Consider the following 56,989-nt stretch of genomic DNA (forward strand, 5'->3'; position numbering starts at 1 on the left):
ACGCGGGGACGGCGACGGGGTCCTTGGCGGTGGCGCGGTCGTGGCCGCAGTCGCGCAGGCCGGCCACGATCCGGTCCTGCTGCGGGGCGGGCACGGACGCGGCGGCCAGGTCGCGGCGCAGCGCGGACGCGCCGTCGTCGGCGGCGGCCGCCACGTGCCCGCCGAGCAGCCCGAAGAAGATCGTGCCGAGGACGGCGGCGCCGAGCGCGCTGCCGAGCTGCTGGACGGCGGTGAGCGTGCCGCCCGCCGACCCGGTCTCCTCCGGTTCGACCCCGGCGAGGACGGTGTCGAAGAACGGCGCCATCAGCATGCCCATGCCGAGGCCGGTCGCGGTCAGCGCGGGGACGAGCTGCCAGGCGGTGACGTCGATCCCGGCGTACTGGAGCGTGGCGTAGGTTCCGGCGATGCCGGCGGCCATGACGGCGATGCCCGCGTGGATCACCTTGCGGCCGAAGCGCCGCACGGCCTGCGCGACGCCGAACCCGATGATGATGCCGACCGACCAGGGGATCTGCGCGAGCCCCGCCTTGAACGGCGAGAAGCCCAGCCCGAGCTGGAAGAACAGGGCCAGCACCAGGCCGAGGCCCGCCATGCCGGAGAAGAACACCAGGCCGACGACGAGGCCGCCGGTGAAGCCGCGCTTGCGGAACAGGCTCGGCACGATCAGCGGGTCGTCGCCGGCGCGCTGCCGGCGGGTCTCGTACCCGGCGAAGACGCCCCAGACGGCGAGGGACGCGGCGATCATCAGGAACGTCCAGAGCGGCCAGTCGTGCTCGCGGCCCTGGACGAGCGGGTAGACGAGCAGGCCGGCGGCGAGCGAGGCGAGGGCGGCGCCGGGGAGGTCGAGGCGGGTCGCGTGCTCGGCCCGTCCGGCGGGCAGGAACTTCAGCCCGGCGAGCACGGCGGCGGCGCCGAGCGGCAGGTTGATCAGGAAGATCATCCGCCAGCCGGTGCCGAACAGGTCGGCGTCGATCAGCCAGCCGGCCAGCACCGGGCCGCCGACCGACGACAGGCCCATGACCGGGCCGAACAGCCCGAACGCGGCGCCCATCTCCGTGGCGGAGAACATCTGCTTGATCATCCCGATGCCCTGCGGCAGCATCAGCGCGCCGAACAGGCCCTGCATCGCGCGGGCGCCGATGAGCATCCCGGGGGAGGCGGCGACGCCGCACAGCAGCGACCCTGCCGTGAAGCCGGCCGCGCCGATGACGAACATCCGCTTGCGGCCGTAGAGATCGCCGAGCCGGCCGCCGGTGATGAGCCCGACGGCCATGGACAGCGTGTACCCGGCGGCGAGCCACTGGATGGTGGCGGCCGATCCGCCCAGCTCGGCCCGGATCGTGGGGGCCGCGATGTTGGTGATCAGCGCGTCCAGCATGTCCATGATCTCGCCGGCGAGGATCACGAACAGGGCGACCCAGCGCCAGCGGTAGCCCGCGTCCGCGGTGTCCCGGCCGCGGGACGTGCGCGAGCTGATGCTCGACCGGGTCGCCGCCGAGATCCGGATCCCCGTCCCGGACCCGGCGCGCTGGCAGGAGCAGCTCAAGGAGCTGGCGCGCGAGATCCGCCGCGTCTACACCTCGCACCGCGACATCGCGACGGTGTCGATGGGGATGGTGCCCACCGGCCCGCACCTGATGGACGTCGCCGAGGCGCACCTCGCGCTCATGCGGGCCGGCGGCGTGCCGAAACGGGTCGCGGGTATCGCCGTCGACACCCTCGGCATGTTCCTCGACGCCGACGCCGTCGAGGACACCATCAACCTCGCGAAGGCGCCGGCGGGCGAGGACCCGTGGGAGCACTTCGGGAAGTACATCAAGCAGGTCCAGGAGTACTTCGCCGCCCTGCCGCCCGACCGCTACCCCAACCTCGTCGACATGGTGGACGAGCTCACCGCCGAGGGCGGCGAGGCACGGTTCGAGTTCGGGCTCGACCTCCTCGTCCGGGGCATCGCCTCCTACGTGCAGGAGGAGGAAGGTCCCGGTTAGGCGAAGACGTCGAGGAGCGCGTCGAGTTCGTCCGGCCGGTAGAGGACGGTGCCCTCGACGGCGCGGGCAAGGCCGTCCGCGATCGAGACGGCGCGGCCGGAAGGCGCCGTGTAGGAGCCGCGCTCAAGGATGGCCACGGTCTCCTGCGCGGTCGTCCGGCGGCGATGTCTGCTCATGTCGCGCCGCATTCTGCCGGAAAAAGGAATGCCGGTCATCCGGTTATGTCCGCCACACTTGGGGCGTGCTTCTGACGATCACGACGACCATGGGCCAGGCGACCGACCTGGGGTTCCTCCTGCACAAGCATCCGGACCGGGTGCAGCGGTTCGAGCAGTCCTTCGGCACGGCGCACGTCTTCTATCCGGACGCCGAGGAGCAGCGCTGCACGGCGGCTCTCCTGCTCGACGTCGATCCAGTCAAGCTCGTGCGCACGCGCGGCAGAGGCACCCCGGACTTCTCCCTCGGCCAATATGTGAACGACCGCCCTTACGCGGCCTCGTCACTGCTCGCCTCCGCGATGGCGAACGTATTCCGTACCGCCATGCGCGGACGGTGCAATCTGCGTCCCGAACTGGCGGAGTCGCCGATTCCGCTGGAAATCGTCCTGCCGGCCCTTCCCTGCAGAGGCGGCCCGGGGCAGGCGGAACGGTTCTTCGCGCCGCTGGGCTGGGACGTGTCGGCGGTGCCGGTTCCGCTCGATCCGGAGTTCTCCGAGTGGGGCGACTCCCGGTACGTGACGCTCACGCTGACCGGGACGCTGCGCCTTGCCGACGCGCTCAACCAGCTGTACGTGCTGCTGCCCGTCCTGGACGACGCGAAGCACTACTGGCTGGCGCCGGACGAGGTCGACAAGCTCATCAGGGCGGGGGAGGGCTGGCTCGGCGCGCACCCGGACCGGGGCGCCATCACCCGCCGCTACCTGGCCAACCGGCGCGGGCTCGTCCGTACCGCGCTGGGGCGGCTCGCCGACGCCGAGGACGCGTCCGAAGAGGAACTCGACCCCGTGCAGGTCGAAGAGGAGCCGACGCCCAACGAGGAGGACGAGAAGACGGTTTCGCTCGCGGAGCGCCGCCTCCAGTCGGTCGTGCAGGCGCTGCGCGACGAGAACGCCCGCCGCGTCATCGACCTTGGCTGCGGCTCGGGGAAACTGCTCGCGCAGCTTCTCAAGGACGACTTCTTCAGCGAGATCTCCGGGGCGGACGTCTCGCACCGCGCGCTCGGCCACGCCTGGCGGCGGCTGCGCTGGGACGACCGGCCGCGCCGTGGGAACGACCGCCTCCGGGACGTCTTCCAGGGCGCGCTGACCTACGCCGACGAACGGTTCGGCGGCTACGAGGCGGCCGTGCTGATGGAGGTCGTCGAGCACATCGACCCGCCCAGGCTGGGCGCGGTCGAGCGGGTCGTGTTCGGGCACGCCGCGCCCCGCGTGGTCGTCGTGACGACCCCGAACGCCGAGCACAACGTCCGCTACGAGGGGCTCGCGCCCGGCGCGATGCGCCACTCCGACCACCGCTTCGAATGGACGCGGGCCGAGTTCCGCGCCTGGTCGGACCGGGTGGCCGCCGCGCACGGCTACCGCGTCCGCCACGTGCCCGTCGGCGACGACGACCCCGAGGTCGGCGCGCCCACCCAGATGGGGGTCTTCACCCGATGACCGAGATCAAGGTTCCGGAGACGGGGCTCGTCGTGCTGGTCGGCGTGACCGGGTCGGGGAAGTCCCACTTCGCGCGCAAGCACTTCAAGCCCACGCAGGTGGTCTCGTCCGACTACTGCCGCGGGGTCGTGTCGGACGACGAGAACGACCAGTCCGCGTCCGGCGACGCGTTCGAGCTGCTCCACTACATCGTGGCCAAGCGGCTGCGGCGCGGGCTGCTGACCGTGGTGGACGCGACCAACGTGCAGGCCAAGGCGTGGCAGGCGCTGCTGCGCATCGCCAAGGACCACGACGTCCTGTCGGTCGCGATCGTCCTGGACGTCCCCGAGGGCCTCGCCGCCGAACGGAACGCGACGCGCCCCGACCGGGACCTGCCGCCGCACGTGATCCCGCGCCAGCGGCGCGAGCTGCGGCGCGGGATGCGGGAGCTGACCCGCGCGTTCCGCCGCTACCACGTGCTGACCGGCGCGGCGGAGATCGACGCCGCGACGATCGCCTACGAGAAGGCGTGGAACGACAAGCGGGAGCTGACCGGCCCGTTCGACATCGTCGGTGACGTGCACGGGTGCCGCGCGGAGCTGGAGGACCTGCTCGGCGGCCTCGGCTACGAGATCGAGCGGGACGCGCAGGGCCGCGCCGTGGGCGCCGACCACCCCGGCGGGCGGACGGCGGTCTTCGTCGGCGACCTCGTCGACCGCGGGCCGGATTCGCCGGGCGTGCTGCGTCTGGTCATGGGCATGGTGGCCGCCGGCGACGCGCTGTGCGTCTCGGGCAACCACGAGGCGAAACTCGTCCGTGCCCTGCGCGGACGCAAGGTGCGGGTGACGCACGGCCTTGAGGTCTCCCTGGAGCAGTTCGCGGCCGAGGACGACGAGTTCCGCGAAAGCGCACTGGAGTTCATGGACGGCCTCATCAGCCACTACATGCTGGACGGTGGCGGACTGGTCGTGGCCCACGCCGGGCTCAAGGAGGAGTACCACGGGCGTTCGTCCGGGCGGGTCCGCTCGTTCGCGCTCTATGGCGACACCACAGGGGAGACCGACGAGTACGGGCTTCCCGTCCGGTATCCGTGGGCTCGCGACTACCGGGGCAAGGCGATGGTCGTGTACGGGCACACGCCCGTCCCGGAGGCGGAATGGGTCAACAACACCATCTGCCTGGACACCGGTGCCGTGTTCGGCGGGAAGATGACCGCGCTGCGCTATCCGGAGCGTGAGCTCGCGTCGGTTCCGGCTCGGCAGGTCTGGTACGAGCCGACGCGTCCGCTGGAGAACTTCTCCGCGGGAGGGCAGCGGGAGAACGACGTCCTCAACATCGGCGACGTCCTCGGCAACGATGGGGTCGAGACCCGCCTCATGGGCCGCGTCGCCGTCCGGGAGGAGAACGCGATGGCGGCGCTGGAGGTGATGAGCCGGTTCGCCGTGGACCCGCGCTGGCTCGTCTACCTGCCGCCCACCATGGCGCCCGCCGACACCTCGGCGCTGCCCGGATACCTGGAGCACCCGGCCGAGGCCCTGGCCGCCTACCGGGACAAGGGCATCACCCGTGTCATCTGCGAGGAGAAGCACATGGGGTCCCGCGCGGTCGCCGTCGTCTGCCGTGACGCCGCGGTCGCGGCGGAACGCTTCGGCGTGGCCGACGGGACGGCCGGCGCCGTCTACACGCGCACCGGGCGGCCGTTCTTCCGCGACCCGTCCCGCACGGCCGAGGTCCTGGACCGGCTCCGCGCCGCGATCGGAGCCGCGGGACTGTGGGACGAACTGGACACCGGATGGCTCGTCGTCGACGGCGAGCTGCTGCCGTGGTCGGCCAAGGCCATGGACCTCATCCGCACGCAGTACGCGGCGACCGGCGCGTCGGCCCGCGCGGCCCTGCCGATGGCGTCCGACGTTCTCGCGCGCGCTGACGCACGCGGCCTCGACCTCGGCGGGCTCCGCGAGCACATCGACAAGCGCGCCGTGAACGCGTCCCGCTTCCGTGACGCCTACGCGCGGTACTGCTGGACGGTCGACGGGCTGGCCGGCCTGCGGTTCGCCCCGTTCCAGATCCTCGCCGGGGAAGGCCGCTCCTGGGCGGACGCACGCGACCACGAGTGGCACATGGCCGTGGCGGAACGTCTCGCGGACGGCGACACGAGCGGGCTGATCCAGCGGACGGAGTCGGTGACCGCCGCCCTCGGGTCGCCGCAGTCGGAGTCCGCCGTCACCGAATGGTGGGAGAAGCTCACCGCGGCGGGCGGCGAGGGGATGGTCGTCAAACCGCTGGGGCCGCTCCCCGGCGACGCGAAGATCCAGCCGGGCGTCAAGTGCCGCGGGCCGGAGTATCTGCGGATCATCTACGGCCCCGACTACACCGAGCCGGAGAACCTCGACCGGCTGCGCCGCAGGTCCCTTGGCCGGAAGCGGTCGCTGGCGATGCGGGAGCACGCGCTCGGCGCCGAGGCGCTCGGCCGGCTCGCCGCCGGGGAACCGCTGTGGCGCGTGCACCAGGCGGTCTTCGCCGTCCTGGCGCTGGAGTCCGAGCCCGTCGACCCCCGCCTGTGACGGGTGCGCCTGTGACGGGCGCGGCCCGCCTCGTCAGGGGCGGGCCGCATCGGGTCGGGTCAGGTCAGGTCAGGTCGAGAACAGCATGTTGAACACGCTGCCGTGGTGGGGGCGGCGGTGCCCGTGGTGATGGTGGTGCACCGACGGCGAGGGCGCTCCCCATCCCGGCGCCGCGGCGGGCGGCGGCGCCGTCCGGTACTGCGCCTCCATCTGGGCCAGGGCCTCCAGCTCGCCGTAGTCGAGGAAGATCCCCCGGCAGCTGTCACATTGCTCGATGTGGACGCCGCTGCGGGTGTAGGTCCGCATCACGCCACGACACTTAGGGCAGTGCATCGCCTTGTCGTCCTTCCGGTATGGATCCCCAGGTAGAGGCTAAATGTAGGGCAGGTTTCGCGCTACGTCATGCCGCGTCCCCCGTCGCGGATATTCTCACGCAGGCGTCGATCATCGCCTGCTCCGGCTCGTCGAGTGCTCGTTCGTCCCTCCCCGCCGATATGACGCACGTGGCGGCTATCTGGATCGCAAGACTTCGTGCCGGTATGTCCAGGCTCGTCCAGGGGTCGTCCTGCGCGGGGACCGCCGGGCCGCGGGCCGCCCTGTACGCGCCCAGGAACCGCTCCCAGTCGTCGGGGGGCAGGACTCCGGCGGAGTAGAGCGCCGCTGGACGGGCGAGGTCCCAGGCCGGGTCGCCTCTGCCCATGTCCTCGATGTCGATGAGCCGCCAGTGCCCGTCACGGGCGCGGACCATCTGGCCGAGGTGCCAGTCTCCGTGGATGAGGTGTTCCCTCCGAGCCGGGGGCTCGTCCTCCTCGCCGCGTATCCACGCGGGAAGAGTGGCGAACCCGCGTCGCACGGCGTCCTCGGCGGGACCTTCGCCCAGCCGCGCGACCAGCCGGGCCACACGTGCCGGACGTCCCCACGACGGCGCCTCAGCCGGAATTCCCTCCGAGTGGAGAGCCGCCAGCAGCTGCGCACCCTCTTCCCAGGGAAGGTCTTGGGCCGGGTCGACCGGCTCACCGAACGGCGAGACCGTGACCGTCCTGCCGTCCACGGTGAGAGGCGGGCCCAGCGGCGCTATGACGAGATCAGGGAGGGCGGTCGCCAGCCGTATCCGCTCCAGGAACGGGGTTCCGTGCTCACGGTCGGCCTGATGCGCCTTCACCACGACGTCGCCGACGCGCACCACCAGCACGCCGTGCCGGTCGTACAAGGTCTCCGGGGATGACGCGGCGGCGCGGGCCGAACCGCGCCCGATCTCAACGAGCCGCGCGAACAGCGCGGACTGGACGGCCTCGGTCTGCACCCGCCCAGTCAACCACTTTGGGCCGACCCCATCCGGTCGTCCGGGGACTCGGCGAACTCGTCCCGCAGCCGCTGCCGGACGACCTTGCCCAGCAGGTTCCTGGGCAGCTCCGTGCGCGGACGGAACTCCGACGGGACCTTGTAGTGCGACAGGTACCGCTTGCAATGCCGCCGCAGCTCCTCGGCCGAGAAGGGGTAGGCGGGGTGCTCCACCACGTGCGCGATGATGCGCTCCCCGCGCCGGGCGTCCGGCACGCCGACCACGGCGCAGTCGTGGACGGCGGGATGGCGGCGCAGCACCTTCTCCACCTCGGTCGGGAACACGGTGAAGCCGCTCACCTTCATCATGTCCCGCATCCGTTCCAGGATGGTGATGAAACCGTCCTCGTCCATCACGGCGATGTCACCCGTGCGCAGCCAGCCCTTCGACAGGGTCTGCGCGGTGGCGAGCGGCGCGTTCCAGTAGCCGGCGAAGACCTGCGGCCCGCGCACGACCAGTTCGCCGGCCTCGCCGGGCGGCAGGACCCGCGTCGGCTCCTCCTGGTCGACGATGACGACGTCGGTCATGGGCAGCGGCAGCCCGACGGTCAGGTTCCGGGCGGTGCCGTCCAGCGGGTTCCCCGTGACGGCGGGGGACGACTCCGTGAGCCCGTAGCAGTTGATCAGCCCCTTCGCGCCGAACCGCTCCAGCCGGTCGATCGTGTCCTGCGTCAGGCTCATCGCGCCCGAGATGAGGACGCGCAGCGACTGCAGGTCGGTGGGCCGGAACCGGGGACTGTCGAGGACCTGGTCGTACAGCGTCGGCACGCCGGGGAAGATGGTCGGCCGGTACTTGCGGATCGCGCGCACCACCCGGTCGCCGTCATAGCGCGGCAGAAGCACCACCGCCCCCGCCGTCATCACCGGCGCGACGAGGCAGCTCATCAGGCCGAACGAGTGGAACAGCGGCAGGACCGCCAGCGTCACGTCCTCGCCCGGCCGCCGCCCGCCGACGTCCCACGCGTGCTGCTGGCAGGCGTTGGCGACGAGGTTCCGGTGCGTCAGCATCGCGCCCTTGGGGCGTCCCTCCGTCCCGCCCGTGTACTGGATCGCCGCCAGGTGCCGCCGCGGGTCGACGGGCAGCTGCCGCACCGGCTGCCGCGGCGGCCGCTGCAGGTCCTTGAACGGGACGACGCCCGGATCGTGCGGCACGTCCGCGGTGATGGCGGCGCGCCGCCGCTGCATCTGCACGAGCGGCAGCCGCAGCGCGACCCGCCGGGGCGCCGGGAGGTAGTCGAGCACGGACGTCACGACGATGTGGTCCAGCCGCAGCCGGGACCGCACGGCCCGCACCGTCGCGAAGGAACGATCCAGGACCACCGCGACGCGCGCGCCGCAGTCCGCGAGCTGGCGGAGCATCTCCTCCTCGGTGCAGAGCGGGTTGTGCTGGACGGCGATGGCCCCTCTGCGGAGCACGCCGTAGAACGCGATGACCTGCTGCGGGCAGTTCGGCAGGATCAGCGCCACCCGGTCGCCGGGCTGGACCCCGAGCCGGTGCAGCCCGTCGGCGAACCGGTCCACGGCCTCGCGCAGGTCGCGGTAGCAGATCTGCCGGCCGAAGAAGATCAGTGCCGGTTTGCGCGGATACTGGTCGGCGGCATCGTCGAGGAACTGTGTGACGGGGATGTCTGGGATGTCGAGATCGACGGGAACACCAGGCTGATACCTCCGTCGCCAGGGCTTGGAACGCAGTGACGAGTGCCACATAGCGCACGATTCAACCATTTCTCGGACGTCCGTGCCGCCGCTTCACGTCCCGGAAGGCTCCCGGCGGGTCCAACCGCCGGAGGCCGTGACCGTCCGGGCGCCGGGTTCCGGGGGTGCGACGGAGCGTCCCTCGTAGGCGGTCGACAGGACGATGTGGGAGTTCATCTCGCCGTGCTCGCCGAGCCGCTCCAGCAGCCCCTCCAGGTGCTGCATCGACGCGACCCGCACCTTGAGCATCGAGCACCAGCTGCCGCTCAGCTTGTGGATCTCGGTGACCTCCGGCAGGTCCTCCGCCGCGGTGGTCTTCAGCAGGCAGCGGCCGAGGGCGCAGCGCATCTGGACGAACGCCGTCAGCGGCTGCCCGACCCGCCCCGGATCGACCTGCGCCCGGTAGCCGGTGATCACGCCCGACTCCTCCAGCCGCCGCACCCGCTCGGCGACGGCGGGGGAGGAGAGATTGACCAGCCCCGCCAGCCTGCTGAACGACAGGCGCCCGTCCCGCTGGAGCTCGGCGAGGATGCGCCAGTCGGTCTGGTCCAGCTCTCTGTCCATGCTGAAAGTCCTTCCGGTGAAAGTCCTTCCAAACTAGAGGCGGCAGGGCCCGATCACCATCGATCGGCCCTTCATCGGAAAGATCGACGTTCATAGCGTTAAGGCATGACGAAGCGCTCACGTCCCATGGCGGCCCTGTGCTCGGGCACCGCCCTCATGAACGCGTCCATGGCGGTCGCGAGCGCGACGGGCACGCTCGTCGCCGCGGACCGGCTCGGCGCCGGCTGGGGCGGCGTTCCCAGCACCGCCGGCATCGTCGGGACGGGCGCCGGCGCGCTCGTGCTGACCCGGCTGGCGGGCCGGCTGAGCCGCCGCGCCGCCTTCGTCCTCGGCTACACCGCCGCGGCGGCGGGCGCCTGCCTGGCCGCCGTGGCGGTCGCGAACGGCGACGTCGCCGGGCTGTGCGCCGGGATGCTGCTGCTCGGCCTCGGCAACGCGGCCGCCCAGCTCTCCCGCTACGCGGCGGCCGACCTCCACCCGGCCGGGCGGCGCGGCTTCGCCATTGGGCTCGTCGTGTGGTCCGCGGCGGCCGGCGCGGTCGGCGGCCCGCTGCTGCTCGACCCGTCCGGCGCCCTGGCCGGGGACGCCGGCCTCCCGGCGCTGACGGGCCCGTTCCTCCTCGCCGTCCTCACCTGCGCGATCGCCGCGATCGCGGCCGGCGGGGCACCGCGCGGGCGGTCGGCGCGGCAGGCGGCACCGCCGCTGCGCGCCCTGATCCGGACGCCCGCGGCCCGCTCCGCGCTGACGGTGATGGCGACGGCGCAGGTCGTGATGGTCGCCGTCATGACCGCCGCGCCGCTGGACATGCACATGCACGGCGACGGCCTGGACCTGGTGGGGATGACCCTGTCCGCGCACACCCTCGGCATGTTCGCCCTGTCTCCCGTGACGGGCCGCCTGTTCGACCGGTTCGGCGCGCGCCCCGTGATCGTCGGCGGGCTGCTCACCCTGGCGCTGTCGACGGCGCTCGCGGCCGTCGCGACCGGCCACCTGGGACGCCCCGTGGCGCTGTTCCTCCTCGGCTACGGGTGGAACCTGTGCTTCGTCGGGGGCAGCGGACGGCTCGCCCGCGATCTCCCCGAAGCGGACCGCCCGCACGTCGAGGGCGCCGTCGACGCCGCCGTCTGGACGCTCGCCGCGGCCGCGAGCCTGCTGTCGGCCGTCGTCCTCTCGGCCGGCGGCTACGCCGTCCTGGCCTGGACGTCCTGCGCGATGGCCCTGGTCGCCCTGTCCGGGCGGGGGCGGGCGCGGTGACCGGTCAGATGCGTCCGGTGCCGCGGCAGACGTTGCATCTCTCGTGGGTGGCGGTGCTGGTCCCGGTCCCGTTGCAGCCGGGGCACGACCGCGTCGCCGGCTTGTTGTGCTTGCCCACGTCCACCACCTCCCCGGCGTTCATCCTAGAGGGTCCGGCCCGCCGGGCGCCGTCCCTGTCCAACAGTTCGAGGGAGGGGCGGCCGGGGGTTCAACCGGGTGTCGCGTTGATCACGTGCACCGGGCTCCGCGCCCGCGGCGGCCCGGCACTTGTACCCTGTCCTTCACGAGCGCCGACCTCCCGACGTGGCGCACCGATTGAGGAGAACGCGCGGGTTGGTGCCCCTGCCGCTGTCCACCGTGATCCGGCCCTACGACTGGGGGTCGCGAACCGCGTTGCCGGAGCTGCTCGGCGCCGAGCCGACCGGCCGTCCGCAGGCGGAGCTGTGGGCGGGCGCGCATCCGGCCGCCCCCTCGTCGGTGGACGGGACGCCGCTCAACGTCCTCATCGAACGCGACCCGGCCGGCATGCTCGGCGCGTCCTCGGTGGCCCGTTTCGGCCCGACGCTCCCGTACCTGCTCAAAGTGCTGGCCGTCGAGAAACCGCTGTCTCTCCAGGTGCACCCCACCACGGCGCAGGCGGAGGCGGGCTTCGCCGCCGAAGAGGCGCGCGGCATCCCGATCGACGACCCCGCCCGCACCTACACGGACCCTTTCCACAAGCCGGAGATGGTCTGCGCGCTCACCGACTTCCACGGCCTCTGCGGCTTTCGCGACCCCGGGGAAACGGCGGTCCTCCTGGAGAGCCTCGCGGTCCCCGAACTGGGCCCCTGGATCACCGCCCTCCGCACGGACCCGCCCGCGGAAGCGCTGCGCACCGTCCTGACCCAGATGCTGGACGAGAGCTCCCGCCCCGTCCTCTCAGCGGTCGAACCCGTCCTCACCGGCGCCTATGCCGACATCGCCCGCGCCCACCCCGGCGACCCTGGAATCCTCGCCGCGCTCCTGCTCAACCACGTCCGGCTCAAGCCCGGCGAAGCGCTCTTCCTCGCCGCCGGAGTCCCCCACTCCTACCTGGGCGGCCTCGCGATCGAGGTCATGGCGAACTCGGACAACGTCCTGCGTTGCGGCCTCACCGGCAAGCACATGGACATCCCCGAACTGATGCGCGTAGTGGAGTTCGCCCCGTCCGCCCCGGCCCGGGTCGAACCGGCCGGAAACCGATACAGCACCTCCGCCGAGGAATTCACCCTCGTCCGCCACGGCCTCACGGACGACCCGGAGGAACTGCCCGCCGGCCTCCCCCAGACACTGCTCTGCCTGGACGGCGAGGCCCGGCTGGCGTCCTTGACCCTCAGCCGGGGCGAAGCCGCATTCATCCCCGCCGGGGCCCCGGCCGCCGCCCTCACCGGAAAGGGCACGCTCTACCGAGTGCTCCCGGGGATCGCGTCGTGACCGTCCTCGCCGTCGACATCGGCGGAACCAAGTTCGCCGTTGCCCGCGTCGACCCGTCCGGGACGCTCCTCGACCGTGCCGAGCACCCCGTCGGGCAGTCGCCCACCGCCACGCTCCGCGGCCTCGTCGCCGATTTCGCCGATTCCGCCGTCACCGGCGTCGGCATCGGCTCGGCGGGCCCGATCGACACGGCCGCCGGCACGGTCAGCCCCATCAACATCCCCCGCTGGCGCGGCTACCAGCTCGTCGCCGCCGTCCAGCGCCTCGTCCCCGGCGTCCCCGTTTCCCTCGCGGGCGACGCCCAGTGCATGGCCCTCGGCGAATGGTGGCGCGGCGGCCACACCGGCCCGTCCCTGCTCGGCATCGTCGTGTCGACCGGCGTCGGCGGCGGCCTCATCCTCGACGGCCGCCCCTGGACGGGCCGCACCGGCAACGCCGGCCACATCGGCCACGTCCTCGTCGACCACGACGGCGAACCTTGCGTGTGCGGCGCCCGCGGCTGCCTGGAGACGATCGCCTGCGGCCCCAGCATGGTCCGCTGGGCGCTCGCCCAGGGCTGGACCCTCGCCACCGGCCGCCCCGACGCCAAGGCCCTCGCCGCGGCCGCCCGCGACGGCGCCCGCATCCCGCTCGCCGCCTTCCAGCGCGCCGCGAGCGCCCTCGCCACCGCGATCCTCGGCACCGCCGCCGTCCTGGACATCGATAACGTCGTCCTCGGCGGCGGCGTCGCCGCCGCCGGCGACCTCCTCCTCGACCCGCTCCGCAAGGCGATCGCCGAACGCGCCGGCATGCCCTACCTCCGCGACCTGCGCGTATCGCCGACCGCCCTCGACCACGACGCCGGCCTCTACGGCGCCGCCGCCCTGGCCCTCCTGGCCTCCGGCACCCCCCTCACCCAATCCCACTGAATCCCACCCTCAACGCTTCCTTAACGCGGGCATAAGGAGGGGGCGGGCGGGGCGCCGGGGTGCGAGGTTTGCGGCGTGGCACTGCGAATGGGCAAAGACACCGGTTCGTTCGTCCCCGGTATGCCGGGGGAGCGGATGCGCCCCGCGGTGGTCGCCCGGGCCTTCCAGGCGCTGCCGTCCGCGCATCGTGAGATCCTCACCGAGACGGTCTTCCGGGACCGGTCGGTCAACGAAGCCGCCGCCTCGCTGGGGGTGCCGGTAGACGTGGTCAAGGTCCGCGTCTACCACGCGCTCCGGGCGTTGAGCGCGGCCCTGGAGGGGCCCGTCCGCGAGCGGCACCCAGGCCGGGCCGGGCGCGTGTGACAGCGCGCCTTGCCGGACGCGGACGAGACGCCGCTCAGGCTTCCCCTGGCCGATAAATAGGTTGCCGGGGCGGGAACCGCCCCGGCACCATGGGCGTCAGACGGAACGAGACCGGAAGGAGAGGGAAGATGCGTCGTCATCGAATGCGCAGCAGCAGCCTTTCTGGTCTCGGGAGTCGTCGAGGGACGTGAGAAATACCGTCCGCGGCCGCCCGGAGATCACGGGCGGTCTTTTTTGTTTCCCGGAGGGTTGGCCGAGCGGAAAGGCAGCGGCCCGCTAAGCCGTGGTCAGGGTCACCCCTGCGCGAGTTCGAATCTCGCACCCTCCGCGCCAGGTGAGGACACGGGTTCAATTCCTGGCACCTCACGTAGAAAACACGTCTCCGTGGCGCAGTGGAGAGCGCGCCGGGTTGCGGACCCGGAGGTCGCAGGTTCGATTCCTGCCGGAGACACGGCCTTCGTGGTGTAGTGGTCTGCACGCCGGGTTGTGGTCCCGGAGGTGTCGGTTCGATCCCGATCGAGGGCCCTTTGCCCGGTGCTGAGCGGCAGATATTGCCCATGCGCTGATATCCGGTTGCGTTGCGTTTGATCAACCCTGGAAAAACCTTCCGCATGTACAGCCTGCGTGCGATGCGGTCCCGGCTTGCGGCGTTCGGCATGCTGGCGGCGCTGGCGCTCGCCGCCTACGGCGGGCCCGTCCGGGCGGACCCCGGCCCCGCCCCCTACCTGGACCCGCACCTGTCCGTCGGGGACCGGGTCGACGACCTGCTCGACCGGATGAGCCTGGACGACAAGCTCGGCCAGATGACGCAGCCGGAGCGCCGGTACGTCGGCCCCGAAGAGATCACCCGGTACCGGATCGGGTCGGTGCTGTCCAGCGGCGGGTCGGCGCCCGACCCGAACACGCCGCAGAGCTGGGCGGACATGTACGACGGGTTCCAGAAGGCCGCGCTCGCCGGACCGCTGCGCATCCCGATCATGTACGGGGTGGACGCGGTGCACGGCGACAGCAACATGGCCGGCGCGACGATCTTCCCGCACAACATCGGGCTCGGCGCCGCCCGCGACCCGGCGCTGGTCCGCGCGATCGGCGCCGCGACCGCGGCGGAGATGGCGGGGACGGGCGTCGACTGGGATTTCGCCCCCTGCGTCTGCGTCGCACGCAACGACCGGTGGGGACGGACGTACGAGTCGTTCGGCGAGGTGCCCGAGCTGCCGTCGATGATGACGACGATCATCGACGGGCTGCAGGGGGACGAGCTGGGCGGCCCCACGTCCGTTCTGGCCACGGCGAAGCACTTCGTGGGGGACGGCGGTACCGAGGGCGGCGACGACCGGGGCGACGCGAGGATCCCGGAGAAGGAGCTGCGCGCGGTCCACCTGCCGCCGTTCCGCGCGGCGGTGAAGCGCGGCGTCGGCGCGGTGATGATCTCCTACAGCTCGTGGAACGGGCTGAAGATGCACCAGAACAAGTACCTGATCACGGACGTGCTTAAGGGCGAGCTGGGTTTCAAGGGGTTCGTCGTGTCCGACTACAACGGCATCGACGAGATCGACGGCAGGCCCGGGTTCACCGAGGACGAGGTCGCCGCAGCGATCAACGCCGGCATCGACATGGTGATGGTGCCGACGGAGTGGCGCCGGTTCATCGACTACCTGCGCGAAGCGGTGAAGGACGGCGACGTCCCCCTTTCCCGCATAGACGACGCGAACCGCCGCATCCTGACGAAGAAATTCGAGCTGGGCCTGTTCGAGCATCCGATGGCCGACCGCAGGTACCTGAAGACGATCGGCAGCGCCGCGCACCGCAGGCTGGCGCGGCGGGCGGTCGCCGAGTCGCAGGTGCTGCTGAAGAACGACGACGACGTCCTCCCGCTGGACGACGACGACAAGGTGTTCGTCGCGGGCCGCAGCGCCGACGACATCGGCATGCAGTCCGGCGGCTGGACGATCACCTGGCAGGGCGCGCCGGGCCCGATCACGCCGGGCACCACGATCCTGGACGGCGTCCGCAAGGCCGCCGACCCGGACGCGACCGTCACCTACAGCAAGGACGGCACCGGCGTCGACTCGTCCTACGACGCCGCGATCGCCGTGGTGGGGGAGGCACCGTACGCCGAGTACCACGGCGACCGGACCGGTGACCTCGCACTGGACGACACCGACCTGAAGACCATCGACCGGCTGCGCGGCGCCGGCGTCCCGGTGATCGTGGTGCTGGTGTCGGGCCGTCCGCTGGACATCGCCAAGGAACTGCCGAAGTGGGACGCGCTCGTCGCGGCGTGGCTGCCCGGCACGGAAGGCGAAGGCGTCGCGGACGTCCTCTACGGCGACGCCGCTCCCTGGGGCAAGCTCCCGGTGACGTGGATGCGGAGCAGCGACCAGGAGCCCATCAACAGGGGCGACGGCAAGAAGCCCCTGTTCCCGTTCGGCCACGGCCTGACCTACGGCGGCTGACTCCGGCGGTCCGGCTCCGGCCATCGCGGGCGCGGAGCCGCTCACGGCCTCGATCACCCCTGTTGACCTGGGTATCCTTGGCGCTGCCGAAACCGCGCACGGCATAACGCAAGCATCCGCCGATCGCCCGCCGTCAAGAGGTGCCGTGTCGCCACATCCGCTGCACGGGGGAGACCCCTCCGTGCTCCGCCGCCTCAACTCGGCCGCGACGCTGCGGGCGCTCCGCGACGGCGGCGAGGCGACGCTGTCGGAGCTGGCCGGACGGGTCGGGCTGTCCCGGCCCACCACCGAGGGTGTGCTGGGCGAGCTGATCCGCCGCGGGCTGGTCGCCGAGAGCGCGCCGCGTCCGGGCGCCGGGATCGGCCGCCCCGCCCGCCGCTACCGGTTCCGCGCCGAGGCCGGGCACGCGCTCGGCATCGACGTCGACGCGCACCGGGTGCGGCTGCTCGTCGCCGACCTCACCGGAGAGGTCGTCGGCGGCCACAGTGCCGCGCTGGACGTCGAGGCTCCGCCCGGCGAGCGGATCGCGGCGGTGCGCGCCGCGGTCAGGGCGTGCCTCGGCGCGGTGCGGATCCCCCGGCGGTCGCTGTGGGCGGTCGGCGCCGGCACCCCCGGCGTCGTCGCGCCGGACGGGACGGTCACGTCCTGCACGGCCGTGCCCGGCTGGGAGGGCGTCCGCCTGGCCCGCGAGCTGGGGCGCTCGTTCCCCTGCCCCGTCCTCGCCGAGAACGACGCCAACCTCGCCGCGATGGCCGAGCGGTGGCGCGGCGCCGCGCGGGACGCCGACGACGTCGTGTGCGTGTACGCCGCGCTGCACACCGGGACGGGCGCGCTGATCGGCGGGCGCCTGCACCGGGGCCGCGGGGGCGCCGCCGGCGAGATCGGCATGCTGCCCGAGCTGGGGCTGCGCGACACCGCCGCGGCGCTGGCCGGGGAGGCCTCGCTGGCCGCGGCAGCGCGCGTCCTGGACGCGGCGGCCGGCGGCGACGCCGAGGCGAAGGCCCTGGTGAACGCGCTCGCCGCCCGGATGGCGCGCGGCGTCGCGGCGATGGCCCTCGCGCTCGACCCCGAGATGATCATCATCGGCGGGCCGCTGGTCCGGTTCGGCGGGCCGCTCGTCGCGGAGCTGCGGCGCCGGGTGCGGCCGCTGTGCCTGGCCCCCGTCCGGATCGAGGGCTCCCAGCTCGGGGACGAGTCGGTGGGGTTCGGCGCCGTCCGGCTCGCCCTCGACCGGATCGACGAGGACCTCTTCCGCCTCGACCCGGACGTGCCGCGCACCTGAACGCCACCGGTGGAGTCGATCCAGCCGGGGGACCGCGGCACCGTCGAGATCACCTCGTAGTCGGCCGCGCCCGGCCGTCGCGACAGAAGGTCCTCCGTCCTGTCGGCGGGGCCTAGTAGGGTCCCCGGTGTACGGGCGAGCGGGGGCCGAACCGGACGGACGGGAGCGACATGAGCGCAGAACCACTGGAACCCTCCGTGCCGTTCTCGGGCCCCGCCTACGGGATCCCGCGGACGATCAAGGGCATCAGCGAGCGGCTGCCCGAGGAGAAGCGCGCGCTGTTCATCGAGCAGGTCACGACCGCCGAAGTCGGGGCCGACCTCGACGAGGTGATGCTCGTCTGGTGGGGGCAGGCGGTCCTGGCGCAGGACCCCAGCCGGGAGAAGCGGCTCGCGGACGCGCGGGCCGGCCGTGACCTCGTGCCGCTGTCGGAGGTCCAGCGCCGGCTCGAACGCCGCGACGGCGCCGGATGACCTTCCACCACCGTGGATGGACTGTCTTCTGCACCGAGAAGGTGGTCAATGTCCTTCTGGCCATGCCGAAGCCGGTGGAGAGCGTCCTCAACCGGCAGTTCTGCGACCTGGCCAAGCGCGGCGGCGAGGCGATCGACGTCGGTCGCCCGCCCCCGGGGGTGCCGCTGGACACCGTCGGCGTTCACTACTCCTTCTCGCTCAGGGAGGGCGTGAAGGGGATCGCCGAGTACCTGGTGATCGCCGACATCAAGGAGTTCTACGTCACCGAACTCCTCTTGGTCGACTGATCGAAAGGCCGGGCTAGGGGGTCAGCGGGTCGCTGAAGGTCCAGCCCTCGGCCAGCAGGGCGTCGGTCGCCGTGACGGCGGCGGCCAGGCGGTGTTCGTGGGGACCTGACACGGTGATGTGCGGCAGGTCCCGTTTCGCCAGTTCTTCCTGGAAGCGGCCCGACATCCACGACCGGATCGACTCGCCGTCGCGCCAGCCGTCCTGCTCGAACGGGACGCCCTCCGGCGAGGTGAGGATCCACAGGTGATGCCCCACACGCTCGTGGACGGCCTCCACCTCGGGCGCCGGAACGCCGAGATAGCGCTCGTGCCAGATGGCGGTCGCGAATGCGTCGGTATCGCAGACCAGCAGCGGTGAACCCGACCGCGCCGCCGCGTCCTCCAGGGCCGCGTGATGTTCGGCGATCTGGAGGAACTCCGCCGGCTCCCACATCAGGGCGTCCAGCCACAGCGACGGGTCGCCGGTGGCGCGGCGGGCGGCGGCCAGCTTCTCCTCGGTGAACGTCCGGCCGTACTCGGGCACCCACCGGGTCGCGGCCCAGACGCCGCCCCGCGACGCGTAGTGGGCGGCGAGCGCGCGGGCCAGCGTCGTCGTCCCGGTCGACTCGGCGCCGACCACCACGACCCGCCGCGCCAGATGCGCCCGGACGGGTGGCGCCAGGAACTCCCAGTTCGCCACGGGATCGGCCCGGATGGCCGTGCTGCTGACCGGGAAGCGGCCGCGCGGCGGGTCGACCGCGACGTGGACGGCGGAGAAACGCTCGGCCAGCTCCGGTCCGTACGCCTCGGAGCTGAACACCGCGTCCACCGGCGGGACGGGCACGCCGAGGCCCGACCGCATCGCGAGTCCCGCCCGGAACGCCGCGACGTGCGCCGACCAGATCTCGTCGGACTCGTAGTCGATGTCCGCGTCGTCCACGACCGGGAAGACCTCCACGTGCGGCTGCCGGTGCGTCTCGCGCAGCCACGCCGTCCGCAGCGCCAGGGGGATGCTCTCGACGGTGGACGCCGCGACGACCACGCTCACCCGCGCGCACGCCGCCGCCGCGGTGTCGATCAGATGGCGATGTCCGGCGTGCGGCGGATAGAACTTGCCGATGACGAGGCCATGCGCGTACTTCACGCGGCCGCCGGTTCCGGGGCCGGGGTGCGGGCGAGCAGGTCACGGCGCCAGGCCAGCAGCCCGAACACGCACAGCGTCAGGAAGATGACGTACAGGACGGCGTAGAGGCCGCCGTCGAGGAAGACCAGCCCCAGCAGGATCACGTTCGCGATGCCGATCGGCCAGTTCAGGATGTTCTGCCGGACGACGAGCCACACGTTCACCGCGCCGGTCGTGAAGCCGAGAAGCTCCGCCCACGTCGTGGGCACCGACCCCAGATGGAAGGCCGGATCGAGCAGCGGACCCAGCGGAACATGCACTGACATGCCCGCAATGATCACATATCGTCAGACAGACGACAAGGGGCGGCCGCTTGACGTCTGAGTGAGCACTCACCCAGACTGTAATGAGCAGATACTCAGTGAACCGAGGGAGGGATCACCGATGACGGTCACGATCCGCAACCCGAGCACGAAGTATCCCCGCGCCGCGCTGCGCGAACCCGCCCCGTACGGCTACGTCTACGTCGGCGCCGCGGTCGACCCGCCCGGCCGGGCCCCGTTCGTGCGGCGCAGCGCGCGCCGCGACAAGGTGCTGGCCGCGCTGAAGGCGCACGCGTCCCGCCTGGAGGCACTCGACACGGTCGTGAAGGCCACCGTCTACCGTGCGGTGCTGATGCCGCCGGTCCCGGGCGCCCCGCGCTTCGACGCCGTCGTCCTCATCGAGACGACCGCGCCCGAGACGATCGACGGCGTCCGGGACACGGCCGAGTACGGGCAGCTCCTGGACGCGGCGGGGGAGACCCGCGTCACCACCCTCCGCAACGTCAAGCGGATGGGGGACGTCGACAAGAACCGCCAGGGCCTGTTCCTGTTCAACCACTTCGCGGCGGACGATCCCGAGGTCGCCGCGAAACTGTGGGAGCACCTCGCCGGCTGGTACGCCGCCGAGACCGGCCTGGACAACTCCACCCTGCTCCAGCCGATCGGCGAGGCCCCCTTCACCCTGGTCAACCACGCGCGCTGGGACCACGGCCTCGCCCGCTTCGCCGTCCACCAGTTCACGAAGCCGAGCTTCCTGACGTTCGTCCGCGCCAACCTGCGGGCCAACGGCACGAAGGCTATGCCCGTCCTCTACAAGCTCGCGTAGAGCGCGCCTACCCCGCGCCCGGCGGGACGGCCGTACCGGCCTCCGCTCGACGTCGCCGGAGGCCGGGTCACGCGCATGTCCTCCCGGCTAAGCCACGATCAGGAGGGGGTTCTGCAGGAGGCCGGCCAGGTGGTCCAGGTACTTGGCGGCCGTGGCGCCGTCGGTGGCGCGGTGGTCGACCGAGAGGGTCAGCGCCATGAGCTTGCCGGGGACGACCTGGCCGTCCCGGACGACCGGCGCGTCGCGGACGGCGCCGACGGCGAGGATCGCCGCCTCCGGCGGGTTGATCACCGCGGAGAACGAGTCGACGCCGAACATGCCGAGGTTGCTGACGCTGAACGTCCCGCCGCTCATGTCGTTGAGGGAGAGCTTGCCCTCGCGCGCCCTGCCCGCGAGCTCGCGGGTCTCCTGGCCGATCTCGGAGACGCTCTTGCGGTCCGCGTCCTTGATGACGGGGACGACGAGGCCGTCCTCGACCGCCACCGCGACACCGACGTGGACGCGCTTGTGGAAGAGCAGGTTCTCCTCGGTGTAGGAGACGTTCACCGCGGGGTGCTCGCGCAGCGCGGTCGCGACCGCCTTCACGATCAGGTCGTTCACGCTGACCTTGGCGGGGGCGAGCGCCTCGTTCAGCGTCTTGCGGAAGGCCAGCAGCGCCTCGGCGTCCACCTCGCGGTTCAGGTAGAAGTGCGGCGCGTCGCGCTTGCTCTCGGTCAGCCGCTTCGCCGCGACCTTGCGGAAGCGGTTGAGCGGGACGGCCTCGACGTCCGGGTCCTCCGCGCGCGCCTGGACGGGCGGCGCCGACGGCGCGGGAGCGGGCGCCGGGGCCTCGGCCGGGGCGGTGCCGCCGCGGACCGCGGCCTCGATGTCGGCGCGGACGATCCGGCCGCCCGGGCCCGACCCGCTCAGCGTCGCCAGGTCGATGCCGTGGTCGCGGGCCAGCCGGCGCGCGAGCGGCGACGACGGCGGGCGGGTGGCCGCGGAACGCTCCGGGACCCGCGCGGGCGCCTCGGCGGCCGGTGCCGGTGCCGCCTCCGGCTTCGGCTCTGCCTTGGCCTCGGCGGCGGGCTCGGGCTTCGGCTCCGGTTCCGGCTCGGCGGCCGGTTCCGCCGGCGCGGCCCGCTCGGCGCCGCCGGCCGGGGCGATCCGGGCGATCGGGGCGCCGATCGCGGCGGACTCGCCCTCGGGAACCAGGATCTCCTCGAGCACGCCGGCCTCGAAGGCCTCGTACTCCATGACCGCCTTGTCGGTCTCGATGTCGACGATGACGTCGCCGACCGCGACCTCGTCCCCCGGCTTCTTCTGCCAGGAGCTGATGACGCCTTCCTCCATGGTGTCGGAGAGGCGGGGCATGAGGATCTCGGTCATGAGACGTTCTCCAGGGCACGGCCGGTCGCGCGGAGCGTGTCGCGGACGGCGGTGAGCAGGGACTCGGCGGACGGCAGCGCGGCCGACTCCAGGGACTTGGCGTAGGGGAGCGGCACCTCGGCCATCGCGACGCGGCGGACGGGGGCGTCCAGCCAGTCGAACGCGCCCTCCTGGATGGTCGCGGCGATCTCGGCGCCGATGCCGTAGGTGAGCCAGTCGTCCTCGGCGACGACGGCGCAGCCCGTCTTGCGGACGGACTCCACGATGGTCTGCCGGTCCAGCGGGCGCAGGCTGCGCAGGTCGACGACCTCGGCGGACACCCCGTCGGCGGCGAGCTTCTCGGCGACCTCGCCGGCGACCCGCGCCATCCGGGAGTAGCCGATGATCGTGATGTCGGTGCCCTCGCGGGTGACGCCGGCGCGGCCGATCTCGGCGGGCTCGATGTCCTCGACCGCGGCGGGCAGCTCGGCCTTGGTGTTGTAGAGGGCGAGGTTCTCCAGGAACAGCACCGGGTCGTCGTCGCGGATCGCGGCCTTCAGCATCGCGGACGCCTCGGCGGGCGTGCTCGGCGCGAGGACCTTCAGCCCCGGGATGAACGCGTAGAAGAGCTCGACGTTCTGCGAGTGCGTGGCCCCGAGCTGCTGCCCGCCGCCGCCCGGTGTGCGGATCACCATCGGCACGCTGGCCTGCCCGCCGAACATCCCGTAGATCTTCGCGGCGTGGTTGACGATCTGGTCCAGCGCCAGCAGGGAGAAGTTGATCGTCATGATCTCCACGACGGGACGCAGGCCGAGCATCGCGGCACCGATCGCGGCGCCGACGAAGCCCTCCTCGGCGATCGGGGTGTCGCGGACGCGCTTCGGCCCGAACTCCTTCAGCAGCCCCTCGGTGATCTTGTAGGAGCCCTCGAAGAGCCCGATCTCCTCGCCCATCAGGAAGACGTTCTCGTCCCGCAGCATCTCCGCGCGGAGCGTGTCCCGGAGGGCCTGGCGGTAGGTCACGGTTGCCATGGGGGTGCCTCTCAGGAACGGAATACGGGGTCGGCCGGGAAGCGGCGGAGATCGCCCGGGACCGGGGTGGCGTAGGTGTAGTCGAACAGCGTGGAGACCTCGGGCGCGGGGCTCTCGTCGGCGAACGTCGCGGCCTCGTCGATCTCGGCCGTGACCTCGGCGTCGAGCCGCTCGCGCTCCTCGTGGGAGAGGATCCCGGCGTCCTCCAGGTCCAGCGCCATCTTGGCCAGGGGGTCGGCCGCCTTGAGGGCGTCCTTCTCCTCCTTGGTCCGGTAGCGGGCCGGGTCGACGACCGAGTGCCCCTTGAGCCGGGGGCTGAGGGTCTCCAGCAGGTAGGGCTTGCTCTCCGCCCGGGCGCGCTCGACGGCGACGCGGGCGGCGTCCCGCACCGCGACCACGTCGGCGCCGTCCACGCGGGCGCTCTCCATCCGGTAGGCGGCGCCCCGCTTGTACAGCTCGGGCTCGGCGGACGACCTCTCCACGGTGGTGCCCATACCCAGGCCGTTGTTGACCACAACGAAGACGATGGGGAGGTCCCACAGGCCCGCGATGTTCAGCGACTCGTGGAACGCGCCGATCGCGGCCGTCCCGTCGCCCATCTGGCACATGACGACCTCGTCGCCGCCCTTGTAGGAGACGGCGAGCGCCGCGCCGGTCGCGAGCGGGAGCTGGCCGCCGACGATGCCGTACCCGCCGAGCAGCCGCGTCTCGGTGTCGAACATGTGCATCGACCCGCCCCAGCCCTTGGACACGCCGGTGGAGCGCCCGTACAGCTCGGCCATCACGCGGTCGGGCTCCATGCCCTTGGTGATCGCGTAGCCGTGCTCGCGGTAGTTCGTGAACAGGTAGTCCGTGGGACGCAGCGCGGCCATCAGCCCGACGACCGTGGCCTCCTCGCCGAGGTTCAGGTGGCAGTAGCCGCCGATCTTGGCCTCGGTATAGGCCCGGGCGGCCCGCTCCTCGAACCGCCGGATCAGCAGCATCTGCCGGTAGTAGCCGACGAGCGTCTCGGCGTCCTCCGCCGGGACCTTCGGCGGCGCCGCGGCGCCCTTGGGCTCCGAGCCCTTGGCGCCGCGCGTTCTCCGGCCTCGCGCCGGAGCGGCCTTGACGGTCTCAGCCATCGGCGACCTTCCTCTGTCCGGGGCAGCGCCATAGGATCGCCACAGCACTCCCGATCATCATTGATCTATGATCGATCATATTCCACGGAATCAGGATTCGCCTACCCCATCACGAGGTACTTACCCATCGTGGCGCTACGATCGAGTTTCGTGAACACGCCCTCCCAACTGCTGCGCACCGGACTCGCCGGCCAGATCCGGGAGTTCATCGTGGAGGGCATCAGCGCGGGCCGGTGGGAGCCCGGCGAGCGCATCGTCGAACGCCGGATCGCCGCCGAGCTGGGGGTCAGCCAGGGGCCGGTCCGCGAGGCGCTCCGCCAGCTGGAGGCGCAGCGGCTGATCGAGTCGCTGCCGAACCGCGGCGCCCGCGTCCGCGACTTCACCGAGCGCGACCTCGCCGAGATCTTCCCCGTCCGCGCCGGGCTGGAGCGGACGGCCGTGGAGCTGGCGCTGCCCCGCCTCGCCGGCTGCGTGGACGCCCTGGAGGAGCACAACGACCGGCTCGCCGAGGCCGTGCGGGACGGCGACCTGCAGGAGCAGATGCGGCTCAGCATCGCCTTCCACCGCGAGATCGTCGAGACGGCCGGGAACCGGCTGCTCGTCTCGGTCTGGGAGGGCCTCGGCATCGAGCTGTGGACGACCCTGTCCCTGCGCCTGCACCAGACGGAGATCTACTCCAAGTCGGCCGAGCACGCGGAGCTGATCGAGGCGTTCCGCCGCGGCGACCCCGAGGCGCCGCAGCTCCTGCACGACCACGTCATGAATTACGCGCCCTGATCACGCCTGCTCCCGGTAGGCCTTGGTGAGCTGCGACTCCGCGTCGTCCAGGTAGGAGCGCAGCTCCCGTTCGGCGGCCGCGGCGTCACCGGCGGCGATCAGGTCGTACAGGCGCCGGTTGCGGGTGAGGTACGGCTCGTGGAACTCGCGCGGCGAGCCCATCTCGTGGAAGACGAGCCGCATCTCGGCCAGCAGGTGCCGGATCATCTCGTCCACTCGCGGGCTGCCCACCAGCGCGGCGAGGGCCTGGTGGAAGCGGATGTCGGCGGTGCCCACGTCGGCCCAGCGCTCCGCCGCGGCGGCGCGCTCGCCGTCCCGTACCGCCGCCTCCAGCCGGGCGAGCGCCTCGCGCGGGGCGTCCGGCGCGCACCGCACGCCCTCGCACTCCAGGATCCGCCGGACGCGGTACAGGTCGGCGAGGCCGTCGGCGGTGACGCGGCGCACGAACACGCCCCGGTTGAACTCGTGCACGAGCAGCCGTTCCTGGACGAGCAGCCGGAACGCCTCCCGCACGGAGTTGCGCGACACCTTCGCGGCGGCGGCCAGCTCCTTCTCGGGCAGCTGCGCGCCGGGGACGAGCCGGCCGTCGGTGATCTGGCCGCGCAGCAGGCCGGCGACCCAGGCCGCGGTGCTCGTCCGGTCCAGGCCGCCCCGCGCCGCAGCGATCTCGTCGAGCCACGACTCCGTCATCGGCCGCCCTCCCCGCGTACCCGCCCGCCGCGTACGTGCGGGGCCAGCGTATCCCACCGCGAGGGAAATCCTTCAACAAGGGGATTGCTGGATTGTTGAACAATCTTTACGCTGTCGGAAAGCCGTAACCCAGAAGGGTCACCCCCATGACGGACCGGACCACCCTGGACACGACCCCGGCCCCACCCGCCTCGTCCCGCCGCAGCGCGCTGATCGGCGCCATGTTCCTGATGGCCACCAGCGCCATCGGCCCCGGCTTCATCACCCAGACCACCGTGTTCACCGCCAAGCTCGGCGCCGCGTTCGCGTTCGCGATCGTCGTGTCCGTGCTGGTGGACATCGCGATCCAGTTGAACGTGTGGCGCATCGTCGGCGTGTCCGGCATGCGCGCCCAGGAACTCGGCAACCGCGTCCTGCCCGGCGCCGGCTACGGCCTCGCCGCCCTCGACGTCTTCGGCGGCCTCGTCTTCAACATCGGCAACATCGCCGGGACGGCCCTCGGGCTGAACGCGCTCCTCGGCCTGGACGTCAAGATCGGCGGCGCGATCTCCGCGCTGGCCGCCATCGGGATCTTCCTGATCCGGCGCGCCGGCGTCGCCATGGACCGGATCGTCGTCGTGCTCGGCGGCGCGATGATCCTGCTGACGCTGTACGTGGCGATCGTGTCGGACCCGCCGCTCGGGGACGCGCTGAAGCAGAGCGTCGCGCCCGAGACCGTCGACTTCCTCGTCATCACCACCCTCATCGGCGGGACGGTCGGCGGCTACATCACCTACGCGGGCGCGCACCGCATGATCGAGTCCGGGCTGACCGGGAGCGCGAACGTCCGGGAGATCAACCGCAGCGCCGTCACCGGCATCCTCATCACCGGCGTCATGCGCGTGCTGCTGTTCCTCGCCGTCCTCGGCGTCGTCGCCGGCGGTGTGACCCTCGCCAAGGAGAACGCCCCGGCGTCGGCGTTCGAGAACGCCGCGGGCGAGGCCGGGCTGCGCCTCTTCGGCCTGATCATGTGGTCGGCGGCGATCACCTCGGTGATCGGCGCGTCCTACACCTCCGTGTCGTTCCTCGTCTCGTTCTCCTCGTTCGTCGAGCGGCACCGCAACCGCCTGGTCGTGGCGTTCATCCTCGTCTCCGCGAGCATCTACCTCGCGATCGGGACCGCGCCGGCCAAGCTGCTGATCCTCGCGGGCGCGCTCAACGGGCTGATCCTGCCGTTCGGCCTGGCCGTCCTGCTGTGGGCCGCCGGACGCCGCCGCGACCTGCTCGGCGGCTACCGGTACCCGGTCTGGCTGCTCGTCCTCGGCGCCGCCGCCTGGCTGCTGTCGCTGTACCTGGGCTGGAACTCGCTGTCCGAACTCGACACTCTCTGGAGCTGACGGGTGCGGATCCTCCCGAGCGGCGACGCGGCACTGCTGGTCGAACCACCGGACCCGGCGGCCCTGTACGCGGCGCCGGCCGCGTCCCCGCCGCCCGGCGTCGCCGCACTCACCGGGCTCACCCCCGCCGGGGTCGTCGCCGCGCACACCGGGACCCCGTGGCGGGTCGCGTTCACCGGGTTCGCGCCCGGGTTCGGCTACCTGGAGGGCGGGGACCCGCGGCTGGACGTCCCGCGCCGCGCCGTCCCGCGCGTCCGCGTCCCGGCGGGCGCGGTCGGCCTCGCCGGGCGCTACAGAGGCGTCTACCCGGTCGAATCCCCAGGCGGCTGGCAGCTCATAGGGCGCACGGAGGCCGTCCTATGGGACCTCGACCGCGACCCGCCCGCCCTGCTCCGCCCCGGAACCACGGTTCGCTTCATCGAGCGGGAACCATGAAACGGGGGCTGGACGTTCTCACCACAGGGCCCCTGGCCACAGTCCAGGATCTGGGCCGACCGGGTCACGCGGCGCTCGGCGTGGGGGTGTCGGGCGCCGCGGACCCGGTTTCTCTCCGCCTCGCCAACCGCGCCGCCGGGAACCCGGACGGCGCGGCGGCGATCGAGGTCACCCTCGGCGGGTTGCGCGTCCGCTGCCGGGGCGGGCTGTTCGCCGCGGTGACCGGCGCACCCGCCCCGCTGCTGGCCGGCGGGCGTCCCGAAGCGCCCTACTCGGTGTTCCACCTCCCGGACGGCGCCGACCTCCGGATGGGCACCCCGCCCGCGGGGCTGCGCAGCTACCTGGCGGTGCGCGGCGGGATCGCCGTCCCGCCCGTCCGCCCGCCGGCCCCCGGCGACGTCGAGCTGCGCGCGATACCCGGCCCGCGCGCCGACTGGTTCGTGCCGGGCGCGCTCGGCACGCTCTTCACCGCCGCCTACACGGTGACCAGCGACATCGACCGCGTGGGCACGCGCCTCGACAGGCCGGCGCTGACCCGCGCGGAACGCGGCGAACTGCCCAGCGAGGGGACGGTCACCGGGGCGCTCCAGGTGCCGCCGTCCGGGCGGCCCGTGCTGTTCCTCGCCGACCACCCGCTGACCGGCGGGTATCCCGTCATCGCGGTGGTCGCGTCCGCCGACATCGGGCGCGCCGCCCAAGCCCGCCCCGGCCGGCGGCTCCGATTCCGGCCGCACCCGGCCCCGCACCTGGGAAAGGATCCATGATGACCGCACCCATCGATCCGGGCGCGCTCAGCCCGGACCAGGCCCGAGCGCTGTTCCGGGCCGGCCTCCGCGTCCCCACCTCCGGCTGGTGCGCGGGCTGGACGCAGGCGAACCTCATCGGCGTCCCGCGCGAGGACGCCTACGACCTGCTGCTCTTCGCCCAGCGCAACGCCAAGCCGTGCCCCGTCCTGGACGTCACCGAACCCGGCGGGACGTCCGCCTCCCTTTTCGCCGGCGACCTGCGCACCGACCTGCCCGGCTACGTCGTCTACGAGGATGGCGAGCCGGTCGCCGAGGTGTCCGACGCGACCCCCTGGTGGCGCGACGACCTCGTCTCGTTCCTCATCGGCTGCAGCTTCACGTTCGAGGACGCCCTCCAGGAGGCCGGCGTCCCCGTCCGGCACGTCGAGCAGAACCGGAACGTCCCCATGTACCGCACGAACCGGATGTGCCGCCGGGCGGGCAGGTTCGGCGGCCCGCTCGTGGTGTCGATGCGTCCGATCCCGGCCGCGCAGGTGGCGGACGCCGTGCGGGTGACGGCGCGCTACCCGTCCGTCCACGGCGCGCCCGTGCACGTCGGCGACCCCGTCGAACTCGGCATCGAGGACCTGGGCGCCCCCGACTTCGGCGACCCGGTCGAGATCCGGGTGGACGAGATACCCGTCTTCTGGGCGTGCGGCGTGACACCGCAGGCGGCGGTGATGGCGTCCCGTCCCAAGCTCGCCATCGGGCACGCGCCCGGCCACATGGCGATCACCGACGCCCGCGACACCCGCTACCTCGTCCCCTGACTCGGGCATAGGGTGCGTCCATGCCCGAGATCGTCGCCCCGGGCGACCGCCTGGGGGACCGCTACCGCCTGGAGCGCCCCCTCGGCGCCGGCGGCATGGCGACCGTCTGGCGCGCGGTCGACCTCGTGCTCGACCGCGCCGTCGCCGTCAAGGTGCCCAAGGAAGGCTGGCCCGAGGAGTTCACGCGGCGGCTCCGCCAGGAGGCGCAGGCCGCCGCCGGACTCACGCACCCCAGCATCACCGGCGTCTACGACTACGGCGAGCAGGGCTCCGTGCCGTATGTGGTCATGGAGCTGCTGGACGGGGAGAGCCTCGCAGCGCGCCTGGCCGGCGGGCCCCTGGCCTGGAGCGAGGCGGCCGGGATCTGCGCCCGCGTCGCCGACGCGCTGGCCGCCGCCCACGCCGCCGGCATCGTCCACCGCGACATCAAACCCGCGAACGTCTTCCTGACGCCGGTCGGCGTGAAGGTCCTGGACTTCGGCATCGCCTTCACCGGACCGTCCACCGCCGGCGGCCCCGTCCTCGGCACGCCCGCCTATGTCGCCCCCGAACTCCTGACCGGCGCGCCGCCGACCTCGGCCGCCGACATCTACTCGCTGGGCGTGGTCCTTCGCGAGTGCCTGGCCGATGGCTCGCGGGTCCCGGCCGAGGTCGCCGCCCTCACCCGGGACTGCCTGCGCGAAGACCCCGAATCCCGCCCCTCGGCCCGCGAGGCGGCCCGAGTCCTGGCGGACGCCTCCGGTGTCCAGCTGGTCCAGCTGCCGCCGCCCCCGGCCGAGCACGGGCTTTGCATACCGGACGCCCCGGGCACACCGGACGTCCCGGAGGCCGAGCATCAGCCGACGCGCGTCCTGGACGAGCCGCAGGTCGCCGCGGCACCGCCTGCGCCGGCGCGGAAGCCGCTGGTCATCGCCGGGGCCGCGGTCGGCGCCGTGGCGCTGGTGGCGGTGCTGCTGGCCGCGCTCGCGCCCGATTCGTCCCGGGAGAGGGCCGCGCCGCCGTCCGCGAGCCCGTCCGCGAGCCCGTCCGGGACGACGACCGCCGCGGCCGCCTGCTCGGTCTCCTACCGCGTGGACGGCACGTGGCCGCAGGGCTTCCAGGCGACGGTGCGCATCACGAACCTGGGCGACGGCGAGATCGACGGGTGGAAGCTCGGCTTCGAGTTTCCGGACGGCCAGGCGATCACGCAGCTGTGGAACGGCAGCCGGCTGCAGGAGGGCTCGTCCGTCACGGTGACGGCGGCGGACTGGAACCGGTCGATCCCGCCGCACGGCACCGCCGAGTTCGGCTTCCTCGGCCGCCAGGACGGCGCGAACGGCGCACCCGCCAAGTTCACCCTCAACGGCGGCGAATGCGGCGGCTGAGCCCCGGCAATGGGAGCGCTCCCAGGTCGTCTGCGCAGATCAGCGGGCACATGGCCGAATTGATGCCGGGCGACCTATTGTGTTCGCCCTGGTCAAGGACTTAACATCCGGGGCAATCGAAGCGCTTCGACAACGTTCGGCAGGCACGGCGGTCCCACCCCCGGAGGAAACCCATGATCAAGGCAGGCAGGAGCGCGGCCGTCCTCGCCGCCCTTGCCGCGGCGGCGCTGTCGCTCACCGCGTGCGGCGGCGACGACGGCGGCTCCGGCGGCAAGGAGTTGAAGCTCTGGCACTACGAGGCCCCGGACAGCGCCATGGGCAAGGCGTGGAACGAGGCGATCAAGGAGTTCGAGGCGACCCATCCCGGCGTGAAGGTGACGTTCGAGGAGAAGGGCTTCGAGCAGATCCAGAAGACCGCGCCGATGGTCCTGAACTCCAAGAACGCCCCCGACGTCATGGAGTACAACAAGGGCAACGCGACCGCCGGCCTGCTGTCCAAGCAGGGCCTGCTGACCGATATGACGTCCGAGGTCGCCAAGCGCGGCTGGGACAAGCTGGTCAGCCCGAACGTCCAGGTCACCGCCAAGTACGACGACAAGGGCACGATGGGCGGCGACCAGTGGTTCGGCGTCCCGAACTACGCCGAATACCTGCAGGTCTACTACAACAAGGACCTGTTCAAGAAGTACGGCGTCGAGATCCCGAAGACTTACGACGAGCTCGTCGCCGCGATGGACGAGTTCACCGCGAAGGACGTCACGCCGCTGACCAACGCGGGCGCCGAGTACATGGCGCACCAGTTCGTCTACCAGCTCGCCCTGGACAAGGCCGACCAGAACTGGGTGGACGCCTACCAGCGCTACACCGGCAAGGTCGACTTCCACGACGCCGCCTGGACGTACGGGGCGACCACCTTCGCCGACTGGGTGAAGAAGGGCTACATCGCCAAGAACTCCGTCAGCCTCAAGGCCGAGGACGCGGGCGTCGCGTTCATGAGCGGCAAGTTCCCGATGATGTTCTCCGGCAGCTGGTGGTTCGGCCGCGTCGCGTCCGAGGCGAAGTTCGACTGGGAGACCGCCGTGTGGCCCGGGGCGAAGATGACGCTCGGCTCGGGCGGCAACCTGTGGGTCGTCCCGAAGGGCTCGGAGAACAAGCAGCTCGCCTATGACTTCATCGACATCACGATGAAGAAGAAGGTGCAGAACATCCTCGGGAACGCGGGCGGCATCCCGGTCGCGGCGGACCCGTCCGCGATCACCGAGCCGAAGGCGAAGAAGCTCGTCGAGGACTTCGACGGGCTGGCGAAGTCCGGCGGCCTCGCCTACTACCCGGACTGGCCCGTCGCCGGCTTCTACGACGCGTGGGTGTCGCAGACGCAGAAGCTCATGAACGGCGAGTCGCCGGACAAGGTCCTCGGCAACGTCCAGAAGGCGTACGAGGACGGTCTGCCGAAGTGACGGTGCAAGGCCGCAGAGGCCGGTCGCGGGAGCAGCTGGGGTACCTGCCCTACCTGCTCCCCGGCCTGCTCCTGTTCACCGCCGTCATCGGCGTGCCGTTCCTGATGAACATCGGGACGAGCTTCACCGAGTGGACGGGCGTCGGCACTCCTGAGTGGATCGGGCTCGACAACTACCGGGAGCTGATGAAGGACGAGCAGTTCTGGGCGTCCTTCGGGCACAACGCGCTGGTCATCCTGGGGATGGCGGTCATCCCGACGCTGATCGGGCTGGTGCTCGCCGCTGCCCTGACCGACCTGATCGGCCGGCATTTCGGGGCGCGGACGGCGAGCGTCCTGCGCGCCTGCGTCTACCTGCCCCAGGTGTTGCCGATCGTCATCGCGGGCGTGGTGTGGAGCTGGCTGCTGGCCCCGGAGACCGGCGCGGTGAATGCTCTGCTCACCAAGATCGGCCTCGGCTCGCTCGCGCACGACTGGCTCGGCGACCCGGCGACCGCGCTGTGGAGCGTCATCGGGGTGATGGTGTGGATCCAGATCGGGTTCCCGCTGGTCATCTTCATGTCGGGCCTGCAGCGGGTCGACCCGTCGCTGTACGAGGCGGCGGAACTCGACGGCGCCGCCTGGGCCCGCCGGTTCTGGCACATCACGATCCCGCAGATCCGGCCGGAGATCTTCGTCGTCCTGCTGTGGACGACGATCGCCGCGCTGAAGGCGTTCGCGCAGATCTTCGTCCTGACCAAGGGCGGGCCGGGCGGCGCGACGAACGTGCCGGCGTACTACTCGTGGGTCCATTTCTTCGAGAAGGCGGACGTGGGCTACGGCTCGGCGATCGCCACCGTGCTGACGCTCGTCATCGTCGCGCTGACCGTCGTCTTCCTGCGCATGCAGGGACGTGATCTTGGGGAGGCCCAGTGACGGCGACCCTGCCGGAGAAGGCGGCCGCACCGCCGCGCGGAGGGCGGGACGCGCCGCACCGCCGCCGCCGTGGGCCGTCCGCCTATGCGGTGCTGGTGGCGCTGACCGCGTTCGCGGGCGTGATGCTGATCCCGTTCGTGGTGGTGGTCTTCAATGCGCTGAAGACGCCGCAGGAGTACTCCTCGAAAGGCCCGCTGGCGCCGCCGGACGGGATCAACCTGGACGCCGTCCGCGCCTTCTGGGAGCGGACCGACTTCGGGAACGTCCTGCTGAACAGCGTGCTGATCAGCGGCTCCGTCGCCGTCCTCGCCGTCCTCATCTCCGTGCTGAACGCCTATGCGCTCGGGATCGGCCGGATCAAGGGACGGATGTGGATCCTCGTCCTCCTGCTCATGGCGAACACGGTGCCGCAGGAGGCGCTCGTCTACCCGCTCTACTACATCTCCAAGCAGGTCGGACTGTACGACACGAAACTCAGCGTGATCATCGTGTTCACGGTCATCCAGGCCGCGTTCGGCACCTACCTGCTGTCGTCGGTGCTGGCGGCGTTCCCGCGTCCGCTGCTGGAGGCCGCCCGGATCGACGGCGCCGGCCGCCGGCAGATCCTGTGGCGGGTCGTCGTTCCCGTCGTCCGGCCGACGCTGTCGGTGCTGCTCGTCTTCTTCTTCGTGTGGACCTGGAACGAATTCCTGATCCCCATGACCTTCCTGATCTCCAACGAGAACCAGACGGTCTCGGTCGCCCTCGGCGTGCTGCAAGGGCAGCGCCTCATGGACGCCACGATGTCCAGCGCCGCGTCGCTGCTCGGCCTCCTCCCGACCGTCGTCTTCTTCCTCATCTTCCAGCGGACTCTGTCGCGCGGACTCACTGCGGGGGCAATCAAAACATGAAGTTCAGTGACGGCTACTGGATGATGCGCGAGGGCGTGCACGCCTCTCATCCGGTGGAGGTCCTCGACGTCGATTCCGGGCCCGGCTCGTTCACGGTGTTCGCGCCGGTTCAGAAGATCCGGCACCGGGGCGACCTGCTCAAGGGGCCGGTGGTGACGGTGGCGTGCGAGTCGCCGATGCCGGACGTCATCGGCGTCACCCTCACGCATTTCGCGGGGGAGAGGCGGCGCGGCCCGGATTTCGAGCTGGTCGCCGACCCCACCGGAGAGGTGTCCATTGACGATGACGCGGCGACCCTCACGTCGGGTGCGCTGTCGGTGCGGGTCGGGCGCGGGGAGGAATGGCGCGTCGACTTCCTCGCGGACGGACGCCGGCTGACCGGTAGTTCGCCCAAGGCGCAGGCCGTCATCGACACCGGCGACGGACGCCATTACGTCCGGGAGCAACTCGATCTGGGCGTCGACCACTTCGTCTACGGGCTCGGTGAGCGTTTCGGGCCGCTGGTGAAGAACGGCCAGTCCGTGGACGTGTGGAACGCCGACGGCGGGACGGCCAGCGAGCAGGCGTACAAGAACGTGCCGTTCTACCTGACGAACGCGGGATACGGCGTGTTCGTCGACCATCCGGGGCGCGTGTCGTTCGAGGTGGCGTCGGAGGCCGTCGCGCGGACGCAGTTCAGCGTCGAGGGCCAGTCGATGCGGTACTTCGTCATCTACGGGCCCTCGCCGAAGGAGATCCTGCGCAAGTACACCGCGCTCACCGGGCGTCCGGCCCGGGTTCCGGAATGGTCGTTCGGGCTGTGGCTGTCGACGTCGTTCACCACGTCGTACGACGAGGAGACGGTCACGTCGTTCATCGACGGGATGGCGGAGCGCGACCTGCCGCTGAGCGTCTTCCATTTCGACTGCTTCTGGATGCGCGAGTTCCAGTGGTGCGACTTCGAATGGGACCCGCGGGTGTTCCCCGACCCGGCGGGGATGCTGCGGCGACTGCGCGAGCGCGGGCTCCGGGTCTGCGTCTGGATCAATCCCTACATCGGCCAGCGCTCGCCCCTGTTCGAGGAGGGCCGTTCGCGCGGCTACCTGCTGAAACGTCAGGACGGCGACGTGTGGCAGTGGGACAAGTGGCAGCCCGGCCTCGCCGTGGTCGACTTCACCAATCCCGAGGCGCGGGAATGGTACGCGGGCAAGCTCGAAGCGCTCCTCGACATGGGCGTGGACTGCTTCAAGACCGACTTCGGCGAGCGCATCCCGACCGATGTCGTCTACCACGACGGTTCCGACCCGGAACGCGCCCACAACTACTACACCTATCTCTACAACCAGACCGTCTTCGATCTGCTCCACAAGAAGCGCGGTGAGGGCGAGGCGGTGGTCTTCGCCCGGTCCGCCACGGTCGGCGGGCAGCGTTTCCCGGTGCACTGGGGCGGCGACTGCGAATCGACGTTCGAGGCGATGGGGGAGAGCCTGCGCGGCGGCCTTTCCCTGGGCGTGTCCGGGTTCGGGTACTGGAGCCACGACATCGGCGGCTTCGAGGGGACGCCCGATCCGGCGCTGTTCAAGCGGTGGATCGCGTTCGGCATGCTGTCCTCGCACAGCCGCCTGCACGGCAGCCATTCCTACCGGGTGCCGTGGCTGTTCGACGACGAGTCCGTGGACGTCCTGCGCGACTTCACCCGGCTGAAGATGCGGCTCATGCCGTACCTGGCCGGCGCCGCCCGGCAGGCGTCCGGGGAGGGGCTGCCGATGATGCGGGCGATGGTCGTCGAGTTCCCCGACGATCCCGCCTGCACGCACCTGGAACGCCAGTACATGCTCGGCGACGACCTCCTCGTCGCGCCCGTGTTCTCGTCCGAGGGTGAGGTCTCCTATTACGTGCCGGGGGGTGTGTGGACGCACTACCTCACCGGTGAACGCGTCGAGGGCGGCCGGTGGATTCGGGAACGGCACGGCTTCGACAGCGTGCCCCTGCTCGTCCGTCCGGGTGCGGTCATCCCCGAGGGTGCGGTGGAGGATCGTCCCGACTACGACCACGCGGACGGCGTCACGTTGCGCGTCTACGAGCCGTCCAATGGGACCACCGTCGTCACCCAGATCGGCGATGTCGCCTTCAGCATGACGAGAAACGGTGAAAACGTGCGCGTGACGGGCGGGGGAGCCTGGAACGTCCTTCTCGTCAACGCACGCGTGGCAGCCGTAGAGGGCGGCGAATCCGCGGACCATCCACAAGGTGTTCTCGTCAAAGCGACCGGTGACGAACTGGTCATCACCCTGGAAGAGGAGAACTGATGGGGTTCCCGCAAGGGTTCCTATGGGGCGCGGCCACTGCCGCCTACCAGATCGAGGGGGCGGCCCAAGAGGACGGCAGGGCGCCGTCCATCTGGGACACGTTCAGCCATACGCCGGGCAAGGTCCTCAACGGCGACACCGGCGACGTCGCCACCGACCACTACCACCGGTGGCAGGAGGACATCGCGACGATGGCCGCCCTCGGCATCGGCGCCTACCGGTTCTCGATCTCCTGGTCGCGCGTCCTGCCGGACGGCACGCCCAACCAGAAGGGTCTCGACTTCTACTCCCGCCTGGTCGACGACCTGCTCGCCCACGGCATCGCCCCGGTCGCCACCCTCTACCACTGGGACCTCCCTCAGGACCTGGAGGACGCGGGCGGCTGGCCCGAGCGCGACACGCCCCGCCGGTTCGCCGACTACGCCGAGCGGATCGGGCGCGTCCTCGGCGACCGCGTCCACACGTGGACGACGCTGAACGAGCCGTGGTGCTCGGCGTTCCTCGGCTACGCGTCCGGCGTGCACGCCCCCGGCCGCACCGATCCGGCCGCCGCGCTCGCCGCCGCCCACCACCTCAACCTCGCGCACGGGCTGGCCGTGCGGGCGCTGCGCGGCGTGACCTCGCCCACCGCGCGGCACTCCGTCACCCTCAACCTGCACCACCTGCGCGGCGACGCGGAGGCCGTCCGGCAGGTGGACGCCGTCTCCAACCGGGTGTTCCTCGACCCGATGCTGGGCAACGGCTACCCCGCCGACCTGCTGGACGACACGGCGTCCATCACCGACTGGAGCTTCGTCCGCGACGGGGACGAGGCGATCATCGCCGCGTCCCTGGACGTGCTGGGCGTCAACTACTACTCGCCGACCCTCGTCCGCGTGTGGGACGGGACGTCCCCGCGCGAGCACGCCGACGGCCACCGGCAGGGCGCGGCGACACCGTTCGTCGGCTGCGACCGCGTCGAGTTCGCCGCGCAGCCCGGCCCCTACACGGAGATGGGCTGGCCGATCGACGCGAACGGCATGGAGGAGCTGCTTCTCCGCCTGCACCGCGAATACCCGGACACCCCGCTGATGGTGACGGAGAACGGCGCCGCGTTCGACGACGCCGTGGAGGACGGGCGCGTCCGCGACGAGCGGCGCATCGGCTATCTGCGCGACCACATCGCGGCCGTGGAACGGGCGTGCGACGCCGGCGCGGACGTGCGCGGATACTTCGCCTGGTCGTTGCTGGACAATTTCGAATGGGCCTACGGCTACTCCAGGCGCTTCGGCCTCGTCCACGTCGACTACGCGACCGGGAAACGCACCTGGAAGGACAGCGCCCACTGGTACCGCGACACCATCGCAGAACGCCGCGGGAGCCCATGAACCGGACCCGGGCGCGGACCGCGGTGCTGGCCCTGTCCCTCGCCGCGTTCTGCTTCGTCACGACCGAGAGCCTGCCGATCGGGCTGCTCCGCCTCATCGCGGACGACCTGGACGTCTCGCCCTCGGCCGTCGGCATGCTCGTCACCGGGTACGGGATCGTGATCGCCGTCGTCTCCGTCCCGCTCGTCCGGATGACCGCCGGGGTGGGGCGGCGGCGCCTGCTCACCGCCGTGATGCTCCTGTTCGTCGTGCTGTCGTTCGCGTCGGCGGCGGCCCCCGGCTACGGCGCGCTGATGGGCGCGCGGCTGGTCACCGCGCTCGCCCAGGCGGTGTTCTGGCCGGTCGCGGCCGTGGCGGCGGCCGGGCTGTTCCCGCCGGAGCTGCGCGGGCGCGCGGCGGCCTACGTGTTCGCGGGCGGGTCGCTCGCCGTCGTCCTCGGCGTCCCGCTCGGCACCTGGCTCGGCCGGCTGGCCGGCTGGCGCCTCTCGTTCGCGGCGCTCGGCGCGCTCTGCCTGCTGTCCCTCGCCGCCGTCGCCGTCCTGCTGCCGGGCGGCGGCGAGGGCGGCGCGCACGCCGTCCCCGCGACCCGCCCGGACGCGCGCCGGTTCCGGTTCCTGCTGGTCACGGTCATGCTGGCGGTCGGCGGCGTGTTCACCTGCTTCACCTACATCACCGAGTTCCTCACCGGCGTCAGCGGCTTCCCCGGCTCGGCGATCAGCCCGCTGCTGCTCGCCAACGGCGCCGCCGACATCACCGGGCTGGTGATCGCCGGCATCGTGGTGGACCGCGGCCCGCGCGCCCTCCTCGCGGCGGCGGCCGGGGTGCTGGCGGCCGGCATGCTCGCCCTGTTCCTGTTCGGGACGGCCGCGGTCCCTGCGGTCGCCGGGCTCGTCCTGCTCGGGCTCGGGCTGCCCGCCTTCGTCACCGCGATGCAGGCGAGGGTGCTGGAGTCGGCGCCCGGCGACACCGACGTGGCCTCGGCGTGGACGGCGTCGGCGTTCAACGTCGGCATCGCCGGCGGCGCCCTGCTCGGTGGCGCGCTGCTGCCGGTGACCGGTGTGCGCGGCACGGCCCTCGCCGGGGGCGTGCTGGCGGCCGCGGCGATCGCCGTGATCGGGCTGGAGCGGCCGCTGCGGACGGTGCTCCGGCCTACGCCGGCCGCGGCTAGCATCGAACCCGCTTTGAAACGCTTCGACGCTGACGGGACGGTCCGTGGTCAAGATCACTGATGTGGCGCGGCACGCGGGAGTGTCGCCGAGCACGGTCTCCTACGTGCTGAGCGGCAAGCGCTCGATCTCCGAGGAGACGCGGCGGCGCGTCCGGGAGAGCATCCGCGAGCTGGGCTACCGCCCGCACGCGGGCGCCCGCGCGCTCGCGAGCAGCCGCTCCAACGTGCTCGCGCTGATGATCCCGCTGCGCTCGGGCATCGCGGTGCCCGTCGTCATGCAGTTCGCCGTGTCCGTGGTGACCGCCGCGCGCCGGCACGACCACGACGTCCTGCTGCTCACCCAGGAGGAGGGCGAGGACGGCCTGCGCCGCGTCGCCGACAGCGCGCTCGTCGACGCGCTGATCGTCATGGACGTCCAGATGAAGGACCCGCGGCTGCCGCTGCTGCGCTCCCTGGACCGGCCGAGCGTGCTCATCGGCTTCCCCGCCGACGCCGACGACCTGACCTGCATCGACCTCGACTTCCACGCCGCCGGCGCCGTCTGCGTGGAGCATCTCGCGGAGTTCGGGCACCGCGAGATCGCGCTGATCGGGTCGCCGCCCGAGGTGTACGCGCGGCAGACCGGCTACGCGCAGCGGGTCGCGGACGGGTTCGCCGAGGCGGTGCGCGTGCACGGCCTGAGGGGCGATCTCCACCCGTGCGAGGCGACGGCCGACGCCGCCCGCGAACTGGTCGGGCGGCTGCTCGCCGAACGTCCCGGGCTGACCGGCGTCCTCGTCCACAACGAGCCGGTCGTCGGCCCGGTGGTGCGGGCGCTGCGCGCGGCCGGGCGGCGCGTCCCCGAGGACGTGTCCGTCGTCGCGATGTGCCCGGACGAGATGGCCGAGCACGCCGAGCCGCCGCTGTCGTCCGTCGCGATCCCCGCGCAGGAGGTCGGCGGGCGCGCCGTCGACCTGCTGATGGCCAAGCTCGACGGCGTGCCCGTCCCGGCCGCCACCCTGCTGCCGCCCACCCTGACCCGGCGCGCCAGCAGCGCGCCCGCCGCTCACTGACACCGACGAGAAGGAGGCCCAGGGCCTTTCGCGGTCCGTTATCGAAGCGCTTCGATATGTCACTCGGGGGCAAGTTTCCAAGAGGAGAATCGGTGCACAGACCCCATCGAAATCCCCGTTCCCCCGGCCGGCGCAGCCGGTCGCTGACCCTCGTCCTCGCCGCCGCGCTGGTGGCTCCCCTCGCGTGGGCGGCACCCGCCGCCGCCCGCGAGACCTACCCGTTCCGCGACCCCGGGCTGCCGGTGGACGCCCGGGTCGACGACCTGCTCGGCCGCCTCACGCTCGACGAGAAGATCTCCCTGCTGCACCAGTACCAGCCCGCCGTCCCGCGCCTCGGCATCGGCCGGTTCAAGACGGGGACCGAGGCGCTGCACGGCGTCGCGTGGTCCACCGACGTCCACAACAGCGGCGCCGTCGTGACCGCCAAGGGAACCGTGTTCCCGCAGTCGGTCGGACTCGGCGCCACCTGGGACCCGGCACTGCTCAAGCAGATCGGCTCGGCCGTGGGGGACGAGGCCCGCGGCTACAACAGCGAGAACCCCGACGTGTGGGGCCTGCAGCTGTGGGCGCCCGTCGTCAACCTGCTGCGCGACCCGCGCTGGGGCCGCAACGAGGAGGGCTACTCCGAGGACCCGCTGCTCACCGGCCTGCTCGCCACCGCCTACGGGCACGGCATGGAGGGCGACGACCCGGACCACCTCAAGACCGCGCCGGTGCTCAAGCACTACATGGCGAACAACAACGAGATCCGCCGCGACCAGACGTCGTCCAGCCTCCGGCCGCGGGTGAAGAAGGAGTACGACGAAGTCCCGTTCAGGATCCCGCTCAGCCGGGACGCCGCGACCGGGATCATGACGTCGTACAACCTGGTCAACGGCCGTCCCGCGACGGTCACGCCGGACGCCGGCGGCCTCGTCCGCTCCTGGACGGACCGGACGCTGTTCAACGTCACCGACGCCGGGGCGCCCAACAACATCGTCAACTCGCAGAAGTACTACCCCGATCTGGCCTCCGGTGACGCGGCGATCGTCAAGGCGGGCGTGGACAGCTTCACGACCGACGACACCAACTCGTCCATCACCGTCAACGCGATCAAGGACGCGCTGTCGCGGGGGCTGCTCGCCGAGGCCGACGTCGACCGCGCGGTGAGCCACATCCTGAGCATCCGGGTGCGGCTCGGCGAGTTCGACCCCGGCGGCGGGGCCTACGGGAAGATCACCAAGGACGTGGTGGACAGCCCGGCGCACCGGGCGCTCGCCCGCAAGGCCGCGGCCGAGCAGATGGTGCTGCTGAAGAACCAGGGCAAGGCGCTGCCGCTCTCGTCCGGGAAGGTCGCGGTCGTCGGGCAGCTCTCGGACACCCTCTACACCGACTGGTACTCCGGTTCGCTGCCCTACAAGGTCACGCCGCTGGACGGCATCAAGGAGCGGGCCGGTTCGGTGACGTCCAGCGAGGGCGTCGACCGGATCGCGCTGAAGGACGTCGGGACCGGCGAGTACATCGCGGGCGGGACCGGCTCGGGCGCCGTTCTGAAGACCGGCCCCACGTCGGCCTCCGACGCGACGGCGCAATTCGACGTGTTCGACTGGGGCCAGGGCGTTGTGACGCTGCGCAGCGCCGCGAACGGCAAGACCGTCGGCCGCTACAACTGGGGCGACACCTTCGCCAATGACCAGGACCAGCCGAACGGATGGTTCGTCCAGCAGATGTTCAAGCTGGAGAAGCAGGACGACGGCGACTACCTGCTCCGGTACGCCGGCTATGAGAAGGCGTACGACTGGGCCGACCCGGCCAAGACGTACGTGAAGGCGGCGGACGACGGGACGCTCGTCCTCACCACCAAGGACGGCGCTTCCCGGTTCGCCAAGGACGTCATTAGCAGCGGTGTCGACTCGGCGGTGAAGGCGGCCACCGGCGCGGACACCGCCGTCGTCGTGGTCGGCAGCATGCCGTTCATCAACGGCCGCGAGGACCACGACCGCACGACGATGGCGCTCGCCGAAGGGCAGTCGGAACTCATCAAGGCCGTCCGGAAGGCGAACCCGAACACGGTCGTCGTGGTGGAGAACAGCTACCCGACGACGCTGAACTGGGAACAGGAGAACGTCCCGGCGATCCTGTGGACGAGCCACGCGGGCGCCGAAACGGGCAATGCCCTGGCGTCCATTCTGTTCGGCGACGAGAGCCCGTCCGGGAAGCTTCCGCAGACCTGGTACCGCTCTGAGCAGCAACTGCCCGACATTCTCGACTACGACATCATCAAGTCGGACCGGACGTACCAGTACTTCAAGGGGAAGCCGCTCTACCCGTTCGGGTACGGCCTCTCCTACACCACGTTCCGGTACGGCAAGGCGCGGCTGAGCAGCCATTCCGTGGGGCGCGACGGAACGGTCACCATCACCGTGCCGGTCACCAACACGGGCAAGAAGGCCGGGGACGAGGTCGTCCAGCTCTACACGCACCAGCAGAAGTCGCGGGTGAAGCAGCCGGTGAAGGCACTGCGCGCATTCGACAAGGTGCACGTCGCCCCCGGGAAGACGGTGACGGCGACACTGCGGCTGGACGCCTCGGACCTCGCCATCTGGGACGTCACCCGCAACAAGTGGACGGTCGAGAAGTCGAGGCAGGATCTGCTGATCGGCTCCTCGTCCACCGACATCCGGCAGCGCACGACGCTCAACGTGCGCGGCGAGACGATCCCCGGCCGGGACCTGTCCAAGGCGACCCGCGCCGCCGACTTCGACGACCAGAACGGCATCGAACTGGTCGACGAGACGAAGGCGAAGGGCGACGCGGTGGCCGGCGCGGCGAACTCCTGGCTGAAGTTCGCGGACACCGACCTGGGCCGCTCCACCGGCACGATCACCGCGAATGTGGCGGGCACGTCGGCGACCACGATCCAGGTCCGCCTGGACGCGCCGAACGGCCCCCTGGCCGGAACGCTGAACGTCCCGGCGACCGGCGACAAGTACACCTACAAGGAGATCAGCGCACCGCTTGGCAACGTCCGTGGCGACCACGACGTGTATCTGGTCTTCAACGGCGAAACCCGCCTGAGTTCCTTCTCCCTCACCCGATGAATCCCTCGGCCCGCCCCGGTCTTCCGGGGCGGGCCGGTCCGCTGCAAAGGACGCCATCCATGCGTGCCAACAGCAAACTCGCCATCATCGCCGCCGTCCTCACCGCCGCCGCCTGCCTCTACGCTCCCGCTTCTCCTCGCCCCGCCCAGGCCGAATCCCACCGCGTCGGATACGACCGCTACTCGCTCACCGTGGACGGACAGCGCGTCCTGCTGTGGGCGGGCGAATTCCACTACTTCCGGCTCCCGAGCCCGGCCCTCTGGCGGGACGTCCTGGAGAAGACCAAGGCCGCCGGGTTCAACGGCGTGTCCCTCTACTTCGACTGGGCCTACCACTCGCCGGCTCCCGGGAAATACGACTTCACCGGAGTGCGGGACGTCGACCGGCTCCTTCGCCTGACCGACGAACTCGGCCTCTATGTCGTCGCGCGGCCAGGTCCCTACATCAACGCCGAAACGACCGGCGGCGGCCTCCCCGCCTGGCTGAAGACAGTGCCCGGCCGCGCCCGCTCCAGCGACCCGAACTACACCGCCGCCTACCGGGACTGGCTCGCCCACATCGACCCGATCCTCGCGAAGCACCAGGTCACGCGCGGCGGGTCGGTCATCGTCTACAACGCCGAGAACGAATACGCCGCCAACACCGACCCCGCTTACATGGAGGACATCCAGCGCCAGGCCCGCGCCCATGGAATCGACGTCCCCATCTCCCACAACCAATGCTGCGATGCCTCTTGGACGCCCACATGGGCGACCGGCCAGGGCGCCGTGCAGATCCCAGGAGTGGACGACTATCCGCAGGCATTCGAATGCCGCGACCCGGACACCTGGGGAACCTGGGGCGAAGGCGTCACCGAGCGCCTCAGCCCGGATGCGCCCGCCTACGCCGCCGAATACCAGGCCGGCGCCATCGACGCGAACCGCGCCGGCTACGACAAGTGCCGAGAACTCACCGGCCCGAAGTACATGAAGGTCTACTACAAGTCGAACCTCATCACTTCGGGCGCCACGATGTTCGGCTACTACATGGCCTTCGGTGGAACGAACTGGGGACGGCTCGCCCAGCCGAACGACGTCTACACGTCCTACGACTACGGCGCGCCCATCACCGAGAACCGGCAACTCACCGCCAAATACGACGAGTTCAAACGCCAGGGCCTCTTCTTCACCACCGTCGCGCCGCTCACCAAAACCGACCCGGTTGAGGCGCCCGCGTCCGACAACCCGGCCGTCCACGCCGAGACTCGCGCCAACCCCGACACCGGCACGCAGTTCGTCCTCGTCCGGCACGCCGACCGCAAGACCGACGGCGACCAATCGGCGAACCTCACCTGGAACACCCCGGACGGCACCTACAACCTCCCCGTAACCCTGAAAGGCCGCGACGCGAAAATCCTCGTGGCCGGCTACGACATGGGCGGCCAGCGCCTGGCCGCCACGACCTCCGAACTCCTGACCCATACGACCAGCGGCAGCCGAGACACAGCCGTCCTCTACGGCACCGAAGACGTAGCGGGAACGACCATCCTGCGCTACGACTCCCGCCCTGAAGTCAAGGTCCTGGACGGCTCGGTGAAGTCGACCTACTCGAACGGCAACCTCGAACTCGACTACGAACACGAGGGTCTGGCCCGGATCCAGATAACAGGCGGAGGCCGGAAGCCGGTCCTGCTCCTCATCGGCACGGAGGCGGAAGCCGCCAAGTTCTGGCGTTCCGGCGACACTCTCGTCCGGGGCACCGATCTGGTCCGCTCCGTGCAGACCAAGAACGACACGGCAGCGATACGAGCAGACCTGGCCAAGCCAGGCGACATCGAGGTCTTCTCCTCCGCTCGCCGAATGACGCTGAACGGCAAGCACCTCCACGCCCGGCCAACACCAAGCGGCACACTCCTCGCCCACGCCAAGGGCCCCCACCCAGTCAAACTCCCGGCCTTGAAGCATTGGCATGCCAAGCAGGGCGCACCCGAGACATCTCTCGACTTCGACGACTCGACTTGGAAAGTCGCCGACCACACCACCACGGTCAGCCCGATCAAGCCGAAGAACCCGCCCGTCCTCTACGCAGACGACTACGGCTTCCACCACGGCCACGTCTGGTATCGCGGCCACTTCACCGCAACGGGCGCAGAGAAGACCGTCAACCTGAACGCCATCACCGGTAAGCACGGCATCTACCAGGTCTGGCTGAACGGCCACTACCTCGGTTCGGCGGCCGGCGGCGAGCAGAAGGACGCAGACGCCCCCATCAACGAGAACCCGGGCCCAGGCGCCTTCACAATTCCCTCCAACCTCCTCCAGAAAGGCCAGAAGGCCGTCCTCTCCGTCCTGGTCGAGAACATGGGCCACAACGACGACTGGACCGCCGACGACTACCGCCAGAAGCAACCCCGCGGCCTGGTCAACGCCGAAGTGACAACGAACCCGGTCACGTGGCGGATCCAGGGCACCCGAGCCGAAGACCCGCTCCGCGGCCCCTTGAGCACGGGCGGCCTCTACGGCGAACGAGAAGGCTGGCACCTCCCGCCCGCCCGCACCGCCACCTGGCGATCCGCGTCCCCGACGACCCCCATCCAGCCAGGCGTCCACTGGTACAGCACGAAAACGCGCCTATCCATCCCCAAGGACCAGGACGTCCCTGTAACCCTGCACTTCGACGAGGGAACAGGCGACTATCGAGCCCTCATCTTCATCAACGGCTGGAGCATGGGGGAGTACGTCAACGGTGAAATCCAGCAAGACTTCACCCTCCCTGACGGAATCCTGCACCCCTACGGCCACAACGCCATCACTCTCGCCGTGATCGCAGAAGACACGTCACGCCCAGGAGCCGTCTCCCTGAAGGCCGCCGCGAACCTGAGAGGAGGCGTCCCGGCTCCCTGACCCGTCGTCACCCGGCGGCGGCCAGGCCCCCAGCGACCGAGGAGCCTCGGCCGCCGCCGTCTAGAACACGACACACTGACCAGCGCGCTCCGGTTCGCCCGGCCCCCGGGCGAGGCGAATAGGGAGACCACCGGAACGGGCTCATGCGGATGACGACTGCCTACCGCGAGCCCGCGCCCGGCCGCCTCCCTGCCCGCGAGCCGCCGAACCCTTGTGGACTTTCAATAGTTGCGAGACACGCTGCGTTGAAACTTCGAGAACGATTCCGATCTCTCTTCCCGTGAGACCCTTTTCATGAAGTTTTCGGGCGACCTCCCGGGAGTGCCGGGCGGCGTCGTCCCGCGCCTTCTCGGCCGCCTTCGTCTCCGCCTTGGCCTGGAGCACTTCCTGGGTCAGCCCGTCTCCCACGTCGGGGACGAGAACCAGGTCGAACGAGTCGGCGGGCACATCGAGCGCCAGCCGGATGTAGTCCCGCGCCATCATCTCGGCGTCCTTGAGGCTGTGTGACTGGGTAGCGCCGACCGACTCGATCTCAAGCTCCCACCCGTGCTCCCACCGCCGCGCATGAACGGTGTACAGGCTTCGACGTTCGGTGCTGCTCACTGGAGCCATCCCTCCTCAAGGCAAGGCAACCCTTGGATCGTGTTCTTCACCACGAGCGCGGAGATCTCCTTATGTCGTGGGATGATCGCGCGATGCTCGCCGCACGGACAGTCCCACTTCGTGTGCGGCCCCCTGTCCGGGGTCCGCTTCTGACAGCCGTGGCTTCTCATCGCGCGCTCAAGGTCGACTAGCTTCATCGGTTTCGGCACCAGTGTAATCTAGCCCCCCTTGATGTCGACAGTGACCGGAAGAATGCATTACGTGACGGACGAGGACCAGCGGGGAGGTGTTCGGGGTGGCGTAGGTGGTGGGTTACGTCGCCGGCTAGGTCGAGGGTTATGCGGCGTTCGGTGAAGCGCCATCCGTCTTCGTGGCGGGTGAAGGTGTCGTGGTAGGTGCCGCAGGCTATGGGCTGGAGGGGGAGGTCGGGGACGGCCTGGAGGACGGTGTAGTACGCCCTTGAGGTGGCGGTGCCCGCGTCCTCGTCTACCTCGATGGCGAGGTTCGTGGTGACGTGCTTGGTGCGCAGGGTGCCGTCGGCGTGGACGATCACCGTCTTCTCGAACATGCGGGCGATGGCGTCGCCGCCGTGGAGGGTGCCGCCGCTGCCGGTGAAGGCGGCGTCGGCGAACAGGTCGCGGATGCCCGCGAAGTCCGCCTTGTCCACGCACTCGGCGTAGCGGTGGATCAGGTTGGCGATGGCCTGGTGAGCGCACGGCATGGGTGCATCATCGGCGAGCCGGGACGGGGAATTGGAACGTGCTCCCGGTGAGCGGGACGGGATATCACATGCGCGGGTCAATTTGTGTTCAAGCGGCATTGCACGATTGGGCAGACTTGATTTAAGTGTTGACCAGTGGCCAGGTTGGGACTTGATCTGCCCTTGTTTGTGGGAGTTTGCGGCGCCTAATGTCTGGATGCGGCGGGAAGCCCACCACAATGCGGCGTCCCGCCGGCCCAGTGCCGCAGATCGCGGCGGGCGAATCCAGGGAGGAAGACATGCACATGTCGCGTGCCCGATTCCGGTGGGCGGCCGTGCTGGCGGGAATGGCGGTCCTCATACAGGCCGCGCCCGCGCAGGCGGACGAACCGGCCGGCTCCTACCTGCTCAGGGTGGCGCCGGAGCACGGCCCCAGCACCGTGCGCAGCCTCTACTGCGACCCGGACGGAGGGACGCTCGATGCCGCGTCCGGAGCATGTGACCAGTTCAGAGCCGCCAACGGTGAGGTCGGTCGCATTCCCGCGGAGACGGGGCCGTGCACGATGCAGTACGCACCGGTCCGCGTGAGCGCACGCGGCAGCTGGCACGGCAGCCCCCGGCACTTCGAGCAGATCTTCCCGAACCGGTGCGTCGCCGCGCGCGACACCGGCGGAATCCTTTTCGGCGAGTAACCCCCACGGACCGCGGGCCGCCGGAATGGGGAAGCGGGGTGCTGTCCGGCGGCCCGCATGAAAAGGAGACGTCAATGCTCGCTTTCACCGGGCCGGACGTGCTGGTCACCTATGAGCGCACCGGCGGATTCGCCGGAATTCGGGAACGGGTGACCGTCGGCAATTCGGGAACGGCCCTCATCAATGGGAAAAGGGTCGCGCTGGCGGACGATGAAATGCGCGGCCTGCGGGACGCGCTCGATGGTGTCGTCACCACGGAGTCGTCGGAGGAGGGGTGCCGGGTGGCCGACCACTTCACCTACACCCTCGCCTATGGCGGGCACCGGGCCACGCGGTGCTGGCTGCCGGACGACTGGCGTGCCGCCGTCGAACGGCTGGAGGCGCTGACCCGCAGGTGAGGACGTCGCCGCCCTCAGGCGCAGGCGCGGGTGTGCAGGTCGCGCATGGTCGCTCCGAGGGCGGCGACCGGTCCGTCCACCCGGACGCCCGGCGCGACCTCCTGGATCGGGATGGCGGCGACCGGCCCCGGCGGGACGCCCAGTTCCGTGCGCAGAGCGACCAGCTGGCGGGACGACATGATGTACACGATGCGGCCGAGGCCGACCCACGCGTGCGCGGCCGAGCACATCGGGCAGTGCTCGCCGGACGTGTAGACGGTCGCCGCCGCGCGTTCCCCGGGCGTCATGTTCACCGCCGCCCAGCGGGCGATCTCGAACTCCGGGTGCCGGGTCTGGTCGCCGCCGGCCACCCGGTTGCGGTCCTCGAACAGGACCTCCCCGGACGCGGCGACCAGCACCGACCCGAACGGCTCGTCGGCCGACTCCAGCCCCTCGGCGGCCAGCTCCACGCAGCGGTTCAGATGGACGAGCTCATCATCGGACGGTTCGTAACCCATCAGGCGATCGTAGATCAGGCGGAATCGCGCAGCACCAGGTGCGGCTGCAGGATGACCACCGGGTCCTCGACCGTCTCGCCGCGGATCCGGGACACCAGCAGCCGCGCCATCTCCACGCCCATCTCCTCCAGCGACTGGTGGACCGTGCTGAGCGGCGGGTCGGCGAGCGGCGCGGCGGACGAGTCGTCGAACCCGATCACCGCGACGTCGTCCGGGATGCGCCGCCCGCGCCGGTGCAGGATGCGCAGCGCGCCGAACGCCATCGGGTCGCTGGCGGCGAACACCGCGTCCAGCCGCGGCTCGGTGGCCAGCAGCTTCTCCGCGGCGGCGAGGCCGCTGGCCTCGCCGAAGTCGCCGTACGCGACGTACTCGGGCAGCCCCGCGTCGGCGAGCGCCTCCCGGTAGCCGGCCAGCCGGTCGATGCCCACCCCCATGTCCTGGGGGCCCGCGATGGTCGCGATGTGCCGCCGGCCCCCGGAGATCAGGTGGCCGACGGCCTCGCGGGCGCCGCTGCGGTTGTCGACGTCGACGTAGCTGACCGGCGTCAGGCCGGGCGGGCAGCCGCCGAGGACGGTCGGCACGCCGTTGGCCTCCAGCTTCGCGGGCAGCGGGTCCTCGGCGTGCAGCGAGGTGAGGAGCACCCCGTCCACGTGCTGGGTGGTGAGGTACTCCTCCAGCCGGCCGTACTCGGCGGGGGAGCGGGCGAGGGCGAGCAGCAGCTGGAGCCCGGTGTCGCCGAGCCCGTTGCTGATGCCGCGGATGATCCCGGCGAAGTACGGCTCGCCGAACAGCCGCTGGTCCGACTCGGCGACGACGAGCGCCACGGTGTCGGTACGGCGGGTGACGAGCGTGCGGGCCGCGCGGTTCGGCACGTAGCCGAGCTCCTCGATCGCCCGCAGCACCGCCTCCCGGGCCTGCGGGCTGACCCGCGGCGAGCCGTTGACCACGCGTGACACCGTGCCGCGGCCCACTCCGGCGCGCGCCGCCACCTCTTCCAATGTCGGACGCGTGCTCCTGCCCGTCATCCGGCCCCCTTCGTCCGTACCGTCCACCGTCCCCCGCGTCAGGCCCGCTCGGGCAGCCCGCCGTGCCGGATCACCCCGGCGTACCAGCGCGCGCTGTCCTTGGGCACGCGGCGCTGCGTGGCGTAGTCGACGTGCACCAGCCCGAAACGCTTCGAATAGCCCCAAGCCCATTCGAAATTATCCAGCAGCGACCAGGTGAAGTAACCGCCCAGCGGCACCCCTTCGGAAATGGCGTCGTGGCAGGCGCGCAGGTGCGCGTCCAGGTAGGCGATGCGCTCCGCGTCCTGGACCGTGCCATTCCCGTCAAGGGTCTCGTCGTAGCCCGCGCCGTTCTCGGTGATGTACAGCGGGACGGACGGGTACTCGCGGTGCAGCCGGGTCAGCACCTCGTGGAGGCCGCGCTCGTCGATCTCCCAGCCCATCCCCGTGACGGGACGCCCGGCGGGGACGAACCGGACATGGTCGCTGCCCACCCAGGGGGAGTGCGTCGAGAACGGCGACGACGCGGTCTGCGCCGCCTCGCCGGGGGTGCCGGCGACGGTGTGCCGCGAGTAGTAGTTGATGCCGAGCTGGTCGATCGGCTGGCTGATCGCGGCCAGGTCGGCGTCCGGCGGGGTGAACCCGTAGCGGGACGTGTCGGCGAGGACGTCGTCGGGGTAGCGGCCGAGCAGCAGCGGGTCGAGGAACAGCCGGTTCTGCAGCCCGTCGATGCGGCGTGCCGCGTCCACGTCGGCGGGGTCGTCCGACGCCGGGGACACCGCGTACAGGTTGACGGCGGCGCCGAACCGGTTGTCCGGGCGGCGGGCCCGCATCGCCTCGACGGCGAGGCCGTGGCCGAGCATCAGGTGGTGCGCGGCCAGCAGCGACGCGGCGGCGTCGCGCCGTCCGGGCGCGTGCTCGCCCGACGCGTAGCCGAGGAACGCCGCGCACCACGGCTCGTTCACCGTCGTCCAGTGGTGGACGCGGTCGCCGAGCGCGGCGTGCACGTGCGCCGCGTACTCGGCGAACCGGTGCGCGGTCTCGCGCTCGGGCCAGCCGCCCTTGTCCTCCAGCGGCTGCGGGAGGTCCCAGTGGTACAGGGTGGGCCACGGCTCGATGCCGGCCTCCAGCAGCGTGTCGACCAGCCGCCGGTAGAAGTCGAGGCCCTCGGCGTTGAAGGTCCCGGCCCCGGTCGGCTGGACCCGGGGCCAGGAGATCGAGAACCGGTACGCGGTCAGGCCGAGGCTCGACATGAGCGCCACGTCCTCGCGGAACCGGTGGTAGTGGTCCACGGCGACGTCGCCGTTCTCACCATTGAGGACTTTGCCCGGCGTGCGGCAGAAGGTGTCCCAGATGGACGGCCCGCGCCCGCCCTCTCCGGCGGCTCCCTCGATCTGGTAGGCGGCGGTGGCCGCCCCCCAGCGGAAACCGGTCGGGAAAGGTGCGGCGGGAGCCGCGCTGGTGTCGTCCTGTAGGGAGGTCACGCCTTCACAGCACCTTCCATGATTCCGCCGATGATCTGGCGGCCGAAAATGATGAACACGATGAGGAGCGGCAGGATGGCCACGCTCGTGCCGGCGAACATGAGCGTGTAGTCCTTGAAGTACGCGTTCGCCAGGTTGTTGATGGACAGCTGCACCGTCGGGTTGTCGGGCTGCAGCACCGCGAGCGGCCACATGAACTCGTTCCAGGTCTGCATGAACGTGAACAGGCCGAGGACGCCCGCGGCGGGACGCAGCGCGGGCAGCACGACGCGCCAGTAGATGCCGAACGTGGTGCACCCGTCGACGCGGGCCGCCTCGATCAGCTCGTCCGGGACGGCCTGGTCGGCGTACTGCCGCATCATGAACACGCCGAACCCGGTGACGAGGAACGGGACGATGACCGCCTGCAGCTGGCCGGTCCAGCCCAGCTTCACCATGATCATGTAGAGCGGGATGATGCCCATCTGCACCGGGATCATCATCGTCGCGATGATCGTGAGCAGCAGCCCGTTCTTGCCGCGGAAGCGCAGCTTGGCGAACGCGAAGCCGGCCAGCGAGGCGAAGAACACCGTGGAGATCGTCACCGCGGCGGAGGCGAGCGCCGAGTTCAGCAGGCCCTTGGCGAAGTAGGCCTCGGGGTTGTCGAACAGCCGGCCGACGTTCTCGGTGCCGTGCGCGCCGGGGAGCAGCGGCGGCGGGACGTCGGCGACCACGCTGTTGGTGCGGGTCGCGACGATGATCATCCAGTAGATCGGGAAGATCGACAGCACCAGCGCGGCGAGCAGCGTGATGTAGGTCAGCGGGCTCGCGTTCCACATGCCGCGGAACCGGCCGGATCGTGCGGCGGCGTGCCGTGCTCTGTTGTTCGGGGCGTTCGGCCGTCCGCCGGGGCCTGCGAGGAGCGTGGTCACTTGGTGCCTCCCCCTCCCGTGCGCCGCACGGCCAGGAAGTTGATCAGGGAGAACACGATGATCATCACGAAGAGCGCCCAGGCGACGGTGGCGCCGTAGCCGTACCGGTCATGGCCGAACGCGTTGTCGTACATGTACATCGTGATCGTCTGGAACTGGTGCAGCGGGCCGCCGTCCATCTTGTTGGGCGTGGCGACGCTGAACAGGACGGGCTCGGTGAACAGCTGCAGCCCGCCGATCGTCGAGATGATCACCGTGAAGATGATCGTGGGCCGCAGCATCGGCACCGTGATCTGCCAGAACTGCCGGATCCTGGAGGCGCCGTCGATCGCGGCGGCCTCGTACAGGTCCTTCGGGATCGCCTGCATGGCGGCCAGGTAGATCAGCGCGTTGTAGCCGGTCCAGCGCCAGTCGACCATCATCGCGATGGCGATCCAGGACCAGCCGCGGCTGCTCGACCAGCTGATCGGGTCGATGCCGACCAGCCCGATCACCCAGTTGATCATGCCCCAGTTGGTGTCGAACATCTGGGTGAACACGATCGCGACGGCGGCGGTCGAGGTGACCAGCGGGGCGACCATGCCGATCCGGAACAGGGTGGGGAGCCGCATCCGCCGGTTCAGCGCGTTGGCGACCAGCAGCGCGATCAGCAGCTGCGGGACGGTCGAGACGACGAAGATGCCGAGGGTGTTGACCGTCGCGTGCCAGAAGTCGGCGTCCGTCAGCAGGTAGTCGTAGTTGTCGAGCCCGACGAACTTGCGCGTCCCGGACGCCAGCTCCCAGTCGTGGAGCGAGACCCAGAGGGTGTAGACCAGCGGGAACGCGCCGAAGATCAGGAAGACGATGTAGAACGGCGAGATGAAGGCATAGGGTGCGGCCTTCACATCGAGCCTGGCGAGCCGGGACCGCCAGCTGCGGCCGGGGCCGGGGCGGGCCTTGGCCGGCGTGGGCGGCGGCGGGCCGTTCCGGCTGGGGCGCAGATCGGTGGTCATCGTCGTGCGCCTCCTTTCCGAGGACGGGACGAAGCGGGAGAGGCGGAATGGGTACGGCGGCGGCGCCGGCGGGGAGGTAACGGCGCGGCGCCGCCGCCGTGGTCACGGGTCGCCGGGGGTTACCTGGCGGCCTTCTTGGCCTCGTCCACGGACTTCGACCAGGCGTCGGCCGGCTTCTGCTTGCCCTGGCCCACGGAGACCAGGACGTTCTCCACCGCGGCGCGCACGTCCTCGTTCTTCGGCCCGAGGTAGACCGGCTTCACGCCGGCCGCCAGCTCACCGAAGATCTGGCCCACCGGGGCGTCGTTGAAGTACTTGCTCTTCGCGCCCGCGACCGCCGGGTCCTGCGCGGCCTGCGGCGAGGAGGGGAAGACGTTCGCGGACTTGTAGGCGGCGACCTGGCCCTCCGGGGAGGTCAGGAACTCGGCCAGCTCGGCGGCGGCCTTCGCGTGCTTGGTCTGCTTGGGCACGGCCAGCCAGCTGCCGCCCCAGTAGCCGGCGCCGCCCGGGGTCTTGGCGACGTCCCACTTGCCCTTGCCGAAGTCGCCGGAGAACTCCTCGATGCCCCCGAGCATCCAGGAGGGGCACGGCAGGGTGGCGAAGGTGTTCCGCTTGAGGGCGGTCTGCCACGGCGGGGTGAAGATCGACATGTCCGCGGTGAGCTTGTTCTCCGCGAACTTCAGCGACGTGTCGAACGCCTGCTTGACAGCCGGGTTGCTGTCGTAGACGAGGTTGTCGCTCTTGTCGAAGAAGCTGTAGCCGGGGCCGCTGCCGGCGTTCTGCAGGACGGTGGCGCGGAAGACGGCGGTCGGGCCGTCCAGCCACTTGCTGCCGGGCACCTTCTGCTGGAACCTCTGCCCGGTCGCGAGGAACTCGTCCCACGTCGACCAGAGCTGGCCGACCTTCTCGCGGTCGGTCGGCAGGCCCGCCTTCTTGAAGAGGTCCTTGCGGTAGCACATGGCGAGAGGGCCGATGTCGGTGCCCAGGCCGATGAGCTGCTTGCCGTCCGGCGTGACGCCCATCTGCCACTTCCACGGCAGGAAGTTCTTCTCCAGGTCCTTGCCGCCGAAGTCGAAGAGGTTGACGAACTTCGCCTGCTGCTGCATGTACAGCGGGAGGATGCCCTCCTCCAGCATGACGACGTCGCCTGCTCCGCTGCCGGTGGCCATCCACTGCTGGATGCGCGGCTTGTACTCGTCCAGCGTCGAGACCTTGCGCTGCTTGATCTTGACGTTGGGGTGGGACTGCTCGTACTGCTTGTAGAGCGCGTCGTAGCCCGGCTCGCCGAAGACGTCGACGGTGAGCTCGATCGGCCCGCTGTCGGAGTCTCCCTTGTTGTCGTCGCCGTCTCCGCCGCACGCGACGGCGAGGCTGCCGACGAGTACCGCGGCCATCGCTGTACTCAGTCCGCGCCGCATGATGGCCCTCATGGCGGACCCCTCTCAGGTTGTGTCTTGCACCAGTGTGGGAGCGCTCCCACGAAGGAAAGACCGTGACCGGGCTCACTGTCAATGCGCCGAAACATAACCGTTACAACAACCTAGCTGCGAGGCCAGCGTGGTCAGGCCCCGTCCGACAGCCGGTCAGCCCTCGGTCACGGGGTCAGCCGCGCCGCCGCGGGAGCGGGCGCCGTCGACCGCCGGACGACGAGTTCCGGCCGGTAGAGCAGCTCCGTGCGGGGCGCGCGGGCACCGCGGATCTCGTCCAGGACGGTGCTCACCGCGGCCATCGACATCTCACGCACCGACTGCCGGATCGTGGTCAGCGGCGGATCGAGGTAGGCGGTCAGGGGCGAGTCGTCCATGCCGGTCACGGACACGTCCTCGGGCACCCGGAGGCCGCGCGCACGGGCCGCCCGGATCGCGCCGAGCGCCATGATGTCGTTGCCGCCGCAGATCGCCGTGCACCCCGCATCGAGCAGTTTCGCCGCCGCGGCCTGCCCGCCCTCGACCGTGTACATGGTGTTGACGATCAGCTCGTCCACCTCGTCCGGCGCGAGGTCGCTGTGCGCGGCCATCCCGCGCCGGAACCCCTCGGTCTTGCGCCGCGTCGGCACGTACACGTCCTGGCCGATCGCCAGCCCGATCCGCCGGTGGCCCATTGCGGCCAGATGCGCGACGATCGCCTCCAGCGACGCCACGTCGTCGTTCGAGATGTACGGCGCGTCGATGTCGGGCCGGTACCCGTTGACCAGGACGATCGGGAGCGCCTGCTCCAGCAGCCGCGCGTACCGGGCCCGGTCGGAGTTGGCGTTGGCGTGCAGGCCGTTGACGAAGATGATCCCCGCGACGCCGCGCTCCAGCAGCATCTCGATGTAGTCGTCCTCGGCGACGCCGCCCGGCGCCTGCGAGCACAGCACCGCCATGTACCCGTGCCGGGCCAGCGCGCTCTCGATGACCTCGGCGAACGCCGGGAAGATCGGGTTGGTCAGCTCCGGGATGATCAGCCCGATCAGCCCGGCCCGCCGCTGGCGCAGCCGGGCGGGGCGCTCGTACCCGAGCACGTCCAGGGCGGTCAGCACCGCCTGGCGCGTGGTCGGGGACACGCCCGGCTTCCCGTTGAGCACGCGGCTCACGGTCGCCTCGCTCACCCCGGCATGCGCCGCGATGTCCGCCAGGCGCGTCGTCATGGGTTTCAAACTATCCCTCCTCGACGTCCCACCACAGAGCGGTGTCCGGGGCCAACTCCACGTGGCCGCCGGCCACGTGGACGGGGCCGCTCGCGAGGAGCGGGGCTCCGTGCAGCGGGACGCGGGCCGTGCGGTCTCCCGTGTTCACCGCGCACGCGAGCCGCCTTCCCCCGTTCTCCCGGACGAACACCAGTGTGCCGGGTGGGGCCCCCTGCCAGCGGAGCCCGCCGTCGCCGAGCGCCGGATGATCGCGGCGGATGCGCAGCGCCTCGCGGTAGAGGGCCAGCATCGAGTCCGCGTCGGCGCTCTGCGCCGCGACGGTCAGGTCGCGCCACGCGGTGGGGATCGGCAGCCAGGACGCGGCGCCCGCGCCGAAGCCGAACGGGGGCTCCTCGCCCTCCCACGGCATCGGGACGCGGCAGCCGTCGCGGCCGGCGCCCTCGCCGCGGAGGCGCTGCGGGTCCTGCTGGAACTCCTCCGGCAGGTCGAGCACTTCGGGCAGGCCCAGCTCCTCGCCCTGGTAGACGTAGGACGAGCCGGGCAGCGCGAGCGTCAGCAGGGCCGCCGCGCGGGCGCGCCGCAGCCCTCGCTCGCCGTCGCCGTACCGGGTGACGTGGCGTTTCACGTCGTGGTTGGACAGGACCCAGGTCGCCGGCGCGCCGACCGCCGCGGCGGTGCGGAGCGACTCGTCGATCACCTCGCGCAGGCCGCCGGCGTCCCAGGGCGCGGTCAGGTAGTGGAAGTTGAACGCCTGGTGCAGCTCGTCCGGACGGGTGTAGCGGGCGAGCCGCTGCGGCGTGGGCGCCCATGCCTCGGCGACGGCGATCCGCTCGCCGTCGTAGGAGTCGAGGAGGCGCCGCCACTCGCGGTGGATGCCGTGGACGGGATCCTGGTCGAAGTACGGCAGGACGGCCGTGCCGAGCATCTCGACCTGGTTCGGGTGGCCGACGTCCGGCAGCCCGGGAGCCTTGGCCATGCCGTGGGCGACGTCGACGCGGAAGCCGTCCACGCCGAGGTCGAGCCAGAACTTCAGGATGTCCGCGAACTCGGCGTGGACCTCCGGGTTCTCCCAGTTCAGGTCGGGCTGCTCGGACGCGAACAGGTGCAGGTACCACTGGCCGTCCGGCAGCCGGGTCCAGGCGGGGCCGCCGAACACCGACTCCCAGTCGTTGGGGGGCTCCGCGCCGCCGGGGCCGCGTCCGTCCCGGAAGATGTAGCGGGCGCGCTCGGGGGAGCCGGGCGGCGCGGCGAGCGCGGCCTGGAACCAGGCGTGCCGGTCGGACGTGTGGTTCGGCACGACGTCCACGATGATCCGCAGGCCGTGCGCGTGCGCGTCGGCGATCAGGTCGCGGGCGTCGGCGAGCGTGCCGAACAGCGGGTCGACGTCGCGGTAGTCGGCCACGTCGTAGCCGAAGTCGGCCATCGGCGAGACGTAGAACGGGGTCAGCCACAGCGCGTCCACGCCGAGTCCGGCGAGGTAGGGCAGCCGGGACCGGACGCCGGGCAGGTCGCCGACGCCGTCGCCGCCGGAGTCGGCGAAGCTGCGCACGTACACCTGGTAGATGACGGCGTCGCGCCACCACCGGGTGCTGCCCTCCCGGCGGGAGGCGTGGGCGAGCAGGGTCTCCTGGGTCATGGACATCCTTCGGGTCGGGAGCCGGCCGGGTGCTTCACTTGACGCCGCCGGCGGTGAGGCCGGCGACGATCCGGCGCTGGAAGACCAGCACCACGACGATGAGGGGGACGGTCACGATCACCCCGGCCGCCATCTGGG

At 71.2% G+C, this 56,989-nt stretch carries 51 protein-coding genes, 3 tRNA genes and 1 pseudogene (2 of these 55 running past the window's edge); 32 read left to right on the top strand and 23 right to left on the bottom strand.

Going from position 1 to position 56,989, the window contains the following annotated elements:
• Nucleotides 1-1,405 carry the 5' portion of an MFS transporter gene (locus tag AL2_RS22185; protein ID WP_245666827.1) on the bottom strand. It extends 227 nt beyond the left edge of the window, so the window shows 1,405 of its 1,632 coding nt (coding positions 1-1,405); it begins with the start codon at nt 1,403-1,405; its stop codon lies off the left edge, out of view.
• 40 nt (nt 1,406-1,445) lie between these two features.
• Between AL2_RS22185 and AL2_RS22190 the strand changes: the two genes are divergently transcribed.
• Nucleotides 1,446-1,988: a TetR/AcrR family transcriptional regulator C-terminal domain-containing protein gene (locus AL2_RS22190; RefSeq protein ID WP_157438296.1), complete on the top strand. Its 543-nt coding sequence runs from the start codon at nt 1,446-1,448 to the stop codon at nt 1,986-1,988.
• Here the strand turns inward: AL2_RS22190 and AL2_RS22195 are convergent.
• Entirely contained in the window at nt 1,985-2,164 is a 180-nt protein-coding gene (locus AL2_RS22195) for a poly(ADP-ribose) glycohydrolase domain-containing protein (RefSeq protein ID WP_083946790.1), read from the bottom strand. The two genes, AL2_RS22190 and AL2_RS22195, sit on opposite strands and share 4 nt — an antisense overlap.
• Nucleotides 2,165-2,229: 65 nt before the next feature.
• On the opposite strand from AL2_RS22195, the gene AL2_RS22200 reads away from it, so the two are divergent.
• Nucleotides 2,230-3,642: a 3' terminal RNA ribose 2'-O-methyltransferase Hen1 gene (locus AL2_RS22200; protein ID WP_067636463.1), complete on the top strand. Its 1,413-nt coding sequence runs from the start codon at nt 2,230-2,232 to the stop codon at nt 3,640-3,642.
• A complete protein-coding gene (locus AL2_RS22205) occupies nt 3,639-6,185 on the top strand; it encodes a polynucleotide kinase-phosphatase (RefSeq protein ID WP_067636465.1) in 2,547 nt (848 codons plus the stop codon). The genes AL2_RS22200 and AL2_RS22205 overlap by 4 nt, the downstream gene beginning before the upstream one ends.
• A 69-nt stretch (nt 6,186-6,254) precedes the next feature.
• Here AL2_RS22205 and AL2_RS22210 read toward each other — a convergent pair whose 3' ends face one another.
• From AL2_RS22210 to AL2_RS22225, 4 genes are all read right to left on the bottom strand, one after another.
• Nucleotides 6,255-6,518 carry a TFIIB-type zinc ribbon-containing protein gene (locus tag AL2_RS22210; RefSeq protein ID WP_067636467.1) on the bottom strand — a complete coding sequence of 88 codons (264 nt, stop codon included), beginning with the start codon at nt 6,516-6,518 and terminating at the stop codon, nt 6,255-6,257.
• Nucleotides 6,519-6,585: 67 nt separating this feature from the next.
• The gene (locus tag AL2_RS22215; protein ID WP_067636469.1) at nt 6,586-7,488 is read right to left on the bottom strand and encodes a phosphotransferase family protein; all 903 of its coding nucleotides are present in this window, start codon (nt 7,486-7,488) and stop codon (nt 6,586-6,588) included.
• Between the two features lie 8 nt (nt 7,489-7,496).
• Complete coding sequence (locus tag AL2_RS22220) at nt 7,497-9,233, bottom strand: AMP-binding protein (RefSeq protein ID WP_067636471.1); 1,737 nt, start codon at nt 9,231-9,233, stop codon at nt 7,497-7,499.
• A gap of 42 nt (nt 9,234-9,275) precedes the next feature.
• Nucleotides 9,276-9,785: an Lrp/AsnC family transcriptional regulator gene (locus tag AL2_RS22225; RefSeq protein WP_067636473.1), complete on the bottom strand. Its 510-nt coding sequence runs from the start codon at nt 9,783-9,785 to the stop codon at nt 9,276-9,278.
• 105 nt (nt 9,786-9,890) lie between these two features.
• Here AL2_RS22225 and AL2_RS22230 point away from each other — a divergent pair, with 105 nt between their 5' ends.
• The 11 genes from AL2_RS22230 (at nt 9,891) to AL2_RS22280 (ending at nt 18,260) form a co-directional block, all read left to right on the top strand.
• Nucleotides 9,891-11,039, top strand: a complete 1,149-nt coding sequence (locus AL2_RS22230; protein ID WP_067636475.1) for an MFS transporter — start codon at nt 9,891-9,893, stop codon at nt 11,037-11,039.
• Nucleotides 11,040-11,375: 336 nt separating this feature from the next.
• Entirely contained in the window at nt 11,376-12,491 is a 1,116-nt protein-coding gene (manA, locus tag AL2_RS22235; protein WP_312032865.1) for a mannose-6-phosphate isomerase, class I, read from the top strand.
• Nucleotides 12,488-13,399, top strand: coding sequence for an ROK family protein (locus AL2_RS22240; protein WP_067636478.1), 912 nt, complete (start codon nt 12,488-12,490; stop codon nt 13,397-13,399). The genes manA and AL2_RS22240 overlap by 4 nt, the downstream gene beginning before the upstream one ends.
• 75 nt (nt 13,400-13,474) lie before the next feature.
• Nucleotides 13,475-13,762 carry a sigma factor-like helix-turn-helix DNA-binding protein gene (locus AL2_RS22245; RefSeq protein WP_245666830.1) on the top strand — a complete coding sequence of 96 codons (288 nt, stop codon included), beginning with the start codon at nt 13,475-13,477 and terminating at the stop codon, nt 13,760-13,762.
• 243 nt (nt 13,763-14,005) lie between these two features.
• A tRNA-Ser gene (locus tag AL2_RS22250) sits at nt 14,006-14,090 on the top strand.
• 50 nt (nt 14,091-14,140) lie between these two features.
• A tRNA-Arg gene (locus AL2_RS22255) sits at nt 14,141-14,213 on the top strand.
• A gap of 2 nt (nt 14,214-14,215) precedes the next feature.
• Nucleotides 14,216-14,287, top strand: a tRNA-His gene (locus AL2_RS22260).
• Nucleotides 14,288-14,391: 104 nt separating this feature from the next.
• Nucleotides 14,392-16,218: a glycoside hydrolase family 3 protein gene (locus AL2_RS22265; protein WP_067636633.1), complete on the top strand. Its 1,827-nt coding sequence runs from the start codon at nt 14,392-14,394 to the stop codon at nt 16,216-16,218.
• Between the two features lie 145 nt (nt 16,219-16,363).
• Entirely contained in the window at nt 16,364-17,500 is a 1,137-nt protein-coding gene (locus tag AL2_RS22270; protein ID WP_218003690.1) for an ROK family transcriptional regulator, read from the top strand.
• A gap of 170 nt (nt 17,501-17,670) precedes the next feature.
• Nucleotides 17,671-17,973: a hypothetical protein gene (locus AL2_RS22275; protein WP_067636482.1), complete on the top strand. Its 303-nt coding sequence runs from the start codon at nt 17,671-17,673 to the stop codon at nt 17,971-17,973.
• A gap of 62 nt (nt 17,974-18,035) precedes the next feature.
• Complete coding sequence (locus AL2_RS22280; RefSeq protein ID WP_157438298.1) at nt 18,036-18,260, top strand: hypothetical protein; 225 nt, start codon at nt 18,036-18,038, stop codon at nt 18,258-18,260.
• 13 nt (nt 18,261-18,273) lie between these two features.
• Here the strand turns inward: AL2_RS22280 and AL2_RS22285 are convergent, their stop codons facing one another.
• Together AL2_RS22285 and AL2_RS22290 are read right to left on the bottom strand one after the other, a co-directional pair.
• On the bottom strand, nt 18,274-19,383 hold the full coding sequence (locus AL2_RS22285; protein WP_067636486.1) for an AAA family ATPase: 1,110 nt from the start codon (nt 19,381-19,383) through the stop codon (nt 18,274-18,276).
• Entirely contained in the window at nt 19,380-19,688 is a 309-nt protein-coding gene (locus tag AL2_RS22290) for a nicotinamide mononucleotide transporter family protein (RefSeq protein WP_083946774.1), read from the bottom strand. Before AL2_RS22290 ends, AL2_RS22285 begins: the two co-directional genes overlap by 4 nt.
• A 118-nt stretch (nt 19,689-19,806) precedes the next feature.
• Between AL2_RS22290 and AL2_RS22295 the strand changes: the two genes are divergently transcribed.
• Entirely contained in the window at nt 19,807-20,511 is a 705-nt protein-coding gene (locus AL2_RS22295; protein ID WP_067636490.1) for a hypothetical protein, read from the top strand.
• Nucleotides 20,512-20,598: 87 nt separating this feature from the next.
• Here AL2_RS22295 and AL2_RS22300 read toward each other — a convergent pair whose 3' ends face one another.
• The 3 genes from AL2_RS22300 to pdhA are packed head-to-tail and all read right to left on the bottom strand — an operon-like array spanning nt 20,599 to nt 24,010.
• Nucleotides 20,599-21,879, bottom strand: coding sequence for a dihydrolipoamide acetyltransferase family protein (locus tag AL2_RS22300; RefSeq protein WP_067636491.1), 1,281 nt, complete (start codon nt 21,877-21,879; stop codon nt 20,599-20,601).
• Nucleotides 21,876-22,889 carry an alpha-ketoacid dehydrogenase subunit beta gene (locus AL2_RS22305; protein ID WP_067636493.1) on the bottom strand — a complete coding sequence of 338 codons (1,014 nt, stop codon included), beginning with the start codon at nt 22,887-22,889 and terminating at the stop codon, nt 21,876-21,878. Before AL2_RS22305 ends, AL2_RS22300 begins: the two co-directional genes overlap by 4 nt.
• An 11-nt stretch (nt 22,890-22,900) precedes the next feature.
• Nucleotides 22,901-24,010, bottom strand: a complete 1,110-nt coding sequence (gene pdhA, locus AL2_RS22310; RefSeq protein ID WP_067636495.1) for a pyruvate dehydrogenase (acetyl-transferring) E1 component subunit alpha — start codon at nt 24,008-24,010, stop codon at nt 22,901-22,903.
• Between the two features lie 150 nt (nt 24,011-24,160).
• On the opposite strand from pdhA, the gene AL2_RS22315 reads away from it, so the two are divergent.
• Entirely contained in the window at nt 24,161-24,787 is a 627-nt protein-coding gene (locus AL2_RS22315; RefSeq protein ID WP_245666832.1) for a GntR family transcriptional regulator, read from the top strand.
• Here AL2_RS22315 and AL2_RS22320 read toward each other — a convergent pair whose 3' ends face one another.
• Nucleotides 24,788-25,477: a GntR family transcriptional regulator gene (locus AL2_RS22320; RefSeq protein WP_067636499.1), complete on the bottom strand. Its 690-nt coding sequence runs from the start codon at nt 25,475-25,477 to the stop codon at nt 24,788-24,790.
• Nucleotides 25,478-25,623: 146 nt separating this feature from the next.
• Between AL2_RS22320 and AL2_RS22325 the strand changes: the two genes are divergently transcribed.
• The 14 genes and pseudogenes from AL2_RS22325 (at nt 25,624) to AL2_RS22390 (ending at nt 45,305) form a co-directional block, all read left to right on the top strand.
• The gene (locus AL2_RS22325; RefSeq protein WP_067636501.1) at nt 25,624-26,853 is read left to right on the top strand and encodes an NRAMP family divalent metal transporter; all 1,230 of its coding nucleotides are present in this window, start codon (nt 25,624-25,626) and stop codon (nt 26,851-26,853) included.
• Nucleotides 26,854-26,952: 99 nt separating this feature from the next.
• Nucleotides 26,953-27,288, top strand: a pseudogene (locus AL2_RS22330) (5-oxoprolinase subunit B family protein); the annotation flags it as partial.
• Nucleotides 27,285-28,052, top strand: a complete 768-nt coding sequence (locus AL2_RS22335; RefSeq protein ID WP_067636506.1) for a 5-oxoprolinase subunit C family protein — start codon at nt 27,285-27,287, stop codon at nt 28,050-28,052. The pseudogene AL2_RS22330 and the gene AL2_RS22335, both read left to right, overlap by 4 nt.
• Nucleotides 28,052-28,843, top strand: coding sequence for a putative hydro-lyase (locus AL2_RS22340; RefSeq protein WP_083946775.1), 792 nt, complete (start codon nt 28,052-28,054; stop codon nt 28,841-28,843). The genes AL2_RS22335 and AL2_RS22340 overlap by 1 nt, the downstream gene beginning before the upstream one ends.
• Nucleotides 28,844-28,863: 20 nt before the next feature.
• Nucleotides 28,864-30,207, top strand: a complete 1,344-nt coding sequence (locus AL2_RS22345) for a protein kinase domain-containing protein (RefSeq protein WP_067636510.1) — start codon at nt 28,864-28,866, stop codon at nt 30,205-30,207.
• A 173-nt stretch (nt 30,208-30,380) separates the two neighbouring features.
• Nucleotides 30,381-31,664: an ABC transporter substrate-binding protein gene (locus AL2_RS22350; RefSeq protein WP_067636512.1), complete on the top strand. Its 1,284-nt coding sequence runs from the start codon at nt 30,381-30,383 to the stop codon at nt 31,662-31,664.
• Nucleotides 31,661-32,578: a carbohydrate ABC transporter permease gene (locus tag AL2_RS22355; RefSeq protein WP_067636514.1), complete on the top strand. Its 918-nt coding sequence runs from the start codon at nt 31,661-31,663 to the stop codon at nt 32,576-32,578. Before AL2_RS22350 ends, AL2_RS22355 begins: the two co-directional genes overlap by 4 nt.
• Nucleotides 32,575-33,468 (top strand): carbohydrate ABC transporter permease, encoded by an 894-nt coding sequence (locus tag AL2_RS22360; RefSeq protein ID WP_245666834.1) that lies wholly within the window; start codon nt 32,575-32,577, stop codon nt 33,466-33,468. The genes AL2_RS22355 and AL2_RS22360 overlap by 4 nt, the downstream gene beginning before the upstream one ends.
• Complete coding sequence (yicI, locus tag AL2_RS22365; protein WP_067636516.1) at nt 33,465-35,756, top strand: alpha-xylosidase; 2,292 nt, start codon at nt 33,465-33,467, stop codon at nt 35,754-35,756. The genes AL2_RS22360 and yicI overlap by 4 nt, the downstream gene beginning before the upstream one ends.
• Nucleotides 35,756-37,123: a GH1 family beta-glucosidase gene (locus AL2_RS22370; protein WP_067636518.1), complete on the top strand. Its 1,368-nt coding sequence runs from the start codon at nt 35,756-35,758 to the stop codon at nt 37,121-37,123. Before yicI ends, AL2_RS22370 begins: the two co-directional genes overlap by 1 nt.
• Nucleotides 37,120-38,352, top strand: a complete 1,233-nt coding sequence (locus AL2_RS22375; protein ID WP_067636520.1) for an MFS transporter — start codon at nt 37,120-37,122, stop codon at nt 38,350-38,352. The genes AL2_RS22370 and AL2_RS22375 overlap by 4 nt, the downstream gene beginning before the upstream one ends.
• Entirely contained in the window at nt 38,336-39,343 is a 1,008-nt protein-coding gene (locus AL2_RS22380) for a LacI family DNA-binding transcriptional regulator (protein ID WP_067636522.1), read from the top strand. Before AL2_RS22375 ends, AL2_RS22380 begins: the two co-directional genes overlap by 17 nt.
• A gap of 92 nt (nt 39,344-39,435) precedes the next feature.
• Entirely contained in the window at nt 39,436-42,423 is a 2,988-nt protein-coding gene (locus AL2_RS22385) for a glycoside hydrolase family 3 protein (RefSeq protein ID WP_245666836.1), read from the top strand.
• A gap of 59 nt (nt 42,424-42,482) precedes the next feature.
• Complete coding sequence (locus AL2_RS22390; protein ID WP_067636524.1) at nt 42,483-45,305, top strand: beta-galactosidase; 2,823 nt, start codon at nt 42,483-42,485, stop codon at nt 45,303-45,305.
• A 141-nt stretch (nt 45,306-45,446) separates the two neighbouring features.
• On the opposite strand, the gene AL2_RS22395 is transcribed toward AL2_RS22390, so the two are convergent.
• Together AL2_RS22395 and AL2_RS22400 are read right to left on the bottom strand one after the other, a co-directional pair.
• Nucleotides 45,447-45,908 (bottom strand): hypothetical protein, encoded by a 462-nt coding sequence (locus AL2_RS22395; RefSeq protein ID WP_174550870.1) that lies wholly within the window; start codon nt 45,906-45,908, stop codon nt 45,447-45,449.
• 193 nt (nt 45,909-46,101) lie between these two features.
• Entirely contained in the window at nt 46,102-46,629 is a 528-nt protein-coding gene (locus tag AL2_RS22400) for a nuclear transport factor 2 family protein (RefSeq protein WP_067636528.1), read from the bottom strand.
• Between the two features lie 278 nt (nt 46,630-46,907).
• Here AL2_RS22400 and AL2_RS22405 point away from each other — a divergent pair, with 278 nt between their 5' ends.
• Together AL2_RS22405 and AL2_RS22410 are read left to right on the top strand one after the other, a co-directional pair.
• Entirely contained in the window at nt 46,908-47,300 is a 393-nt protein-coding gene (locus AL2_RS22405; protein WP_067636530.1) for an SSI family serine proteinase inhibitor, read from the top strand.
• A 74-nt stretch (nt 47,301-47,374) separates the two neighbouring features.
• Complete coding sequence (locus AL2_RS22410) at nt 47,375-47,698, top strand: hypothetical protein (protein WP_067636532.1); 324 nt, start codon at nt 47,375-47,377, stop codon at nt 47,696-47,698.
• A 14-nt stretch (nt 47,699-47,712) separates the two neighbouring features.
• Here AL2_RS22410 and AL2_RS22415 read toward each other — a convergent pair whose 3' ends face one another.
• The 9 genes from AL2_RS22415 to AL2_RS22455 form a co-directional block, all read right to left on the bottom strand.
• Nucleotides 47,713-48,195 carry a nucleoside deaminase gene (locus AL2_RS22415; RefSeq protein WP_067636534.1) on the bottom strand — a complete coding sequence of 161 codons (483 nt, stop codon included), beginning with the start codon at nt 48,193-48,195 and terminating at the stop codon, nt 47,713-47,715.
• A 14-nt stretch (nt 48,196-48,209) separates the two neighbouring features.
• Nucleotides 48,210-49,220, bottom strand: a complete 1,011-nt coding sequence (locus AL2_RS22420) for a LacI family DNA-binding transcriptional regulator (protein WP_067636536.1) — start codon at nt 49,218-49,220, stop codon at nt 48,210-48,212.
• Between the two features lie 38 nt (nt 49,221-49,258).
• Entirely contained in the window at nt 49,259-50,683 is a 1,425-nt protein-coding gene (locus AL2_RS22425; RefSeq protein ID WP_067636538.1) for a GH1 family beta-glucosidase, read from the bottom strand.
• Entirely contained in the window at nt 50,680-51,501 is an 822-nt protein-coding gene (locus AL2_RS22430; protein ID WP_067636641.1) for a carbohydrate ABC transporter permease, read from the bottom strand. Before AL2_RS22430 ends, AL2_RS22425 begins: the two co-directional genes overlap by 4 nt.
• An 89-nt stretch (nt 51,502-51,590) precedes the next feature.
• On the bottom strand, nt 51,591-52,586 hold the full coding sequence (locus AL2_RS22435) for a carbohydrate ABC transporter permease (protein WP_067636540.1): 996 nt from the start codon (nt 52,584-52,586) through the stop codon (nt 51,591-51,593).
• Between the two features lie 119 nt (nt 52,587-52,705).
• Nucleotides 52,706-54,016: an ABC transporter substrate-binding protein gene (locus tag AL2_RS22440; RefSeq protein ID WP_067636542.1), complete on the bottom strand. Its 1,311-nt coding sequence runs from the start codon at nt 54,014-54,016 to the stop codon at nt 52,706-52,708.
• Nucleotides 54,017-54,180: 164 nt separating this feature from the next.
• Entirely contained in the window at nt 54,181-55,215 is a 1,035-nt protein-coding gene (locus AL2_RS22445) for a LacI family DNA-binding transcriptional regulator (protein WP_067636543.1), read from the bottom strand.
• 10 nt (nt 55,216-55,225) lie between these two features.
• Complete coding sequence (locus AL2_RS22450) at nt 55,226-56,851, bottom strand: glycoside hydrolase family 13 protein (RefSeq protein WP_067636545.1); 1,626 nt, start codon at nt 56,849-56,851, stop codon at nt 55,226-55,228.
• 34 nt (nt 56,852-56,885) lie between these two features.
• Nucleotides 56,886-56,989, bottom strand: partial view of a carbohydrate ABC transporter permease gene (locus AL2_RS22455; protein WP_067636548.1) — the end only. The gene runs 721 nt beyond the window's last position; 104 of the gene's 825 nt are visible here — the last part of the coding sequence; its start codon lies off the right edge, out of view — the gene reads right to left on this strand; it ends in the stop codon at nt 56,886-56,888.

Source organism: Actinomadura latina NBRC 106108, assembly GCF_001552195.1.
GTDB lineage: Bacteria > Actinomycetota > Actinomycetes > Streptosporangiales > Streptosporangiaceae > Spirillospora > Spirillospora latina.

Coding starts and splice junctions, on each gene's coding strand:
- AL2_RS22195 (WP_083946790.1), bottom strand. CDS start 2,164: ATGAGCAGACATCGCCGCCGGACGACCGCGCAGGAGACCGTGGCCATC.
- AL2_RS22205 (WP_067636465.1), top strand. CDS start 3,639: ATGACCGAGATCAAGGTTCCGGAGACGGGGCTCGTCGTGCTGGTCGGC.
- AL2_RS22210 (WP_067636467.1), bottom strand. CDS start 6,518: ATGCACTGCCCTAAGTGTCGTGGCGTGATGCGGACCTACACCCGCAGC.
- AL2_RS22220 (WP_067636471.1), bottom strand. CDS start 9,233: ATGTGGCACTCGTCACTGCGTTCCAAGCCCTGGCGACGGAGGTATCAG.
- AL2_RS22225 (WP_067636473.1), bottom strand. CDS start 9,785: ATGGACAGAGAGCTGGACCAGACCGACTGGCGCATCCTCGCCGAGCTC.
- AL2_RS22230 (WP_067636475.1), top strand. CDS start 9,891: ATGACGAAGCGCTCACGTCCCATGGCGGCCCTGTGCTCGGGCACCGCC.
- AL2_RS22265 (WP_067636633.1), top strand. CDS start 14,392: ATGCGGTCCCGGCTTGCGGCGTTCGGCATGCTGGCGGCGCTGGCGCTC.
- AL2_RS22275 (WP_067636482.1), top strand. CDS start 17,671: ATGAGCGCAGAACCACTGGAACCCTCCGTGCCGTTCTCGGGCCCCGCC.
- AL2_RS22280 (WP_157438298.1), top strand. CDS start 18,036: ATGCCGAAGCCGGTGGAGAGCGTCCTCAACCGGCAGTTCTGCGACCTG.
- AL2_RS22290 (WP_083946774.1), bottom strand. CDS start 19,688: ATGTCAGTGCATGTTCCGCTGGGTCCGCTGCTCGATCCGGCCTTCCAT.
- AL2_RS22295 (WP_067636490.1), top strand. CDS start 19,807: ATGACGGTCACGATCCGCAACCCGAGCACGAAGTATCCCCGCGCCGCG.
- AL2_RS22300 (WP_067636491.1), bottom strand. CDS start 21,879: ATGACCGAGATCCTCATGCCCCGCCTCTCCGACACCATGGAGGAAGGC.
- AL2_RS22305 (WP_067636493.1), bottom strand. CDS start 22,889: ATGGCAACCGTGACCTACCGCCAGGCCCTCCGGGACACGCTCCGCGCG.
- pdhA (WP_067636495.1), bottom strand. CDS start 24,010: ATGGCTGAGACCGTCAAGGCCGCTCCGGCGCGAGGCCGGAGAACGCGC.
- AL2_RS22320 (WP_067636499.1), bottom strand. CDS start 25,477: ATGACGGAGTCGTGGCTCGACGAGATCGCTGCGGCGCGGGGCGGCCTG.
- AL2_RS22325 (WP_067636501.1), top strand. CDS start 25,624: ATGACGGACCGGACCACCCTGGACACGACCCCGGCCCCACCCGCCTCG.
- AL2_RS22335 (WP_067636506.1), top strand. CDS start 27,285: ATGAAACGGGGGCTGGACGTTCTCACCACAGGGCCCCTGGCCACAGTC.
- AL2_RS22340 (WP_083946775.1), top strand. CDS start 28,052: ATGACCGCACCCATCGATCCGGGCGCGCTCAGCCCGGACCAGGCCCGA.
- AL2_RS22345 (WP_067636510.1), top strand. CDS start 28,864: ATGCCCGAGATCGTCGCCCCGGGCGACCGCCTGGGGGACCGCTACCGC.
- AL2_RS22350 (WP_067636512.1), top strand. CDS start 30,381: ATGATCAAGGCAGGCAGGAGCGCGGCCGTCCTCGCCGCCCTTGCCGCG.
- yicI (WP_067636516.1), top strand. CDS start 33,465: ATGAAGTTCAGTGACGGCTACTGGATGATGCGCGAGGGCGTGCACGCC.
- AL2_RS22370 (WP_067636518.1), top strand. CDS start 35,756: ATGGGGTTCCCGCAAGGGTTCCTATGGGGCGCGGCCACTGCCGCCTAC.
- AL2_RS22375 (WP_067636520.1), top strand. CDS start 37,120: ATGAACCGGACCCGGGCGCGGACCGCGGTGCTGGCCCTGTCCCTCGCC.
- AL2_RS22390 (WP_067636524.1), top strand. CDS start 42,483: ATGCGTGCCAACAGCAAACTCGCCATCATCGCCGCCGTCCTCACCGCC.
- AL2_RS22400 (WP_067636528.1), bottom strand. CDS start 46,629: ATGCCGTGCGCTCACCAGGCCATCGCCAACCTGATCCACCGCTACGCC.
- AL2_RS22405 (WP_067636530.1), top strand. CDS start 46,908: ATGCACATGTCGCGTGCCCGATTCCGGTGGGCGGCCGTGCTGGCGGGA.
- AL2_RS22410 (WP_067636532.1), top strand. CDS start 47,375: ATGCTCGCTTTCACCGGGCCGGACGTGCTGGTCACCTATGAGCGCACC.
- AL2_RS22415 (WP_067636534.1), bottom strand. CDS start 48,195: ATGGGTTACGAACCGTCCGATGATGAGCTCGTCCATCTGAACCGCTGC.
- AL2_RS22420 (WP_067636536.1), bottom strand. CDS start 49,220: ATGACGGGCAGGAGCACGCGTCCGACATTGGAAGAGGTGGCGGCGCGC.
- AL2_RS22430 (WP_067636641.1), bottom strand. CDS start 51,501: ATGTGGAACGCGAGCCCGCTGACCTACATCACGCTGCTCGCCGCGCTG.
- AL2_RS22435 (WP_067636540.1), bottom strand. CDS start 52,586: ATGACCACCGATCTGCGCCCCAGCCGGAACGGCCCGCCGCCGCCCACG.
- AL2_RS22440 (WP_067636542.1), bottom strand. CDS start 54,016: ATGAGGGCCATCATGCGGCGCGGACTGAGTACAGCGATGGCCGCGGTA.
- AL2_RS22445 (WP_067636543.1), bottom strand. CDS start 55,215: ATGACGACGCGCCTGGCGGACATCGCGGCGCATGCCGGGGTGAGCGAG.
- AL2_RS22450 (WP_067636545.1), bottom strand. CDS start 56,851: ATGACCCAGGAGACCCTGCTCGCCCACGCCTCCCGCCGGGAGGGCAGC.